The sequence below is a fragment of the Nocardia sp. NPDC050406 genome (assembly GCF_044459025.1).
Classification (GTDB): Bacteria; Actinomycetota; Actinomycetes; order Mycobacteriales; family Mycobacteriaceae; genus Nocardia.
The window spans coordinates 115,343-172,749 of the sequence record NZ_JBITIM010000004.1 but is presented as its reverse complement, the minus strand read 5'-3'; the positions used below and the strand labels follow the sequence as shown (position 1 = coordinate 172,749).

Genomic DNA, 57,407 nt, shown 5'->3' with positions numbered 1-57,407 from the left:
CGGGCAATCTCATGGACAACCGCGCCTCGGACCTGTTCCGGCAGTGGCGGCTGGTGCCCGCCTTCGTCGGCGACGGCGAGTGGTTCCGGGTGGTCGGCTCCGGCTTCCTGCACTACGGGCTGGTGCATCTGGCCGTCAATATGCTCGCGCTGTACATGCTCGGCCCCTACTGCGAGACCGCGCTCGGGCGCGGCCGCTACCTGGCGGTCTATCTCGCTTCGCTGCTGGGCGGTTCGGCCGCGGTCATGGCGATGGTGGATCCGCTGACCGCGACGGTCGGCGCCTCGGGCGCGATCTACGGTCTGTTCGGCGCGGTCGCGGTGATCATGTTGCGCACCCGCCAGAACCTCACCCAGATCGCCGTCCTGCTCGCCATCAACCTGATCCTCAGCGTCTCGCTGCCGGGCGTGTCGATCTGGGCGCATCTGGGTGGGCTGGCCGCGGGAACGCTCTCGGCGGCGGGAATCCTCTACCTGCCGCGTTTGCTGCGGGCGAAGACGCAGTCGACCGCCGCGGCGATCGGCTGGGGTTCGGTGGCGGTGGTGATCGTGGCCGCGCTGGTCGTCACCGCGGCGTTCGCGCCGACACTCGTCTACTGAGCGACCTCGCTGGGCAGAGTGCGGCCGCCAGGCACAGTGCCGCGGTGATTCGGTCGCGCTGTGGAGAACTGGCGCGGGCTGTGGAGAACTAGCGCGGCAGATACGCCTGGAGAGTCTCGAAGACGTCCTGGGGATGAGCGCCCAGATCCCAGCGTCCGAAGATCAACAGGCGCTCGTCGCCGTGCTCGTTCACATCCAGTTCGAGCATGGGAACCTTGCGGCCGAGCCGCCGGTAGTTCACGATGCGGGCGCGCAGTATCTCGTCCGGGCCGAACCGCTTGGCCCCGGCCACGCCGCGCACCACGATGGGCTGGGCAGTGCCCGGTTCGATGGCCAGCCGCGGCCGCTGCCGCAGTCCCACACCGGCCATGACCAGCAGGGCGAGGGCGGCAAACGCGATGAGCAGTCGCCCGGCGGGGTCGTTGGAGAGCACCGCGGCCACCGCGAGCACGATGCCGCCCAGCGCGCAGACGGCCAGTGCCGCCGGAGGGGTGGACCACGCCAGTGCGCGGGCGTCGGCAGGCGTCATTCCCCAAACCCTCCTCGAGTTGTCCACAGGCTCATCCACAGGTGTGTATGAATAACACTGTTGTAAGGCGATGAAGCTCACTGCCAGGCGCAATATGTAGCGGTGGAACGCCTTCATCCCCCGCTCATCTTGTGTGGGTTGGGGATGAAGTTCAGATCTTTAACAGCCTTGCTAGCGCCAGCGCATGGTCATGATCAGGCCCACGACCATGAGGCCGAAGCCGATCAGGAAGTTCCACGCGCCCAGATCGCTCATCCAGCTGATCTGCTCGGCCGCCAGGTAGTACACCAGCAGCCACACCAGCCCGGCCAGCATGAAACCGAGCATGATGGAGACGTACCAGACCGGCGACGGACCAGCCGACTTCACTCTCACGGGGGTGCGGCTCGCCGGATTGATCGAGTAATCGTTCTTCTTCCGGACCTTCGACTTAGGCATGACGTCCTCAGCTATTGGCGTGCAGTCTGGGTAAAGGTTATCCCAGGTGGTTCGACGGCAGGCCCCCGACGACTCCGGCCCGAGCGGTATTGCCCGCGACAGGCTGAACAGCGGCGACGTAGTCTGACCCTATGCGTGTACTGGTCGTCGACAATTACGACAGCTTCGTGTTCAACCTGGTGCAGTATCTCGGTCAGCTGGGTGTGGACGCGACCGTCTGGCGCAATGACGACGAGCGGCTCGCCGACCGCGACGCCGTGGTGCGCGAGTACGACGGCATTCTGATCAGCCCCGGGCCGGGAACACCCGACCGAGCGGGGGCGAGTATCGATCTGGTGCATGCCTGCGCCCGGCGCGAGGTCCCGTTGCTCGGGGTGTGCCTCGGGCATCAGGCCATCGGCGAGGCGTTCGGTGCGACCGTGACGCGGGCCCCGGAGCTGTTGCACGGCAAGACCTCCGAGGTCTTCCACATCGGCGCCGGCGTGCTGGCCGGGCTGCCGGATCCGTTCATCGCCACCCGCTACCACTCGCTGACCGTGCTCGAGGAGACCATGCCTCCGGAGCTGGAAGTGTTGGGCCGCACCGACAGCGGGATCGTCATGGCCATGCGCCATCGCGAACTGCCCATTCACGGCGTGCAGTTCCATCCCGAATCGGTCCTCACCCAGGGCGGTCACCGCATGCTCGCCAACTGGCTCGGCGTCTGCGGCGAGCGCCCGGACGAAGGGCTGGTGCGCACGCTCGAAGCGGAAGTCGCGGCGCTGGTGTGAACCGGCCCGACGGTGTCCGGGGCCGCCGACCGCATGTGCTGCTGTCGGTGGCGGTGAGCATCGACGGATATATCGACGACGCCGGACCGGATCGACTGCTGCTGTCCAACGAAGCCGATTTCGATCGGGTGGACGCGCTGCGCGCCGCCTCGGACGCCATACTCATTGGCGCGGAGACACTTCGGCGCGACAATCCTCGGCTGCTGGTCAACAGCGCACACCGCAGGGCCAAGCGGGTCGAGGCCGGAAAGCCCGAATACCCGCTGCGCGTGGTCGTTTCCGCGAAGGGGGAGCTCGACCCGGCCGCGAACTTCTGGCAGCACGGCGGCGAGCGGCTCGTCTACACCACCGCGGCCGGTGCCGCCCGCATCGGTGACACGCTCCCGGCGACCGTCGTATCCCTCGGCGACACAGTCGATTTCGCCGCGCTGCTCGACGATCTCGGCGAGCGCGGCATCACCAGTTTGATGGTGGAGGGCGGCGGATCCATCCACACCGCCTTCCTCTCGGCCGGTCTGGTCGACGAACTGCTGATGGCGGTCGCGCCGATCCTGGTCGGCGATCCGGCCGCCCCCGGTTTCCTGCGGCCCGCCGCGTTTCCGGGCGGCCCGCACCGCCGCATGCGCCTGGCCGATGTCGGCCGCGTCGGCGATATGGCACTGCTGCGCTATCTACCGCAGGAGGAGGGTCCCGATGCCGGATGAGCAACGCCTGCACCGACAGTGGATGCGCCACGCCATCGGACTGGCGCGACTGTGCCCGATCAGCCCGACCGCGTTCTCGGTCGGCGCGGTGATCGTCGGCGCGGACGGTGTGGAGATCACGCACGGCTGGTCGCGGGAGACCGACGAGAAGGTGCACGCCGAGGAATCGGCGCTGAACAAACTCGATCCCGACGACCCGCGCCTGCCGCACGCCACGCTCTACAGCACCCTCGAACCCTGTTCGCAGCGCGCCAGTCTGGACCGTGCGCCGTGCACCGATCGCATTCTGCGCTCGGGCATTCGGCAGGTGGTCATCGCCTGGCGCGAGCCCGGCACCTTCGTGGTGAACTGCGTGGGTGTGGAGAGACTGCGCGAGCACGGCGTCGAGGTGATCGAGCTGCCCGACCTCGCCGACGAGGCCATGTCGATGAACCGGCACCTGAATCTGCGACCCTGACCATTCGGCCCCGTGAACACGAAAGCCGCACTCCGACAATCGGAGCGCGGCTTTCACGGTTCGGGGGCGTGCCTCACGGCGGGCCGAGCGACAGCACTCCGGTCGTGATCGTCACCGTCGCGTTCTTGGCCAGCGACGACCCGACGGCGGGCTGCTGGGCGATGACGCGTCCGACGCTGCCCGCGTCCAAGGTGCTCTGGGTGTTCTGGCTGATCTGCCCGCTCCACCCGCGCTGGCGCAGCGTGTCCGCCGCCTGCGCGGCGGTCATGCCGCGCAGGTCGGGCATGGCGATGGCATTGCCCGAGGACACCTGCACCACGACCGTGGAACCCTTGTCGGCCATACTGCCGCCGGAGGGGTTGGTGCCGATGACGGTGCCCTTGGGCTGCGAGTTGTCCACTTCCTGAATGGTGATCTTGAAGCCCGCGCTGTCCACCAGATTCGGTTCGGCGACCTCGATGTCCTGGCCCACCACATCGGGCACCCGCACCTGCTCCGGCCCCTTGCCCAAGGTGATGGTGACGGTGCCGCCCGCGTCGACCTTGGTGGCCTCGGACGGATCGGTGCGCACCACCTTGTCCTTGTCCTCGACGCTGGACGCCTCGCGCTTCACATCCGAATTCATGCGCAGGCCAATGGATGTCAGCTTCTGCTCGGCCTGCTGCTGGGTGAGACCGGCCAGCCGCGGCACCGTGACCTGCGCCGGTCCGGTGGACACCTGCAAGGTGACGGTGCTGCCCTTGTCGACGCGGGAGCCGCCGAGCGGCTGGGTGGCGATGACATTGCCCGCCGCCACCTTGTTGTCCGGCTTCTCCTGAATGGCCACCGAGAAGTCGAGCTTCTCCAGATCCTTCTGCGCGGTCGCCGCGGGCCGACCGGACAGATCGGGCACGGCCACCTGATCTGGTTTCGCGCCCGGGCCGACCAGCATCCAGAACAGCGCGAACGCCACCACCACCGCGGCCGCCGAGGCCGCGCCGATATAGAGGCTGCGCCGCGAGCCGCCGGGTTCGACGATCTCCTGTTCGGTGGTGTCGTCGCGGCGCTCGACGGTGCGGTAGCGCGGGGTGGGCGCGTCCTCGTCGAGGAAGTTGGTGCGGTCCTCCTCGGTCATGACCATGGGCGCGGTGGGCTTCTGCCCGCCCAGCACCCGAATCAGATCGGCGCGCATCTCGGCGGCGCTCTGATACCGGTTGGCCGGGTTCTTGCTCATGGCCTTGAGTACGACCGAATCGAGTTCGCGCGGTACGCCCGGATGCACGTGCGAGGGCAGCCGCGGATCCTCCCGCACATGCTGGTACGCCACCGCCACCGGTGAATCACCGGTGAAAGGCGGTTCGCCCGTGAGGATTTCGTAGAGCACACAGCCGACCGAGTACACATCGGAGCGGGCGTCCACCTGTTCGCCGCGCGCCTGCTCGGGCGAAAGATACTGCGCCGTACCGATCACCGCGGCGGTCTGGGTCATGGGATTGGAGCTGTCGGCGATGGCGCGCGCGATACCGAAGTCCATCACCTTCACCGCACCCGCGCGGTTGATCATGATGTTGGCGGGCTTCATATCCCGGTGCACGATGCCGTTGCGATGGCTGAAGTCCAGCGCCGCGCAGACGTCGGCGATGACCTCCATGGCGCGCCGCGGCGGCAGCGGACCCTTGCCGCGCACGATATCGCGCAGCGTGTCGCCCTCCACGTACTCCATGACGATGTAGGGCAGCGGCCCGCCGTCGACCTCGGCCTCGCCGGTGTCGTAGACGGCCACGATGGCGGGGTGGTTCAGCGCGGCGGCGTTCTGGGCCTCGCGCTTGAACCGCAGGTAGAACGTGGGGTCGCGGGCCAGGTCGGCGCGCAGCACCTTGATGGCGACGTCGCGGCCCAGCCGAGTGTCACGGGCCTTGTGTACCTCGGACATACCGCCGAACCCGATGATCTCGCCCAACTCGTAGCGAGAGGACAGATTCTTCGGGGTCGTCATGGCAGTCCTTGCTCGGGGGTGGGGCTGCTGGGGTAGTTCCCGCCGCGGGCACCGGGAACGGTCGGTACATACGTTGGTATCTGAGAGGGTAATTCGAGTCCGGGCAACCCGTTGGTCCTGGTCGGCTTCTGCGCCGTCGTGGTCGGCTCACCGGTCTTGCTCGGCGCCGTCGTGGTCGGCTTCTGCGTCGTGGTCGGCGGCTGCGTGGTGGTCGGCGGGAGCGTGGTGGTCGGCTCCGGTTCCGTGGTGGGCGGCAGCGTCACCGGCGGCGGCACGTACTGCGTGGTCGTCGGCGGCGCGACGGTGGTGGTGCTCGGCACCTGCGGCGGCACCACGACGGCACTGGACTTGGTCGGCGGCGTCGGCTCCGGCGGATCACCGCTGAGCAGCACGAAAGCCGCCGCGCCACCGAGGATCAGCGCGCCGACGCCGAGTCCGGCCAGCGCCTTCTGACTGTTGGTGAACCGGCCGCCCCCGCCATCGGCCCCGCGCACGCCGGTCGGGGGAGCCCCGGGCGGCGGCGTGGCCGGACCCTGCATGACCGAGGTCGCCGCGATCGGGACCGGTTGCTGCCGCTGCGGATGCGGCGGCGTCGGATAGCGCACGGTGGCCTGATCGGAGATCGGCGGAATCACCATGGTCGGGCCGGGCGGCAGCACCCGGGTGGCGCCGGTCATCGCGCCGGTGGCATTGCCGCTGGGCGGCGGGGGACGCCTGCCCGCGCGCACGGCGGCCACCGCGTCGGCGAATTCGCCGCCGGTGGCGTAGCGCTGCGTCGGCTCCTTGGCCAGGGTGATCTCGATGAGTTCGCGGACGTTCGGGGGCAGATCGGCGGGCAGCGGCGGCGGCGTCTCGCGCACATGCTTCATGGCGACGGTCAGCGCGCCGTCACCGGTGAAGGGGCGGGTTCCGGCCAGGGCCTCGTAGCCGACCACGGCCAGCGAGTAGACGTCCGAGGCCGCGGTGGCGTCGTCGCCGGTGGCCTGTTCGGGCGCGATGTACTGGGCGGTGCCCATGACCATGCCGGTCTTGGTGACCGGGGAGGCGTCCACGGCCTTGGCGATGCCGAAGTCGGTGATCTTCACCTGGCCGGTCGGGGTGACGAGGATATTGCCGGGCTTCACATCCCGGTGCACCACTCCGGCGGCGTGGGCGACCTGGAGCGCGCGTCCGGTCTGCTCCAACATGTCCAGACCCTGCACCACCGACAGGCGGGTCATTCGGTTCAGCACCGCGTTGAGCGGTTCACCCGACACCAATTCCATGACCAGATAGGCGGTTTCGCCGCCCGCCGGGTCCATGGTCTCGCCGTAGTCGTAGATTCCGGCGATGCCGGGGTGGTTGAGCTGCGCGGTCGTCTTGGCTTCGGTGCGGAACCGGTGGCGGAAGGTGGGGTCCGCCGAGAACTCCGCCTTGAGCACCTTCACCGCGACGCGTCGGTCGAGCCGGGTGTCCAGCGCCTCCCAGACCTGGCCCATGCCGCCGGTGGCGATCAGCCGCTGCAGCCGGTACCGGTCGGCGATCAATGCACCGTTGGTCAGCATTCCAGCCCCCGTCTAGCTAGCACGTACATGTCGTTCAGCCCCCCAGTCCGGCGTCGAGCACCGCACGGGCGACGGGTGCGGCGACGGACCCACCGGTCGCGGCCAGTGCGCGGTCGCCGCCGTTCTCCACGATCACCGCGATCGCGATCTTGGGGTTCTGCGCCGGGGCGAAGGCGATGTACCAGGCGTGCGGCGGGGTGTTGCGCGGATCGCTGCCGTGCTCGGCGGTGCCGGTCTTGGAAGCGATGGTGTAGGGCCGCTGCCCCCCTCCCTGCGTGTTCTTCTCCGATTCGATCATCAGGTTGGTCAGCTGCGAGGCCACCTGGGCATTCACCGCCTGCCCGACCGACATCGGCTTGGTGGTGTCGATGACGCTCAGATCGGGACCCTGCAACTGGTCGACCAGATACGGCTGCATCCGTACGCCGCCGTTGGCGACGGTCGCCGCGATGACCGCGTTGTCCAAGGGCGTCACGGCCACATCGCGCTGGCCGATGCTGCTCTGACCCACCGCCGCCGGATCCGGCATGGTGCCGACGGCGCTGTCCGCCACCGGAATCGGAATGCCCTCGTGCTGGCCGATACCGAAGGCGGCGGCCTCGTCCTTGAGTTTCGCGGCGCCAACCTTGATACCGAGGTCGACGAAAGCGGTGTTACACGAGTACTTGAACGCCTCGGTCAGCGACGCGGTCGGGCCGTCACCGGGGCCGCAGTGGCTGCCGTTGTAGTTCTCCAGCGTTGTGGCGGTGTCCGGCAAGGTGATTCGCGAGGCCGCCGTGAGCTGATCCTCCGGCTTCACGATGCCCGCCGAGAGCGCCGCCGCGGTGACCACGACCTTGAATGTGGAGCCGGGCGGATAGGTCTGCGACACAGCGCGATTGAGCATCGGCTGGCGCGGATCCTGCTGCAGCTCGTTCCAGGTCTGGGTGACCGCCGCGCCGTCGTGGCTGGAGAGCTGGTTCGGGTCGTAGCTGGGGGTGGACACCATGGTGAGAATGCGCCCGGAGCTCGGCTCGATGGCGACCACGGAACCGGTGTAGCCCTTGGCCGTCAGCTGTTCGTAGGCGACCTTCTGCATCACCGGGTTGATGGTGGTGACCACATTGCCGCCACGCGGGTCACGCCCGGAGACCATATCGATGAGACGGCGGCCGAAGAGCTTGTTGTCCGAACCGTTGAGCACCGAATCCTCGGCGTGCTCGAGCCCGGTGCTGCCGTACTGCATGGAGTAGAAGCCGGTGACGGGTGCGTAGGCCATCGGATCGGTCGGGTAGGTGCGCAGGTACTTGTACCGGTCGTCGGTGGCGACGGAACTGGCGAGAACCGTTCCCTGCGCGGAGATCTGGCCGCGCTGGCGGGCGTACTCGTCGAGCAGCACGCGCACATTGCGCGGATCGTTGCGCAGCGAATCGGCCTTGATGACCTGGACGTAGGTGGCATTGGCGAGCAGGGCCACGATCATGACCATGACCGCGATGGCCACCCGGCGCAGCGGAGTGTTCATTCAGACACCGCCCTGTGTGTTCATCAGGCACCGCCCTGGGCCGGTCGCCGCACCATCTGGGTGGGGGCGTCGGCAATGGGTTCGGGGGCGCGTTTGCGAGCCGGAGCGGGCGCGCGCGCCGCGTCGGAGATCTTGATGAGCAGCCCCAGCAGTGCGTAGTTGGCCAACAGTGACGAACCGCCGTAGGAGACGAACGGCGTCGTGAGACCGGTCAGCGGAATCAGTTTGGTGACACCGCCGACCACCACGAACACCTGCACGGCGATGGTGAAGGAAAGTCCGGCCGCCAGCAGCTTGCCGAAGCTGTCGCGCACCGCCAGCGCCGTGCGCAGCCCGCGCACCACCAGGATGGTGAACAGCATGAGCAGGGCGGTCAGGCCGATCAGCCCGAGCTCCTCACCCGCGGTGGTGACGATGAAGTCGGTCTTGGCGAAGGGCACCTGCGAGGGCCGCCCGCTGCCCAGGCCGGTGCCCGCGAGCCCGCCGGTGGCGAGTCCGAACAGCGACTGGGAGATCTGGTAGCCGGTGTTGTTGTAATCGTCGAACGGGTGCAGCCAGGTCTCCACGCGCACCCGGACGTGCCCGAAGGCGTTGTAGGCGAACAGGAATCCGATGGCGAGCAGGCCGCCGCCGATGACCAGCCAGCCCACCCGCTCGGTGGCGATGTAGAGCATCACCAGCACGGTGGCGAAGATGAGCAGCGAGGTGCCGAGATCCTTCTCGACCACCAGTACGCCGATGCACACGATCCAGACGACCAGGATCGGACCCAGGTCGCGGGCGCGCGGCAGTTCCAGGCCGAAGACGTGCTTGCCCGCGGCGGTGAACAGATCGCGCTTGGCGACGAGCACACCGGCGAAGAAGACGATCAGCAGCAGTTTCGCGAATTCGCCCGGCTGCAAACTGAATCCGGGCAGGCGGATCCAGATCTTCGCGCCGTTGACCATGGAGAAGCGGTCCGGCAGCAGCGCCGGGATGGCGAGGGCGATCAGGCCGATGAGGCCGAGCGTGTAGGCGAACCGGGCCAGCGTGCGGTAGTCGCGCAGCGCGATGAGCAGGCCCATGAACACCACCATCCCCAACCCCGTCCACAGCACCTGCTGGTTGGCGTCGGGGGAGGGGATGGACGTGGAGTTGAACAGCGCGTCCTGTTCGTCGGCCAGGTCCAGGCGGTGGATGAGCACCAGTCCGAGGCCGTTGAGCAGGGCCACGATCGGTAGTAGCACCGGGTCGGCGAAGGCCGCGAAGCGCCGCACCGCCAGGTGCGCGACCCCGAACAGCGCCAGGTACGCCAGGCCGAGCTTGGCGATATCCCAGCTGATCGGCTGTTCCTGGCTGGCCTCCACCAACACCAGGGCCACCGTGGTGATCAGCGCGGCCAGGCCGAGCAGCATCAGCTCGACATTGCGCCGGGTGGACGGCGGCGGCGGGGGAGCGAATCCGCCCGGGGGACTGGGAAAGGCCCCAGCGGACGGTGGTGCCGGTGCGGACATCAGTCCGCCACCCTGCAGTTCTGGCCCGCGATCTGCGGGGCCTGGGTGGTGGTGACGGGGGCGCTCGTCTGGGTCTGGTTGCGGTTCTCCAGCGGCCGTTCCTCACCGGTGCGCTCGGCACCGGGAACCGTCTGGGTCTCCGTCGGAGTGGTGGGAGCGGGGGTGCCCGTCGTGGTGGGCGCGCCCGAGGCGGGCGGCTGATTGGGGTCGGTCGGCGTGGTCGGCGGTGCGGGCTTCTCGCAGGGCGGCAGCAGTTCTCGCTGCGCCAGCGACTGCATCTGCCGCACGGCCTCCTCGCGCGAGCCCGGCGGCAGCCCCTTGTCGACGGAGTCGCGGCCGGTGGGTTTGAGATCGGTGAGCTTCAATTCGCGGCAGCCGGAGGGGAATTCGGCGCCGGGGGAGACCAGGGACAGATCACCGTTGCGGGTGACGCAGCCGACCTGGTCCACATCGTTGATGGAGTAGCCCAGCACCGAACCGGGCAGCCCGCGTAGTACCACCACCCGGTCGCCGTCCGCGCCCACGTAGTAGTTGCCGCGAATCATGTTGTAGCCCACCGTGAGTCCCGCGCCGATGGCGACGATCAGGGCCAGCGCCAACAGTCCCCAGCGCAGTTTGTGGCTCTTGCGCTCCGGTTCCGGCTCCGACTGCTGCACGGCGCGTCTCGGCGCGGCGCGCGGCGGGCGCATGGCGGCGGCCCGTCCGGCGGCGGTATTCGGCGGCGGCGTGTCCTCGTCCTCGCCGGAGGCCGCGCCCGCGACGATCGGATGGCTCTGCCCGTAGTCGAGGTCGATCACATCGGCCACGACGACGGTCACATTGTCGGGACCGCCGCTGCGCAGGGCCAATTCGATGAGCCGGTCGGCCGCCTCGTCGGTGCTGCCCTCGCGCAGGGTGTTGCAGATGGTCTCGTCGCTGACCACATCGGAGAGGCCGTCGGAGCACAGCAGATAGCGGTCTCCGGCGCGGGCCTCGCGCACGATGAGGGTCGGCTCGATCTCGTTGCCGGTGAGCGCGCGCATGATGAGCGAGCGCTGCGGATGTGTGTGCGCCTGCTCCGGCGTGATCCGGCCCTCGTCGACCAGCGACTGCACGAAGGTGTCGTCGCGGGTGATCTGGGTCAGCTCGGCATTGCGGAGCATGTAGGCGCGCGAGTCGCCGATGTGGGCGAGGCCGAGTTTCTTGCCTGCGAACAGGATGGCGGTGAGCGTGGTGCCCATGCCGTCGAGTTCCGGCTCCTCCTCGACCTGGTCGGCGATGGCGGCATTGCCCTCGCGCACCGCGCGATCGAGCTTGCCGAGCAGATCGTCGCCCGGTTCGTCGTCGTCGAGATGCGCCAGCGCGGCGATCATCAGCTGTGAGGCGACCTCACCGGCGGCGTGGCCGCCCATTCCGTCGGCGAGCGCGAGCAGGCGCGCACCCGCGTAGACGGAGTCCTCGTTGTTGGCGCGTACGAGACCGCGGTCGCTGCGCGCTGCGTAGCGGAGAACAAGTGTCACGATCGCAGCTCGATCACTGTTTTGCCGACACGGACAGGAGTGCCGAGCGGAACCCGCACCGGCGTGGTGACTTTCGCGCGATCGAGGTAGGTCCCATTGGTGGAACCGAGGTCCTCGACGTACCAGTCCTCACCACGCGGCGACAGGCGCGCGTGGCGGGTGGAAGCGTAGTCGTCGGTGAGTACCAGCGTGGAATCGTCGGCCCGTCCGATCAGCACCGGCTGTGAGCCGAGTGTGATGCGGGTACCGGCGAGAGAGCCCTGAGTCACCACGAGATATTTGGCGCCCTTCTGGCCCCGGCGAAACGATGGGAGCACCGCGGAACCGCTCGAGGCCCGTGGCGCGACCCTGATGCCGGATGCCGCGTAGATATCGCTGCGCAAGGTCCGGAGCACCGCCCACACGAACAGCCACAACAACAGCAGGAACCCCGCACGGGTCAATTGCAGGATCAGTCCCTGCACGGTGCTCCACCTCCTGTTCGACCGTGTTTGTAGGTACGGTTCGTCGACCCCCAACCGGTGTGCCTGGGTCGGCCCGGCCGACTACCGCCGCCCGCGTGAGTGTTGGCAGCATCATAGGGCCGTGGACCGGTTGCGATCACGATACGACCGAGGATTCTCGCGCCATATCGTGACCTGCTTCGCGAGCTTACGGGATCAGACGATCCGGATCAGGATCTCGGAATGTCCGGCGCGGATGACATCCCCGTCCGCGAGCTGCCAATCCTGCACGGGCGAGCCGTTGACCAGCGTGCCATTGGTCGAACCGAGGTCCGAGAGCATGGCGGTCTGACCGTCCCAACGCACCTCGATGTGGCGGCGCGAGACACCGGTGTCGGGCAGCCGGAAGTGCGCGTCCTGGCCGCGGCCGATGATGTTGGAACCTTCACGCAACTGATACGTGCGGCCGCTGCCGTCGTCGAGTTGCAGGGTCGCGCTGTAGCTGGAGCCGCTGTGCGCGGGCGCGGCCGGAGCCTGCTGCCCGTAGCCCTGCTGGCCGTAGCCGGGCTGCTGGCCGTAGCCCTGCTGGCCGTACTGGTCGTCGGGCGCGTAGCCGCCCTGCTCGTACCCCGGGTCGGCGTAGCCCTGTTGCGCGTAGCCCTGCTGCCCGTACGCCTGGTCGTTGCCGTAGGCCTGGTCGCCGTAGCCGCCCTGCTGGCCGTAGCCCTGGTCGTAGCCGCCCTGCTGCTGGCCGTACGCCTGGTCGTAGCCAGGCTGCTGGTCGTACCCCGGCTGCGGCGCGTAACCCTGGTCGTAGCCCTGCTGGTAACCCGGGTCGGCGTAGCCCTGGTCGTAGCCGCCCTGCTGCTGCCCGTAGGCCTGGTCGTAGCCGGGCTGCTGGCCGTATGCCTGCTGGTCGTAGCCGCCCTGCTGGCCGTAGCCCTGCTGCCCGTATCCGGCCTGGTCGTAGCCGTTCTGATAGTCGCCGTAGCCGCCCTGATCGGCGTAGCCCGGCTGACCGCCGTGCCCGTAATCGTCGCGGTAGCCACCCTGCTGCCCGGGAGCTCCCCCGGCTGGCGGGGGTGCGTACCCGCGGCTGCGTGGATCGGACTCCGCGGCGTCACGGCTGGGGTCGTAGCCTGAGTTCTGCGTCATGGGGCCAGCTCCTGGTTGCGGGTGTGCGGGTCGTTGTGGTCGTTCAGATCCCGGTGGAGGGCCGGTCCGACGGCCCGCGTCCGGATCGACCCGGCCGCGAGTTCTGAACTGTCCGGTGTGCAGCGTAGGTGATGGCTCGAATGCCACGTGCACTTCGCCGTAGGTCTGCCAACCCTGTTCGCGTATGTGATCCTGCAGATGTTTGGCGAACGCGCGGGTGGTGAGTTCGTGGTCGGCGTCGAGTTGCCGCAGGTCCGACTCGTTGATGGTGATGATGTAACTGTTGGGAGCCAACAGATGCCCACCGTCGAGTTCCTGGAGTTGATCGGTGGCCTCGCGCTGCAGCGCCGCCTCGACCTCCTGGGGTACGACGCTGCCGCCGAATACGCGCGCGAAGACATCCCCGACAGCTCCCTGGAGGCGACGCTCGAATCGCGAAACGATGCCCATCGCCCCTCCTCCCGGGTCATGACGCCCCTCGAGTGATGAGCGTTCCTGGTGTCGTGGTCTGTGTAGACACCGTGGCATGCGCGGTTTGTCCGATACGGCGACACGCGGGTAGGGCGTGTCGCCGTAGGGACACGGTGATTGCATGATATCCACGATCGTCCACACCTGTAACTCTTGGCGAAGCCGCCGGGTTCCCACAGGTGTCTCCGGCCGGTAACCAGGCGATTTCGTTTTAGGGTGTACCCCGTGATAACTTTTTCACGTCGCTCGGGCGAGTGGCGGAATGGCAGACGCGCTGGCTTCAGGTGCCAGTGTCCGTAAGGACGTGGGGGTTCAAGTCCCCCCTCGCCCACCAGCTGCGAAAGGCTCGATCCAAATTCGGATCGAGCCTTTCGTCGTATTCGGGCAGCTGTCCTTGCCGGATTGGTTACTCAACTGCCCAGTTTCGAACCCCTTGTCCCGCAAGGATGTCCAGTCCCAGTCCCACTGTTCGAATCCCGAGTGGCGTAATGCACGACTGGTCGGTATGGGTGCGGCAGGATCGGCGGCTGTGATCGCTCGGAGAATTGGACGGTCGGCATTGGGGCTGCTGACTGTCGGGCTGGTAGGGGTTCTGACCGCGGGGACGGGTGCGGCGGCACCCGGATGGGGGCCGTTCGCGGAACCGAATCCGCATCTGGGACCGGTGGGCACCGCGACCATGCACGGGGACGCGGGATCGTCCGATGCCGTGCCGTACGCGGGGCCGGGCTCGGAGGCGCGGTTCCGGGGCGCGTATCCGTTGGCCTCGGCGTGCCCGACGCTGTTGCAGGGCTCCGACGGTCTGGTGGTGGCGCTGTGCACGGCGATCACGAACCGCGCGCCCGTGGTCCATCTCATCGACCCGGAGGCGGCGCTGCCGGTGGACGGGTCGCTGGCGCGGCTGGAATTGACCCGTGGCGGACTGCTGGGCGGGGTGTATGCCTACCTGGACAACGCGGACCGGTTGGTCGTCGTGGACGGTTCGCGGACCCTGCTGCGAATCGGCCACGAGCGCAATGCCTCCGGGCGCTGGGAACTGAAGGCGGTGTCCTCGGTGGACCTCTCCGCCGCGATCCCGGACGGCGACAGCGTCACCGGTCTGGTGCCGGACTGGGACGGCAATGTCTGGTTCGCGACCGCCAAGGGATTGGTGGGGACGGTGACGCCGGGGGGTTCGGTCGCCACCCTGGCCCTGCCCGCCGGAGAGCAAGTGGCCAACAGTATTTCGTCCGCGCCCAGCGGCCGGGTCGCGGTGGCGACAACGCACGCGCTCTACGAATTCGAGGCCGAGGATTCGGGCCGACCGCGCCAGCTGTGGCGGGCGGTCTACGACCGGGGCTCGGCGCGTAAGCCCGGACAGCTGTCCTGGGGGACCGGATCCACGCCCACCTACTTCGGTCCTCGGACCGGGGCCGACTACCTCACCATCGTCGACAATGCCGACGGTCAGGTGAAGCTGCTGGTATTCCGTTCCGGCGGTGGCGAACTCGTCTGTTCGCGGCCGGTGCTGACGCGAGGTGGGGCGGGCAGTGAGAATTCGCCCGTCGGCCTCGGCGGTTCGGTGTTCGTGGCCTCCACCTACGGCTATCCGTATCCGGCGGTGCCCGAGGGGGCCGGGCCCGCGGTACCCGCCTCGGCTCTCTTCGTCGGCGGGATGACCCGGGTCGATGTGGACGACAGCGGCTGCCGCACCGTCTGGGAGAACACGGTGCGCAGTGCCGCGGTGCCGCACCTGGCGGCGGGGGACGGGCTGCTCTATACGGTCACCCGGGTCGGCCTGCCGGTCACGACCCCGCTCGACGGCTACGCGTTCACGGTGGTGGATCCGAGTACCGGGGCGGTGGTGAGCGATCGGGGGCTGCCGCCGACGGTGGTCTCCGATCCGTTGCAGACCTCACCCTTGCTGATGCCGTCCGCGGGCGTGCTCCAGGGCACCACGACCGGCGTCGTCCGCATTGGCGGCTGAGGCGAAAGCCCAGGTCGCCGCCCGAATGTGACGAAGATCGCAGGTACCGCGCGTGGGCCCCGGTGGCGGCGTTGCCGGGCGGCGGCGGATGGGTGCGAGGGGGGTCGGTGAGAGCGAAATTCGATTGCTCGCCGCCGCCCCCGCGCGGTATCGGACACCTTTTCTCGGGGTTTTCCCGGATGCAGGTTTGGGGGTAGCCGTTCTAAACCAACTTCGAGTTTGTTTCGAAACGGGCGAATTGCTGGCAATGGCGGCCGAATCCAGGAAAACGCCAGATGAACACGGGTTGTCCGAGTTATGAAAGCCGTTTCGTCCGAAACGGTGCAAACGTTCGGATCGAGTTCACATCGCATACCAATCGGAACGGTCTCGGCGGTCGCGTGAGAGTTGCGGCGCGCGGGTTTCGAGACGGTCACGGACGGTGCGAAAAGTCGGAAGCTGGAAATTAGCGATCTTGTCGGATTCCACTCGGGCAGTGTCCGTTTCGCCTGGTCGCCTTATACGCTCGCGATCCGTGTCGAGGGTTGCGTCGGCATAACGATTGTGTAGAGTTGACGGTAACGCTGGCCGCAGCTGAGCTGGACTCGCTGCGGCCAGTGGAAATCAAATTCCGGCGGTTGCCGCCGAGGTCGAAGTGCCTTTCCCCGCAGCCGGTTCCAGTCCCGGCGCGCCCGGATTGCCCGCGATGTGCTCGGACGCCTCCTCCGCCAGCACCACGCGCCGTCCGAGATCGAAGACGTAGACCAGGAACGCCAACTCGGCCAGGGCTCCCACCGCGATGCGCAGGGCCGCGGGTAGGTCGCTGGGGGTGACGAAGCCTTCGATGAGTCCGGAGATGAACAGCACGACGGTCAGGCCGACCGCGATGACGGCGGTGGCGCGGCCCTGCCGGGCCAGGGCCTTGACCCGACTCTCCCGGCCCGGGTCGACGAGTGTCCAGCCGAGCTTCAGACCCGCGCCGCCCGCCACGAAAATGGCCGTCAGCTCCAGCATTCCGTGCGGCAGGATGAAGGTGAAGAACGAGTCCAGGCGATCGGCGTGCGCCATCAGCCCGGCACTGATGCCCAGATTCACCGCGTTCATGGCCAGCACGAAGACGGCGGGCAGGATGAGGAAACCGGTGAACAGGGCCAGCGCCGCCACCCAGGCATTGTTGGTCCACACCTGCGCGGCGAAGGCATCGTGCGGATGTTCGGAGTAGTAGGTCTCGAAGGCTCCGCCGGGACCGGTCAATTCGGGCGCGTACTCGGGTAGGCCGAGAGTCCGTCTGGCGTACGAGGACTGGTCCACCCAAATCGCCAGTGCCGTCGCGCCCAGTACGAAGACCGCGCCGACCCCCACCCACCACTTCCAGGCGCGGTACACGGCCGCCGGAAACACCTCGGTGAAGAACCGGCCGATCTCGCGGACCGTATCGCCCTCGGCGCTCAGCACTCGCCCGCGCGCCCGGGTGAGAATCGCGGAGAGTCCAACGATGAGCTCCGGGTCCGCCTCCAGCGTCTGCAATCGGGCGAGCTGTTGGGAGGTGAGGCGATACAGCCGCACCAATTCGTCGGCCTCCGCCCCGCTCAGCCGCGGGCGCTGCGTGGCGAGCTGGTCGAGCCGATCCCAGGATCGCCTGTGGACGAAGGCGTACACGTCCAGATCCATCGATTCCCCTCCTGTGCCCGCGGCTGGGTAGATGCTATCCAGCGCGGCCGACAGATATCGGCCGCGCACGAGACCGCCTCGCCACCACGGCAATTCACCACCCGGTCGCCGGGGGCGAGTCGGAAGCGGGGTGAGGGCTGGATCGGTGACAACGGATCTCGTAGGGTCGAGGCGACTTACCGGGTACGTCCGTAATCGGTTCGGCACCTACTGTGGCACGCGGACACAGAGGCCGACTCAGCGCTCAGTATGCGAAGGGAAGGGGGGAGTCCATGGCACTGTTCACCACGGGTGAGGCGGTCGCCGTCGAGCTGCCCGTCGCGCGGATCCCGACCCGGGCCGCCGCGTTCCTCATCGACCTGGCGCTGCAAGTGGTCGGCGGTACGGCGCTGATCTTCCTCGCCGAGGGCGTTCTGGCCGCGGCGCGGGCGGACTCCGCCTGGGAGGACGCCGCGCTGGTGATCATCCTGGTCAGCGTGATCATCGGCTATCCGGCGGTGCTCGAAACTCTCACGCGCGGACGGACCGTCGGCAAGATGGCGCTCGGGCTGCGGGTGGTGCGCGCCGACGGCGGGCCGATCGGCGTCAAGCACGCGCTCACCCGCGCGCTGGGTGGCATCGTGGACTTCTGGATGCTGGGGACCGGGGTGATCGCCATTCTGGTGTCACTGTGCTCCCCGAACGCCCGTCGGGTCGGCGATATCCTCGCGGGCACCGTGGTGGTGCATTCCCAGGCGCGACTACCGTATGTCGGTCTGACGGTGCCGCCGCCGTGGCTCATGGGCTGGGTACGCCAGGTGGATGTCACCCGGCTCTCCGACGAACTCGCCTTGGCCGTGCGCCGCTATCTGCTGCGCTTCCCGCAGTTGACCCCCGCCGCCCAGCAGCAGTTCGGGGAGCTGCTGCTCGAGGCCGTCTGCGGCGAACTGAAAATGCCTGTCCCGCCGGGCTACCCGCCGATGCATCTGCTCGCCGCGGTGCTGGCCGAGCGGCAACGTCGGGTACTCCCGCCGCCGCCCGCACCGCCGAATATGCCGCTGCCGCACGGCGCGCCTTTCGAGCGTCCGACCGTCGCCACTCTCCCGTAGCGGACCGCCCGCATCACGCTCCGCCGTGCCGGGCGGCACCTCCGCGCGCCGATCTACAGCGCGCCGGTCTGTTTGAGCTCCAGATACTCGTCCGCGAGCGCCTCCGGCAGGAGGGCCGGTGGCTCCGCGATCACCCGGACCCCGGTGCGTCGCAAGGTTTCCCGGGCCAAGGCGTGTTCGGCGACTATGTTCTCGGCCGCGGCGGCGGCGTAGAGGTCTGCGACGCCGGTGCGGCGGGTCGTGGCGGCCGCGACATCCGGATCGGTGACCGAGACGATGAGTACTCGGTGACGGCGGGTGAGGACCGGGAGGACGGGCAGCAGGCCCTCCTGCACGGTGGCGGCGTCGAGGTGGGTGAACCAGACGACCAGACTGCGACGTCGGGCGCGTTGCAGGGTGGTGCGCATGAGCCCCTGGAAGTCGGTGTCGACCAGCTGCGGGGTGACCCCGGCGAGGGCGTGCATGAGCTTGTACTGCAACCGTTTTCCGCCCACCCCGCGCACCTCGGTGCGGATCTCCCGGTCGTAGGCGAACAGGTCCACGGTGTCGCCACCGGCGGCGGCCAACCCGCCGAGCAGCAGCGCCGCCTCGATCATGGCGTCGAGCCGGGTGCCGTCGCCGACGCGGCCCGCGCTCACCCGACCGGTGTCCAACAGCAGCACCACGTGCCGATTGCGCTCCGGCCGCCAGGTGCGCACCAGCACGTCGGAGGCGCGGGCGGTGGCGCGCCAGTCGATGGTGCGCACATCGTCGCCGACCACGTACTCGCGGAAGGAGTCGAATTCGGTGCCCTGCCCGCGAATGGTGGTGGTGTTGCGGCCCTCCATATGTTGCAGCCGTTGGACTTTCGAGGCGAGCAGGCGCTCGCTGTGGAAGGGCGGCAGCGCGCGCAGGCGGGCCGGAACCACGCGGCGCGTCTGTCGTCCCGCCATCCCGAGGGGCCCGAGCAGCCGCACCGTCACCGGCCCGGCGACGCGGTCGCCCCGGTAGGCGGGTGTGAGTTCGGTGTGGAAGCGAACCCGGGTGTTGGCGGGCAGCCGCAGGTCGTGGCCGCGGTGCACGGCCCGCGCGCTGGCGGGCCAGTCGTCCCAAACCCGGCCGCGCACGGTGCGCGAACCCCGGTTCAGCACAGTCAATTCCACCTCGATGCCGCGCCCGGTGCGCACCGTCGTCAGCGGTTGGCGCGACATCTCGAGGTGCTCGGCCGACCCGGCCAGCCCGATATCGATCAGTGCCAGCGCGACCAGCACGGCGGTCGCCAGCAGCACCCCCGGCCAGGTCGGCAGCACGAAGGTGACGAACAGCGCCGCGGCCGCCGCGACGAGGGCCAACCGGCCGGTGACGACCATCGATTACACCGGGACGGGGACGGACAGCAGCAGCGAGGCCATGACGCCCTCGGCCGTCACACCCTCCACCTCGTGTTCGGGCCGCAGCTGCAGCCGATGCCGAAGTACCGCGGTCGCAACGGCTTTCACATCGTCGGGTGTGGTGTAGCCGCGGCCGTTGAGCCAGGCGAAGGCCCGCGCGGCCGCCATGAGGGCGGTCGCGCCACGGGTGGAGGCCCCGTGCGCGACGGCGGGGGAGGTGCGCGTCGCCCGGCAGATGTCCACCGTGTAGGCCAGCACCTCCGGACTGATGGTGACCTGTGCGACGGCCTCGCGCGCGGCCTTCAGATGCGCCGCCCCGGCCACCCGCCGCAGCCCCGCCGCGACGAGATCGCGCGGATCGAATCCGGCCGCGTGCCGTTGCAGAATCCGGAATTCGTCGTCGCGGCTGGGCAATTGGACGTCCACCTTGAACAGGAACCGGTCCAGCTGCGCCTCCGGCAGCGGGTAGGTGCCCTCCTGTTCGATGGGGTTCTGGGTGGCGATCACCACGAAGGGATCGGGCAGCGGCTGCGGTACGCCGTCCACCGAAACCTGGCGCTCCTCCATGGATTCCAGCAGCGCCGACTGGGTTTTCGGTGGGGTGCGGTTGATTTCGTCGGCGAGCAACAGATTGGTGAAGACCGGTCCGCGCCGGAAGGTGAACTCGGCCGAGTGCGGATCGTAGATCTGCGAACCGGTGACATCGCCGGGCATGAGGTCGGGAGTGAACTGGATGCGCGCGTGCTCCAGATCGAGTGCGGTGGCCAGGGATCGCACCAACAGCGTCTTCGCCACTCCCGGAACGCCTTCGAGCAGTACGTGGCCGCGGCACAGCAGTGCCAGCACCAGGTACATGACGGCGGTGTCGTTGCCGACGACGGCCTTGCCGATCTCGGCGCGCAGGGCCAACAGCGCCTGCTGCGCCTCCTCGGCGGTCGGGGTGTGGGTTTTGTCCACTGTGGTCACAGGACCTCCGCTTCGATCCATTCGAGTTGGGCGGCAACGAGTTCCAGCGTTGCCCGATCGGTGACCGGGTCGTGCAGGGCGGCGGCGGCCAGGGCCGGGTCCGCGCCGCTGCGGGCGGCGATGGCCGCCAGCACCCGGTCGGGGGTGGTGTCGGCGGTGAGGCCGAGGGCGGGCCGCAGCCGCCGCAGCGTGGCCGAGCGCAGTTTGGTCGCCACGTGGTCGTAGTCGCGGGATTTGCGGTACAGCCCGGCCTGTCCGCTGAGCACCTCGTTGGCCGGTGCCTCCACGGGCAGCGGTTCGGCCACCACGCTGCCGCGGCGGCGGCCCCGCCACCACAGCACGACCACCCAGGCGATGGCCCACTGCAATCCGGCGAACGCGATCCAGCCGCCGCTTTCGAAGATGGACTCGCGGCCCTCGCCGAATTCCGGTGGCGGAATGTCGATGGGGTCCCGGGTGGGTGGCGGTTCGTAGGTCGGGGGCGGCGGCATATCCGGAATGTCCGGGGGCTGCGGCGGTTTCGGTACCGAGATCGAGATCAGGACGTAGGTCAGTAGCGCCACGCCGATCACGCCCGCGATCACCGCCCAGAAGCGCCAGTCCCGCAACAGGTCCGGTGTCGTCGGCAGCTTCAGCTCACGCTTGCGCACCGTCTTCGCGCGCTTGCGCCGCTTCTCGGTGATCTCCTCCGGCTCGTCGGGCGGCGCAGGGGCGACGGAGAACCGATCGGCGCGCTCCAGGTGCCGGTACTCCGCCTCGGTGGCCGGTCGCCCGCCGTAGACGACCTCGTCGAAACTGTATGCCGCCGAAGCCAGTTCGGTGGGATCGGCGAGTTCACCGCGTTCCCCGAGCGCGACGGTGGCGTCTTGGGCGGTGACGCGCGCGGTGCGGGCGCGCCGCACCTCCAAGACCCCGCGCTGTTCGAGCCCGCGGGTGACCGCGCGGAAGCGCTCCCGCAGCGCGGTGCCGAAATCCCGGCGGTGCGCGGCCTGTTCGGCGGCGGCGAGGTGCGCGGCGGCCGGGCCCAGTCGCGGTGGCGGAGGAGCGATGTCCTGTGATGCGGGGCCGGTGGCCGGATGCCCGTTGTGGTCGTTCGGTCCGGTCATCGCACCCCTCCACCGGCTCGCGGAATGCGGATGTCCCAGGCTTCGCGGCGGCAGCGGCGGTCGACGTAGACGACCACCTGGGTCGCGGATTCGATGGTTTCGGCGAAGGCGACCACGCCCATGACGGCGGTGATGATCAGCGCGGTGACGGTCCAGCGCTGTGTGCCGGTGATATCGGCGACCACGTCCTGGAACAGCACCAGCGGCAGGAGCAGCATCACGAACAGCGCGCGCAGGTACAGCCAGACCCAGACCAGCTGCCATTCCGCGCCGGACACAAGGGTTTTCGACCGCTGCGTCGCGACCCGAGCGCTGGCGGACTCCTCGAAGACGATCGCCGCTGTCGGATATCGACGCGCCCGCAGCGAGCCCAGCCAGATGACCGCCAACGGCAGCGTGATCATCAGCGGGGTGCCCAACGCCAGCACGCCGATCCCGATCAGCGTGTACTTGGTCTGATAGAGCGCCAGCGGTCCGAGCCGCGCGGCCACGCGACGCAGGGCCGCGCGCCAGCCGAGCGGCTGCCGGTGCACCACCGACAGCGCGACGGCGGTGCTGACGCCGCGAATGTACAAGCGCAGCAACCACGCACAGAGCAGGCTGGTCAGAACGGCCGCCACGGCGACGGCCAGATCCGAATCCCCGGTGGCCAGCGAGACCAGCGCCGTGACGCCGAACGCGATGACCGCGGCGACCGCCGCACCAGCCCCGGCCATGGCCGCCAAGGGTTTGATTCGCGCCTGTACCACGCCGAACGGCCGGTCCAACAGTTCACGTAACTGCATGGGCCGGATCGGTACCGGCGCATCGGGCATCGACTCCACCCCCGCGCCGCTCGGCGGACCGACGTGGTCGGCGGCTGGCAACACGGGGTGAGTCTATCGGCAGCGGGCGCTTCGGTCGCCCGTTGTTTCGCGGGGCTCGCCGACGGGTCAGCGGCCGAGCAGGCGAGCCACCACGCGGCGGTACAGCTCGGGATCGCCCGGCGGCTGGCCGAGCAGGGCGCGCAGGTAGAGGCCGTCACCGACCAGGGCGACGATCTCGGCCTGGACGGGATCCTGGAACTCGTTGTCCAAGGCGGTCTTCCAGCTGTCCATGACATCGGTGAGGGCCCGGTCCACCTCGTCCTCGTCGGTGTCCTGCGGGCCGTCGACGGTGCGCATGGCGGCGAGCATGGAGCGGTAGAGGGCGAGCTCGAGGGCGTCGGACTCGTTGTCGGGGTGCGGGCTCTGCAGGTACCACTCGGCCACCGATTTGCCTTGTTCGACAGCGGTTCTCAGCTGCTGGTCGGCGCGCTCGCCGAGGCGGCGGACCAGCCCGGCGAGCAGGGCGTCCTTGGATTTGAAGTGGTAGAGCAGACCGCCCTTGGAGACGCCCGCCGTCGCGGCGACGCTCTCCAGCGTCACCTGGGACAGGCCCTTGTCCAGTAGCAGCGTCTCCAGCGCGTCCAGAATCCGGTCGCGGGTGCCCGCCCGGTCGCGAGTAGTTGTCACGGTAATCACTGTACCGTCTGGACGGTTAATCTGTTACTGTACCGTCTGGACGGTTGAAAGCCGTTGTTTCATCGGTAGCTCACAGCGCCCGAAAGTCGAGAAGGAAATGCCCACGCACGCCAATGCCCGGTCCGGCCCGAACCCTGTCTCGGGACCCGTCAACACGGCCGACGTCCCCGCGGATGCCACACCCCAGCGCGCGACCGCGCGGACCTGGGGCGGTCTTGCGGTGCTGGCACTGGCACTGCTGCTGGTCTCGGTCGACGCCACCGTGCTCGACCTCGCCGTCCCGGCGATCAGCGCCGATCTGGCCCCGACCACGCCGCAGCTGCTGTGGATCATCGACGTCTACTCGTTCGTGCTGGCCGGTCTGCTCATCACCATGGGCACGCTCGGCGACCGCATCGGCCGCCGCAGGCTGCTGCTCGTCGGCGCGGCCGGATTCGGTATCGCCTCGGCCGTCGCCGCCTGGGCCGTCAATCCCGAAATGCTCATTGCCGCACGCGTATTGCAGGGCATCGCGGGTGCGACGCTCATGCCCGCCACGCTGGGCCTGATCCGAAGCATGTTCGCCGACCCGAAACAGCGCACCCTCGCGATCTCGGTCTGGGGCGCGATGGCCGGTTCGGGTGCGGCCTTCGGTCCGCTACTGGGCGGCTGGCTGCTAGAGCACTACTGGTGGGGTTCGGTATTCCTGGTGAACCTGCCGGTCATGGCGCTGCTCGTGGTACTCGGCCCGGTACTGGTGCCGGAGTCGCGGGATCCGAATCCGGGCCGCTTCGATCTGGCGAGTGCGGGTCTGTCCATGCTGGCGCTGATTCCGATCGTGTACGCGGTCAAGGAACTCGCCGCCCATGGCGCGAGCGCGGGCGTGCTGGTCGCGGCCGTGATCGGTGTGCTGGCCGGTATCGCGTTCATGCGTCGCCAGCGTCGGCTGGCCGCGCCGCTGCTGGACCTCGACCTGTTCCGCCTGCCGCCCTTCCGCGCGGCGGTGCTGACCAACCTGCTGTCGATCTTCGCCCTGGCGGGTGTGCTGTTCTTCGGTTCGCAGTACCTTCAGCTGGTGCTCGGCAAGGCTCCCCTCGAGGCGGGTCTGCTGCTCATCCCCGGCACACTCGGCAGTATGGCCGGTTCGCTGGGCGCGGCCTGGCTGGTCGCCCGCTTCCGCCCGATCCACGCGCTGTGCGGTGCGCTGATCCTCTCGGCGGCCGGTGCCATGCTGTTCTGGCTGCTGCGCGCCGATCCGACGGCGTCGGTGACCCCGTTCGTGCTGGGCTTCCTGCTCATCGGCGCGGGTGTCGGTGTGGCGCTGACGGTTTCGGCCGATCTGATCGTCAGCTCCGCCCCCGCCGAGCGCGCCGGAAACGCGGCCGCGATCTCCGAAACCGCGTTGGAGGGCGGTATCGCCTTGGGCGTGGCGGTCCTCGGCAGCGTGGTGATGGCGGTCTTCCGCCACGGGCTGGATCTGTCCACGGTGCCGTCGGCCAATGCCGACGCGGCCCGCGAATCCCTGGGCGGCGCGGTCGAAGCCGCCCGCGGCCTACCGGATTCCGCGGCCACGGCGCTGCTGGACTCGGCGCACTCGGCGTTCGTCACCGGTATCCACCTGGCGGCCACCGGCACCACGGTGATCCTGCTGGCATCGGCCTACGTCGCCTACCGCGCCGCCGCCAGCCGCTCGGCGAAGTAGCCCCCCGGCCCCGGTCACGCTGTGGCCGGGGCCTTTTCGCGAGACCGACGGTCAGCGCGGGTCGTTCAGCGGCGGTAGCAGCGGTGTCGGGAACAGCTCCTCGAGCGGTGTCGGCCCGGTGTAGTGACGGCATCCGCACCGAGCCCACTCCTTGTACCCCCACGGCGATTTCCGCCGGTACTCCGCATGGCACTCCCCGGCTTTGCGATCGTGCAGGGACAGATCGTGCCCACATCCGCACAGCGCCGGACTAGTGCCCTCGGCCTTACCACGCGCCATCCGATGGCCGAAGCGGCCGACAACCCAGCCGACGCCGACCAGCCCGGCACCGACGATGAGACTGATCGGATCCATGGAGCGATTATACGTACTCGTATACGTATAAGGCTAGGGTTCGTCTATCCCTCATTCTTGCCCGGCGGCAGCTCGCGCGGCCCTCGGTATTCGAGCGCGCGATCCTGACGGCCGGACAGCTCACCCTGCTCCGGCGTGGCGGGCAGTCCATAGCCGTGGTCGACGTACTGCCCTTGCGGCAGCGCCGAATACCCGGGCGCGTAGCCCTGATGCCGAGGATCGACGGCGGTCGCGGCGACGCGCTGGCCGTAGGACTGCTGCGCACCCGGCGGCAGTTGGTAGCCGCCCTGCTGGACGTAGGCCTGCTGGGCGGCGGAATCCTGGGAGTCGACGGTCACCTTGCGGGTGCGCTTGAGGGTGAAGGTGATCTCCTCGGCCTCCTCGAAGGCCTGCCGCACCGTGCGCAGCGGATGGGTCGCGGTGTCGATGGCATTGGCGACGAAGGAGGGGACCAGCGGGCGGATCCAGCGGGCCGCGGTATCGGTGAAGGGGACCGTGCCGATGATCGGGAGTTCCAGTCCGCCACCGGATTTCCCGGGGACCGGCTGTGCGGCGGAGCCCGCCGGTGCGAGCGCGCCGCCGGTCGGAGCCACGACTCCCGGGACGATCTGGGCGGGCAGATTGGGCGACTGGGTCACATTCCCCTCCTGGGACTTCTCGTCGCCGACCGGAACTCCGGCCGGTAGTTCCAGCGACCGCGCGTCTTCCAGTGCGGCGCGGTCGAATTCGCTCACCGCGCGGCGGCCGGATTCGGTGATGCCGATCTCCAGGCCACCGATGGCGGCGATGATCCGCTTGCGCTGCTGTTCCCGATCGATGGCGGTATCGGCGTGCGCGGCCAGTCGGGCGGCGGTGACGTGTTGTTCGTTGCGCAGCTTCTCGACCTGCACTCGCGTCTCGGCGCGCTCCTGGGCGATGGCGGTCGCGGCCTCCTGCTCGACCCGGTCGGTCTCGGTCCGGAAGGCCACCCGCCGGTCGTAGGAGGTCTCACCGCGCCACCGGCGCAGCAGCAGCGGCAGCAGGGCCAGCAGCACCGTGAGCGCGATGACGCCGAGGCGCAGCGCCAGCGCGCCGCCGTGCGAGGTGGTGTGGTCGTTCATGGCCACCCAGCGCGCCCCGAGTCCGCGGTCGCCCTCGGTGTAGGCGGCGGTGCGCGCGTCGGTGAGGGCCTGCTCCTTGTCGCGCACGCGCGCGTCGAGCGCTTCGATCCGTCCTTCGGCCGTGGTCAGCCGGTTGCGCGCGTCGGTGAGCATCTCGTTGGCGGTGCGCTCCTCCGGACCGCGCCCGGGCACCCCGGTGACCGGGGCCCGCTGGCAGTCCTGAGCGGGGTTGAATTCGCAGCGCGCGATCACGAGGGCGGTGTCGACATCGGTCTTGGCCTGCGCGATCTGCTGGTCGAGCGCCGCGCGATCGCCACGCGCCCGGTCGAGTTCGTCGCGCGCCCCGACCACGCTGGACACGGATTCGGTGTCCCGCCTTGCCGTTTCGTCCAGCAGCCGGTCCACGGTGCCGCCGAACAGCGCGGTGGCGGCCAATTCGGCGATGATGACCCCGGCCAGGACCGCGACCGCGACACGCCCACCGAATTCCGCTCGGCGACGGCGTGTTTCATTGCGCGCGGGCGTGGGCGCGGTCGCCAGGGCGCGCGCGACGGCCCCCATCAACAGGGTCGCGGCCAGCGCGCTCACGACGACGGCGAACAGCGGCCACCCGGCGGCTCCGGTCGCCAGGGCGGTGACGCCTCCGGCGACGGCCGCGAACAGCGCCACAACCGCCCCGGTCAGCGCATAACCCGAGCGTTCGTGCCGGTCGGTGAGGTGGGAATCGCCGCCGCCGAGCCAGGTGAGCAGGGCCGCTCCCGAGGCGGTCGCGTCCGAGATCCGCGAGGAGAGAGAAGTGTTCGAACCCGGGGTCGCCGTCGGCTGCGCGGAGGAGGATTCCGACTCGCCGGACTCGGCGGAAACGTGCGGCTCAGGGATGTCGTGTGCGGTCATGGGATCTCACATCCTCTAAGTCCCAGGGTGTTTCGGCATGGCGAAACTGTCGCTTGTTCGTTGTCTCAGCGTGACAGGCCGGACCTGGTTCCACCGAGCGGGCCGCGGGGGTTGTGGCCAGGCTCACAGTGGCGAGTTTCGGGCACGTTTCGTGCCCTTCGTCACTCCCGTCTACCTCGGGAAATGTGACTTGGCGCATATTCACAGTTAGCTGACCGTGTGCCAAATCGCACAAACTGGAAACGATTCCGTACGGTCGGAACGTTGCGAATCCTTATCTCCCAGCGGGTCTCACGAACTGCCGGGGCCCTCCGGAGAGTTAGCCACCTTACGTCCGGTTTATCCGAAGTCCCTGTGGGGAAACCTGATTCGATGCAGGTGAGAGGCCGTTCCCGGACTCGAGCGAGCCGGTCCGGGGCAATCCCTACCCACGCGGACGGCAGTGGCGAACTCGACTGAAACGATGCTGCTCGGCTGCTTTACACTGGAGAACGCGCAGGTAGTGGAGGATCGATGAAGAAGCCCAGCTAGACACTGTTATTAGTGCAACCTAAGTTGGTTGGGCTCGAGTCCTGACTTATCGTTTGCTCTTACGCCGAACGCCACAAGTTCGGCATTTCGCTCATATGGCCTGGGACCTGACCGGTCCCCAGACTAAAGGGCGGAAACGGCGCGGTAGGTAGCCGATGCGTAAGCACTGGGTTACCGCCGAGCACCCGATTAGGTATTCGAAGCGGGTGGACAACTGGAGAGTTGACTGCACGGTATGACCATCAGCGCCGCTGGTCTCCGAAACGTACGGGCGCAGTCTGACGGAGGCGTTCGACGAAGGCCGCATTCTTCGAAGGCCTGTTTTTTGTGAAGGCAGAGGCATGACGCAACTTCCCGGCCACAGGTCCCCTGGACCCCGCGGGCTCTATGATCCGGCGAACGAACACGACGCCTGTGGTGTCGCATTCGTCGTCGACATGCACGGCCGTCGCAGCCGCGACATTGTCGACAAGGCTATTACGGCCTTGCTGAACCTGGAGCACCGTGGTGCTGCCGGAGCCGAGCCGAACTCCGGCGACGGCGCGGGCATCCTGATCCAGCTCCCGGACAAGTTCTTCCGTGCGATCGTCGATTTCGAGCTGCCCGCCGAGGGCTCGTACGCGACCGGTATCGCCTTCCTCCCGCAGGCCCGCCGCGAAGCCGCGCGCGCCGCCTACGGCGTCGAGAAGATCGTCCGCGAAGAGGGCCTCGAGGTACTCGGCTGGCGCGAGGTGCCGATCGACGAATCGTCGCTGGGCGCGCTGGCGCGCGATGCCATGCCGACGTTCCGGCAGATCTTCATCGCCTCGCCGAAGGACGGCGCCGAGCAGCTCGCGGGCATGGACCTGGAGCGCCGCGCCTACGTCGTGCGCAAGCGCATCGAGCACGAACTCGGCAAGGCGGGCGCGGGCGCGGGCAGCACCGGCAAGGAGTCGGTGTACTTCCCGAGCCTGTCCGGTCAGACCTTCGTCTACAAGGGCATGTTCACCACCCCGCAGCTGCGCGCGTTCTACCTGGACCTCCAGGACGACCGCGTCGAGTCCGCGCTGGGCATCGTGCACTCCCGCTTCTCCACCAACACCTTCCCGTCGTGGCCGCTGGCGCATCCGTTCCGCCGCGTCGCGCACAACGGCGAGATCAACACCGTCACCGGTAACGAGAACTGGATGCGGGCGCGCGAGGCGCTGCTCAAGTCCGACAAGTTCGGCATCGACTCCGAGGGCAACAACCGCCTGGAGAAGATCTTCCCGGTCTGCACCCCGGGCGCGTCCGACACCGCGCGCTTCGACGAGGTGCTGGAACTGCTGCACCTGGGCGGCCGCAGCCTGCCGCACGCCGTGCTCATGATGATCCCGGAGGCCTGGGAGCGCCACGAGTCCATGGACGCCGCGCAGCGCGCGTTCTACCGCTACCACTCCTTCCTCATGGAGCCGTGGGACGGCCCGGCGTCGGTGTGCTTCTCCGACGGCACCGTCGTCGGCGCGGTGCTGGACCGAAACGGTCTGCGCCCCAGCCGCATCTGGGTCACCGAGGACGGCCTGGTCGTCATGGCCTCCGAGGTCGGCGTGCTCGACATCGACCCCGCCAAGGTGGTCAAGAAGGCGCGTCTGCAGCCCGGCCGCATGTTCCTGGTGGACACCTCGCAGGGCCGCATCATCGGCGACGACGAGATCAAGAACGAGCTCGCCAACGAGCACCCGTACCAGGAGTGGCTGGACGAGGGCCCGGTCAAGCTGAGCGATCTGCCCGACCGCCCGCACGAGCACATGTCGCACGACCGCGTGCTCATTCGCCAGCAGATCTTCGGATACACCACCGAAGAGCTGAACATCCTGCTCGCGCCGATGGCCAAGACCGGCGGCGAGGCGTTGGGCTCGATGGGTACGGATACGCCGATCGCGGTGCTGTCCAACCGTTCTCGCCTGCTGTTCGACTACTTCGCGCAGCTGTTCGCGCAGGTCACCAACCCGCCGCTGGACGCCATCCGCGAAGAGGTGGTCACCTCGCTGCGCAGCATGATCGGCCCCGAGGGCGATCTGCTGCACCCGAGCCCCGACAGCTGTCGCCAGATCACGCTGACCCAGCCGATTCTGGACAACGACGAGCTGGCCAAGCTCGTGCACATCAACGACGACGGCTCGCGCCCCGAGCTGCGGTCGGTGGTCGTGCACGGCCTGTACCCGGTCAAGAAGGGCGGCAAGGGACTGCGCAAGGCCATCGAGGCCGTGCAGAAGCAGGTCTCGGCCGCCATCGACGGCGGCGCGCGCATCATCGTGCTGTCGGACCGCGAGTCCAACGAGAAGCTCGCCCCGATTCCGTCGCTGCTGCTGACCGCCGCCGTGCACCACCACCTGGTGCGCGAGCGCACCCGCACCAAGGTCGGCCTGGTCGTGGAGGCCGGTGACGCCCGCGAGGTGCACCACATGGCCCTGCTGATCGGTTTCGGCGCAGCCGCGATCAACCCGTACATGGCCTTCGAGTCCATCGAGGACATGCTCGAGCGCGGCATGCTGGAGCTCGGCACCGGCAGCATCGAGAGCGATTTCCGCAAGGCCGTCGCCAACTACAACAAGGCCGCGGGCAAGGGCGTGCTGAAGGTGATGTCCAAGATGGGCATCTCCACCATCGCCTCCTACCGCGGCGCGCAGCTGTTCCAGGTCGTGGGCCTGTCGCAGGCGCTGTGCGACGAGTACTTCACCGGTCTGCGCTCGCCGCTGGACGGTATCGGCCTCGACGACATCGCCGACGAGGTCGCCGCCCGCCATCGCCTGGCCTACCTGGAGAACCGCAACGAGCGCGCGCACCGCGAGCTCGAGATCGGCGGCGAATACCAGTGGCGGCGTGAGGGCGAGTACCACCTGTTCAACCCGGACACGGTGTTCAAGCTGCAGCACGCCACCCGTTCGGGGCAGTACTCCATCTTCAAGGAGTACACCAAGATGGTGGACGACCAGTCCGAGCGACTGGCCTCGCTGCGCGGTCTGTTCAAGTTCAAGTCCAAGGGCCGCAACCCGATTCCGATCGAGGAAGTCGAGCCCGCGAGCGAGATCGTGAAGCGCTTCTCGACCGGCGCGATGAGCTACGGCTCCATCTCGGCCGAGGCGCACGAGACCCTCGCCGTGGCGATGAACCGGCTCGGCGGCCGCTCCAACTCCGGTGAGGGCGGCGAGCATCCGGCGCGCTTCGAGCCGGAGGAGAACGGTGACTGGCGTCGGTCCGCGATCAAGCAGGTGGCCTCCGGCCGCTTCGGCGTGACCGCGCACTACCTGACCAACTGCACCGATATCCAGATCAAGATGGCGCAGGGCGCGAAGCCCGGTGAGGGCGGCCAGCTTCCGGCGCACAAGGTGTACCCGTGGGTCGCCGAGGTCCGGCACTCCACCCCGGGCGTGGGCCTGATCTCCCCGCCGCCGCACCACGACATCTACTCGATCGAGGATCTCGCCCAGCTGATCCACGACCTGAAGAACGCGAACCCGCAGGCTCGGATTCACGTGAAACTCGTCGCGGAGCCCGGCGTCGGCACCGTCGCCGCGGGTGTGTCCAAGGCGCATGCCGACGTGGTGCTCATCTCCGGCCACGACGGCGGCACCGGCGCCTCGCCGCTGACCTCGCTCAAGCATGCGGGCGGTCCCTGGGAGCTCGGTCTGGCCGAGACCCAGCAGACGCTGCTGCTGAACGGTCTGCGCGACCGCATCGTGGTGCAGGTCGACGGTCAGATGAAGACCGGTCGCGATGTCATGATCGCCGCGCTGCTGGGCGCCGAGGAGTACGGTTTCGCGACCGCTCCGCTGGTGGTCTCGGGCTGCATCATGATGCGCGTGTGCCACCTCGACACCTGCCCGGTCGGCGTCGCCACCCAGAACCCCGTGCTGCGTGAGCGCTACACCGGTAAGCCGGAGTTCGTCGAGAACTTCATGCTCTACATCGCCGAGGAGGTGCGCGAGCTGCTGGCGTCGCTGGGTCTGCGGACCCTGGACGAGGCCATCGGCCGGGTCGACCTGCTCGACACCACCGCCGCCAAGGCGCACTGGAAGGCCAGCAAGCTGGACCTGTCGCCCATCCTCGACGATGTCGAGACGGCGTTCATGTACCAGGACCGCCGCCAGACCAAGACCCAGGACCACGGTCTGGACAAGGCGCTGGACAACCAGCTCATCACCCAAGCGCGCGACGCGCTGGAGCGCGGCAAGCCGGTCAAGTTCGAAACCAAGATCACGAACGTGAACCGGACCGTCGGCACCATGCTCGGCCACGAGGTGACCAAGCTCTACGGCGGCGCGGGCCTGCCCGACGACACCATCGACATCACGTTCACCGGTTCCGCCGGTAACTCCTTCGGTGCGTTCGTTCCGGCCGGTATCACCCTGCGCGTGCAGGGCGACGCCAACGACTATGTGGGCAAGGGCCTTTCGGGTGGACGCATTGTCGTGCGCCCCTCCGCCGACGCCCCCGCCGACTTCGTCGCGGAGCAGAACATCATCGCGGGCAACGTGATCCTGTTCGGCGCGACCAACGGCCAGGCGTTCATTCGCGGTGTCGTGGGCGAGCGCTTCGCCGTGCGCAACTCCGGCGCCACCGCGGTGGTCGAGGGCGTGGGCGACCACGGCCTCGAGTACATGACCGGCGGCAAGGTGGTCATCCTCGGCGAGACCGGCCGCAACTTCGGCGCCGGTATGTCGGGCGGTGTCGCCTACATCTACAACCCGAACGGCACCTTCGAGAAGAATGTCTCGGTCGATCAGGCCGATGCCATCGAGGCGCTCTCCGGTGACGACTTCACCTGGCTGCACGACATCGTCGCGCGCCATCGCGAGGAGACGGGTTCGGCTGTGGCCGAACGCATTCTGAGCGACTGGTCGCAGCAGGTGAACCACTTCGTGAAGGTCATGCCGCGCGAGTACAAGAAGGTCCTGCTCGCCATCTCCGAGGCCGAGAAGTCGGGTCGGGATGTCGACGAAGCGATCATGGAGGCCGCACGTGGCTGACATCAATCGCTGTAGTTCTGCTGGATGCGCCGCGTGGCGTGGAAGTTTGTCAGGAGCTGTAAATGGGTGACGCACAGGGCTTCCTGAAGCACACGTCCCGCGAACTGCCGAAGCGTCGGCCGGTTCCGCTGCGCCTCATGGACTGGAAAGAGGTCTACGAGGAGAAGTTCCCGCACGAGACCCTGCAGAAGCAGGCCAGCCGCTGCATGGACTGCGGTATCCCCTTCTGCCACAACGGCTGCCCGCTCGGGAACCTGATTCCCGAGTGGAACGACCTGGTGTTCAAGGGTTCCTGGCGGGAATCGATCGACCGCCTGCACGCCACCAACAACTTCCCGGAGTTCACCGGCCGCCTGTGCCCGGCTCCGTGCGAGGCGTCCTGCGTGCTCGGCATCAACCAGGATCCGGTCACGATCAAGCAGGTCGAGGTCGAGATCATCGAGAACGCCTTCGACGAGGGCTGGGTCACCCCGGTGTACCCGACCCGGCTGACCGGCAAGCGGATCGCCGTGGTCGGCTCCGGCCCGGCCGGTCTGGCCGCCGCGCAGCAGCTGACCCGCGCGGGCCACACCGTCACGGTCTTCGAGCGCGACGACCGCATCGGCGGCCTGCTGCGCTACGGCATTCCGGAATTCAAGATGGAGAAGCGCTTCATCGACCGCCGTCTCGCGCAGATGGAGGCCGAGGGCACCATCTTCAAGACCGGTGTGAACGTGGGCGTGGACATCACCGCCGAGCAGCTGCGCGAGCAGTTCGACGCGGTGGTGCTGGCCGGTGGCTCCACCATCGCGCGTGATCTGCCGGTGCCGGGTCGCGACCTGGACGGCATCCACCAGGCCATGGAGTTCCTGCCGCTGGCCAACCGCGTGCAGCTGGGCGATCCCATCACCGACGAGAACGGCCTGCCGCCGATCAACGCGCGCGGCAAGAAGGTCGTCATCATCGGCGGCGGCGACACCGGCGCGGACTGCCTGGGCACCTCGCACCGCCAGGGTGCGGAGTCGGTCCACCAGTTCGAGATCATGCCGCGTCCGCCGGAGGAGCGCGCCACCTCCACCCCGTGGCCGACCTACCCCCTCATGTACCGGGTCTCCTCGGCGCACGAGGAGGGCGGCGAGCGCGTGTTCTCCGTGAACACCGAGCGTTTCGTCGGCGAGGACGGCAAGGTCACCGGTCTGCAGGCCCACGAGGTCACCATGGTGAACGGTCGCTTCGAGAAGGTCGAGGGCACCGATTTCACCCTCGAGGCCGATCTGGTGCTGCTGGCCATGGGCTTCGTCGGACCGCAGAAGAACGGTCTGCTCGAGGCCCTGGGCGTCGGCTACGACCAGCGCGGAAACGTCAAGCGCGACAACGACTGGCAGACCACCGTCCCCGGCGTCTTCGTCGCGGGCGATATGGGCCGCGGTCAGTCGCTGATCGTGTGGGCCATCGCCGAGGGCCGCGCCGCGGCCGCCGCGGTGGACAAGTACCTGGAGGGCGATTCCGCCCTGCCGTCGCCGATCGTTCCGACGGCGGTCGCCCAGCGCTGACGCGCCGAGCCGGAAAACCCGAGACGCCCACGGACTTCGGTCCGTGGGCGTCTTGCTGTTCGGGTCAGCGACGGACGGTGACGACACCGACCAGTGCCGCGACGATTCCGGCGGCCAGGAGGACCGTGCTGGGTGAGCTGCGGTCGACGAGCAGGCCGCCCAGCACCGCCCCGACCGCGAAGGTGGCCTGGAACGACGCCGTGAACAGGACGGACGCGGCCTCCGGTGTATCGGGAAGGGCACTGGCGAAACAGGTTTGGGTGGCGACCGGAACCGCGCCGTAGCCGAGGCCCCACACGACCAACAGGACGAGCGCACCGAATTCCCAGTGACCCAGGGCCGGAAGAGCCAGGGTCGCGGCGGCCATGAGCGCGGCCGCACCGGCGAGCGCGACGGATGGTCGGCGCGCGGCCACGAAGCTGCCGAGGAAGTTCCCGGCAATGCCCGCGACGCCGTAGATCAGCAGCAGCACGGTGATGGTTCGGGCGTCGGCGCGGGTGACCCCTTCGAGGAAGGGCGTCACGTAGGTGTACGCGCCGAAGTGTGCGAGCACGAGGAAAGCCGTTGCCGACAAGGCGAATCGGGTCGCCGGACGGGCGGTCGCGGCGCGCAGCGAGGCGAAGCGCATCGATTCGTGGGCGGGCAGCGGTGGGAGTGTGGTCAGCAATAGGGCGAGGACCAGCGCCGACAGCACCGCGAGTACCACGAAAGGGCTTCGCCAACCGAACAGGTCGCCGAGGAAAGTGCCCGCCGGGACGCCCAGCACCGAGCCGAGCGGTACCGCCGCGAAGATGATGCCGGTGGCTCGGGCGGTCGCGGTCGGTGGGACCAGGCGGGCGGCGAGCCCGGCGGCAATGGACCAGTACGCGCCGATGGTGACACCGAGCAGGATGCGCGAGACCAGCATCAGCCAGAACTGTGGTGCGAGTGCCGCGAGCACGGTAGCCAGCAGCAGCACCAGTGTGCACGCGGCCAACAGCAGTCTGCGGTCGATGCGCCCCGCGGCCACCGTGACCACGGGTGCGGCGACCGCGGCCACGAGGCCCGGCATGGTCATCATGAGTCCGGCCATTCCGTCGGAAATGGCGAAATCCGCGCCGATGGAGGTGAGTAGGCCGATGGGCAGGATTTCCGTGGTGACGATGGTGAATATGCCGAGGGTGACCGCGGCGACCGCGAGCCAGCGCGGCCGCGCGTGGACGGTAGGGGTGTCGAGGGCGGTGGACATGGCTCCAGTCCAGCAATCGGATCTTGCTGGTACCGGCGGGTTTCCGCCATCACCGTTCAAGGGTGCCGCGAGGGTGAATCCGTCGGACAGGCCTCGGCGTCAACCCTTGTGGGAATGCTCTCGTTCGCCCCACCGGCCTTGCCGACGGGCATACGCTTCGGTCAGAGATTTCTTCGGGTGCGACGGAGATGCCCATGGAAGCGCAGTGGTGGCCGAACGCCAATTCGCTTGCGGCCGATGCCGATCGGGAACGTGCGGTCGAGGCGTTGAAACAGAATTTTCAGGCGGGGCGGATCAAGGCCGACGAGCTGTCGGACCGAATAGGGTTGGCGCTCAATGCGCGGACGTTCGGGGATCTCGACAATGCCATGGAGAATCTGCCGCCGCTGCGGCCCTTGGGGTCGATGGGGGAGCGGTTCGTGCAGCCGTTCCAACAGCCCCAGGTGCCGGTGCCCTACGGACAGACGATGTATCCCGTTCCCGTGCCGCTGTCTCCGACGGCACCGCAGCGGCGCAAGCGGCTCGGGCTCTCGGCCTTCGTGCTCGGTCTGTGCGGATTCCTGTGCGGGGCTCCCGCGGTAGTCGGCCTGGGGTTCGGCGTGGCGGCGCTGTTCGAGGAGGAGGACCGCGAAGACCGGGGATACGCCATCGCGGGTCTCGCCATGAGCGTGCTGTGGTTGGTGATCTTCGCGATCGTGTGGGCCACCTAGCCGATGTCGATGGTGACCGTCTCGGTTGTGGTCCGTGCCGGGAGCTTGGTCGTATCGACGGCCAGGATTTCGCCGGTGTCCTGCAGACCGTTCGGCTGCGTCTTGGCCTTCAGCGTGAACGGCGGCTGATCATTGGCGATACCGTCCAGACCGAAATCGCTGTCATTGGCGATATAGACGGTGCGGCCGCCGTCGGTGGTGGCGATGCCCTCGATCTTGTCGTGGCCGAAGAACTTTCCTTCACCGTTCAAACCCGTGACGAGCGCGGCGAGGTCGAGATTCTCCTTCTTGGCGACCGGGGTGATACCGGCCTTCTGGAGCGCGGCCACGCCGTCGGCGGTGGAGACCGCGCCGACGTGGGTTTCGATGCCCTTGTCGCCGATCATCAGGCCGATCTTCGGATCGTAATGCGCGCCGGGCACATTCGCCTGCGGGCCGATATCGGTGGCACCGGAGATATCGATGGTCCACACCTTCTTGTTGGCATTCGGCTCGGTCTTGCCGTCGCGCTCGTCCACCAGGAAAGTCGTATCGCTCAGCGCGGTGATCTCCGAAACGCCCAGCTGCGATTTGGGATCTTCGAGGGGATGGACGAATTCGCGGACCGCCTTGGATTTCAGATCGATGGTGACAATGCGGGTCATGGGCACCGACCGCGCGGAATCGAGGCCGGGGGTCTTGAGACCGCTCTGCATCATGCCCACCAGGGTGGAGCCGTCGGGGGTGACGGTCAGGCCTTCCATGCCCTGGTTCGGGGTGCGCTGCGACAGTTCGGCGGGTAGGCCGTTGCCGGGGGAGAGGCGCTCGATCTCGGTGCCCGCGGCATCGAAATGCACCAGGTATGGGCCGTATTCGTCGGAAACCCAGAAGGTGCCGTCGGGCAGTGCGACCAGACCTTCGGGATCGAGGCCGTGATCGGTGGGCGGCAGGGTGTTGCCGTTCAGGTCGCGCATGGTCTCGCCGGTGGAGGCCCCGGAATCGACGATGCCGTTGAAAGGCACGCCCGCGCGATTGCGCAATTCGATGGTGGAGACGAGTTCGGCGCGATTGTCGACCAGACGGAATTTCGCGATCTTCGGCACGAATTCCGGCATGGGCACGATCTTTTCGTTCTTGACCTTGCCGTCGACATTCGGGCCGCGGTCGGTGAGTCCATAGAACTCGTCGCTGGAACCGGGCACCGCGGTGAAACCCGAACCGAAGGCGCTGCCCTGTACCGGCACGCCGCCGAATTCGCCGAGCGCGGGAATATCGGTGGTGTACAGGCGAACCGCGTCGGTGGTGGTGACCTTCAGCGATTCGGTGCCCGTGTATCCGGGGTGGGGCGTGTAGACCAGCGCGCCGTCGGCGGTGCGGGTGAGATCGCCGTGCTCGGGGTTCGCGATGGCGACCACGGCGGTGCCACCCGCCTTGGCGAGCAGGTCGTCGAGGGAGATGGTCAGCGGCTGATCCTTGGCGGTCGTGAAGTCGGCGCCGTCGTCGGACGAGCAGGCGGCCGTGACAGCCAGGGTGCAGAGCAGGGTGGCGGCCGTGGTGGCGCGGGCGGTTCGACGAATTCTCACCAGGGCTGCCTACCGGTCGTGAGCGACCGGAAGATGGCGTGCGCCTGAACGTTTGGCGACCCGGTCGCGGGGTACGCAAATCGGACGATTTCCGATGTTGGTCGGCACATGCGCCAAGCCCCCTTTATTCTTGTCTGCGGTGTGTCGCCGATCGCTTCGATGCGGCCGGGTTCGCGGATCTCATACGGGTGGGTCACCAGCGTTAACCCGGTGTGCACGGATACGTCATCGAGCGACCGCACCATCATCGGGAATCGGGATGATCGTACGTCCCGGGCACAGGGTTGAACTGGAGCAAGATGCGGTTGAAGAAGATTGTCGCCGCTGCGGGGGCAGCGGCGAGCGTGTTGTCCGGCGTTGTTCTCGGCGGAAGCGGCTCTGCGGCAGCGGATCCGGGATGCCCGAGTCTGTATGTGGTCGCGATCCCCGGTACCTGGGAGACCGGACGTGAGAAGGGCGTACAGCCCGGCATGTTGACCGGTGTGACCAATGGCCTTCGCGCGGAGGTGGATTACGTCACCTATGCGGCGACCGCCTTCCCGTGGGAGGGCAATGTCTACGGCGCCTCCAAGAAGGAGGCCACCGACAGCGCCCGTGATCTGGTGAGCGCCATGGCGGCCAGTTGCGGGGCGACCAAGATCGCGCTGGTCGGCTACAGCCAGGGCGCGGACGCCGCCGGTGATCTGGCGGCCGAGATCGGCAGTGGTTCCGGGCCGGTCGCGCCGGAGCGCATCGCGGGCGTCGGGCTCATCTCCGATCCTCGGCGTTCGGTCACCGATACGCAGGTCGGTCCGGCGGCCCCGGGCGCGGGTGCGGGCGGGCCGCGCGTCGGCGGATTCGGTTGGATCGCCGACCGGGTGCGCACCATCTGCGCCATCGGCGACCTGTACTGCTCCACCGAGGAGAACGATTTCGTCACCCGCTTCGCGGGCTTCCTCGCCCAGTCCTCCAACCCCAACCCCACCAGCCTCTGGAAGTACCAGCTGGAGTTGGGCGCCATCATGACCGACCTCATGTCCCAGGGCGGCCTGCCCACCCTCCAAGCCCAGCTCAGCGACGACGCCAACCAGCAGCGCGCCAAGCAGTTGGAGCAGTTCTACGGCTCCGGCACCCACCAGATGTACGGCAGCTACCCGGTAGGCGGCGGCCAAACCGCCATCACCTGGATGCACAACTGGATCGCCGGAATGGCCTGAGATAAGGACTCTTTGGTCTCGAGGGCCGCTCCCTGACGGGAGCGGCCCTCGTCGTTATTCGCGGTCAGCGGAGGTTGCGGGGGAGGAGGTCCCAGACGTGACTGTTCTCGTTGATGGTGGCGGCGGTGCGGCGGCCGGTGCGGGAGTAGAGGATTCGGGTGACCGAGCAGTAGTCGATGGGGAAGGTGAGGGGGCGTTCGAGGTTCAGGACGTCTTGGAGGAGGACGTTGATGACGCCGCCGTGGGCGAAGGCGACCACCGTCTCGGCGGGGTCGGCGGTGGCGACGAGGCTGTCGATGGCGGCGAAGACGCGGGATTTGAAGGCGTCGCTGTCGATCTGCTCGGGGATGTACCCGGACTTGATGCGGTCGTAGACGGCTTGGAATTCTTGTTGGGCGTCCTCGATGGGGATGTAGACGGGGAGGTCGCGGTCGTATTCGGCCAGACCGTCCAGGATGTCGACCGGCAGGCCCAGCTTCTCGGCCGTCGGGCGCGCCGTCTCGCGCGCTCGCCGCTGCGGGCTGCTCACCACCCGTGAGATGCGGTGCGGGGCGAGCACACCCGGTACGCGCTCGGCCTGCTGCACGCCGATCTCGGTGAGGTCGGGATCGGCCGGAGCGTCGGTACCGTGAATGCGCTGCGGCTGGGCATGGCGGACGAGGATCAACTGCACGCCCCCACTCTGCCGCACCCGCGGTCGCCGCGGCGGATCGGGCTTGGTCAGCCGCTTGCCACCTGCCGCGTGCCCAGCGCTCGGTGCTTTCCGCCCAGCCCTCGCCGCTCGGTGCCTGCCGGGCCAGCGGGACCGCCCGGTGGCTCCCACCCAGCGCCCGCCGCCCAACGCGCGGCGGGCGGGGTCGCGGTGCTAGCCCTGGTTCTTCTTCTTGCGGTTGGTGATGAGGTAGACGATGCCGAGGATCAGCACCACCAGTCCGATGCAGCAGATGGCGCCGAAGATCAGGCCGGTGTTCTTGCTCTTTTTCTTCTTCGCGGCCTGGTACTCCAGTGCGGAGGTCCAGGTGTCCGGATTCGTCCACACCTGGTGGTCGAGCAGATTGGCTTGGGTCATCAGATCCAGGTAATACATAGCGAAACCCCATCTCTCGAACTGCGGCCCAGCGACAGGGGCCGATCATCAAGGGTAGTCGTGGACGTGTGGATTCGTGTTAATACGAGCAGGTCAGGGCGGGCGCGCCGGTCGGGTCGGGCGTGGCGCGCCCGCCGTTCCTAGCGTGAATCCCCCTGTGCGGTGCGCGGTTTCACCAGAGGGAACGGCAGTGTTTCACGAATACTGCGGCCGGTCAGCAACATGACCACGCGGTCCACTCCGATCCCGAGCCCACCGGTCGGCGGCATGGCGTGTTCGAGCGCCTGCAGGAAGTCCTCATCCAATTCCATGGCCTCCGGATCACCGCCCGCCGCCAGCATGGACTGCTCGGTCAAGCGCTTGCGCTGTTCGATCGGATCGGTCAATTCACTGTAGGCAGTACCCAATTCGACGCCCCATGCCACCAGATCCCAGCGCTCGGTGACCCCGCGCACATGCCGGTGCGCCCGCGTGAGCGGTGAGACCGAGGTCGGAAAATCGATGTAGAAGGTGGGCTCCTCGGTCTTGCACTCCACCAGATGCTCGTACATCTCGAGCACGATCTGCCCTTCGTCCCAACCCAATTGGTAAGGCACCCCGACCTTGTCGCACAGCACCCGCAGCCGCTCCACATCCGTCTCGGGCGTGACGGTTTCGCCGAGCGCCGCGGAGATGGAGCCGTGCACGGTCTTGACCGTCCACTCCCCGGAGATGTCCACCTCGACGAGCGTCCCGTCCGGCCCGGGCCGCAGCGCCACCATCCGACCGTTGGCCGCCACCGCCGCCTCCTGGATGAGCTGTCGGCAGGCATGCATCATGCGCTCGTAATCACTGTGCGCCTCATAGGCTTCCAGCACCGTGAACTCGGGGTTGTGGCTGTAGTCCACCCCCTCGTTGCGGAACACCCGCCCGAGCTCGAACACCTTCTCCATACCGCCCACGCACAACCGCTTGAGATACAGCTCCGGCGCGATGCGCAGGTACAGATCCAGGTCGTAGGCATTGATGTGGGTGGTGAACGGCGTGGCGTTCGCGCCGCCGTGGACCTGTTGCAGCACCGGGGTTTCCACCTCCAGGAACCCCCAGCCGTTCAAGGTGTCGCGCAGCGACCGCACCACGGCGCTGCGCTTGGTCAGCAGCTCCCGCGCCTCGGTGTTGATGGCCATGTCCACGTACCGCTGCCGCACCCGCGCTTCCGGATCGGCCAGGCCCTTCCACTTGTCGGGCAGTGGATGCAGGCACTTGCCGAGCATCCGCCAGTCCTGCGCGAGCAGCGACAGCTCACCGCGGCGGCTGGTGCCGATCTGACCGCTCACCTCGATGAGATCGCCCAGATCGAAGAACTCGTCGAATTCGGCCGAGCGTTTCGCCCCGACCCGCCCCCGGTCGATCATCAGCTGGATCTCCCCGGACCAGTCCCGCAGCAGCGCGAAGCACACGCCGCCGTAATCGCGAATCCGCAAGAGCCGCCCGCACACTCGCACCGTGGTGCCCTGCGGCGAGCGGCGCGCGGCGGCGATCGTATGGGTCGGCGGATAGGCCACCGGATAGGCCTCGACGCCGCGCGCCTCCAATCGCGCGAGCTTGTCCATGCGCACCCGCACCTGTTCGGGTCGGCGCGGCCCCTGGTCGGCGGCATCCTCGGCGGGGAGTTCCGGCGCGCTGCCGTCGGCGTGCAATCCGGTCAGGGTGTCGGGCACCGAGGAGACCGAACCGGTGTGCGCGGAGGCGTCGGTGGTCTTGCCGATGCGCGGCAGGAAGCCCTCGGCGAGCGCGCTGGCAAGCGCGACCCGGGGCAGCTGCCGCCGATCCTCGAACAGCGAGAACCTCGGCACCCACGTGGGCTGGTACTTCACATTCGACCGGTACAGCGCCTCCAGCTGCCACCACCGCGAGAAGAACATGAGGATACTGCGCCACAGCCGTAGCACCGGTCCCGCGCCGATGCGCCCGCCCTCCTCGAACACCGCGCGGAACACCGCGAAGTTCAACGAGATTCGCGTGATGCCGTACTGCTCGGAGTTCAGCGCCAGCTGCGAGATCATCAATTCCATGATCCCGTTGGGGCCCTTGGGATCGCGTCGCATGAGATCCAGCGACACCCCGGTGCGGCCCCACGGCACCAGCGAGAGCATGCCGAGCACCCGCCCCTCGCCAGGCGCGTCGCCCGGGTTGGCGCAGGATTCCCCGGGCTCGACCGCCTCGACGAGCAGGCAGTCGCCGTCGAGCGGATCGCCCAAGCGGCCCAAGGCCATCGAGAACCCGCGTTCGGTCTCGGTATCGCGCCAGGCGTCGGCGCGGCGAATGGTCTCGCGCATCTCCTCGGGCGTGAGTTCGGCGTGGCGGCGGACCCGCACGATCACACCCTGTTTGCGCAACCGGTTCGCGGCCTGGCGCACCTGCTTCATCTCCGGCCCGGCCAGCGAGAAGGCGCGGGTCTCCAGAATCGCCTCGTCGCCCAGGCGCAGCGCGGAGAGTCCGGCCCGCCGATACGCGGTCGCGCCCGCCTCGCTGGCACCCATGACCGCCGGTGCCCACCCGTACTTGTCGCACATGCGCAGCCACGCGTCGATGGCGTGCGGCCAGGCCTGCTGCATGCCGATGGGGTCACCGGAGGCCAGGCACACCCCCAGTTCCACGCGATAGGTCAGCGCCGCTTTGCCGCTGGGCGCGAACACCACCGCCTTGTCGCGCCGGGTGGCGAAGTAGCCGAGCGAATCGTCCACATCGGCGCGCTCGAGCAGTCCGCGCAGCGCGGATTCGTCGAGTCCGGTGAGCGCGTTGGAGGCGCGCTGCGAGCGGAACAGCACCATGGCCGCCGCCAGCAGTGCCGCCGCACCGAACAGACCGAGCAGCAGGTTCACGAAGTGCGGCGGGTGTCCGTCGAAATTCTCGTTGCTCACCAGAATGGTGGCGGTGACGCGCGAGATCGCCCAGAGCGGCCGCTCGACGCCGCGCGGCAGGCTGCCCGGGAACAACTCCACCAGACCCCAGCCGACGAGGCAGCCGACGACGAGCCCTCCGGCCAATACCCCCAGGGCCTTCCACGCCGCCCCGCGCCGCACCTGCGTGTAGAACTCCGGCCAGGCGGCGATGAGAACGCCGATCACCGCGAGATGCACCACGAGGGCCACGAGCGCGTGGTAGTCGCGTTCCCCGGCGAAGTCGAGCCAATTGGCCACGGCGTAAAGCGCCATGTATCCGACCAGCACCCACCAGGCTATGCGTTTGCGGCTGGCCGTCGCGCCCGCGAGCAGACCGACCATGAGCGCCCACACGAACGAGGTGTCGGGCGCGTCGAAGTAGTAGTTGTCGACGTAGTGACGCAGTCCGGAGGTCACATAGCGCAGTCCGGGCGAGATGCTCCAGAGCGCACAGCACGCGGCGAACACGCCGAGGACGAGCCCGGCGAAATGCGGTACTTCACCGAAACGTCCGTGTCCGCGATGCGGAACCTCCGGCGACCGCGCCTGGGATCTCTGCTCGGTGTCCTGGTACTGCCGGTCCTGCGTCGAAGTCACCGCACCAGTGTGTCCTGTGTGAGGCACTCCTGTGGAGAAGGACGGCCAACCGTGTCTCGCGGCGGGCGAATTTGGAACCGGGGGGTCGGCGGGTGAGGATGTACCCCATGTCGGATCCAGTCGATGTGCCGATCGCGGACGATGTCATTCGACTCGGCCAATTCCTGAAGTTGGCGAACCTCATCGATTCAGGTTCGGAAGCCAAGACGGTTATCGCCGAAGGGCTGGTGCGGGTGAACGACGAAGTGGAGCTGCGGCGCGGGCGGCAGCTATCCGCCGGTGACGTGGTCACTCTCGCCGGACACAAGGCCCGGGTCACCAGCGGCTGAGCCGCCCACCCGTCGTCGCGGGCCGCCACGGCGGCGGCGCGGCCTAGCTCTCGGCGCGCACCACGACACCATCGTGGTCGCTGTAGAGCATGTCGCCCGGAACGAAGGTGACGCCGCCGAATTCGACCGGAACATCCTTGTCCCCGGAGCCGGTCTGAGTGCTCTTGCGCGGATTCGTGCCCAGCGCCTTGATGCCGATGTCGAGGGTCCGCAGAATCGCGGAGTCGCGCACCGCGCCATTGACGATGACACCGGCCCAGCCGTTGTCCACGCCGCGGCCCGCGATGATGTCGCCGACGAGTGCGGTGTGCACGCTCGCGCCGCCGTCGACGACCAGTACCCGGCCCTCGCCCGGTTCGCCGAGCGTCTGCTTCACCAGCAGATTGTCCTGGAAGCAGCGGATGGTGACGATGCGCCCGGCGAAGGCCTCGCGCCCGCCGAACTGAATGAACTGGGTATCGCAGCTGCGGATTTCGGGGCCGATCTCATCGGCCAGGTCGGCAGTGGCGACAACATTTGCTGAATCGGTCACGGGGCTATCTTCCCCCTTGGTTACCGATGAGTATTTCTCGGCCCCGCGATAGCGCGGGGCAGACCGGGGTCGGCGTCGTCGGCGACCGTCCGGCGCGCCGGTCAGGCGTTGGCTTCGGCCTGGTGGAAGGCGGCGATCTGGGTGGTCAGATTGTGCGTGGAGGCCTTCACGGCCAATTTCACGAACGGCTCGATGGTCTTGCCGAGCACCTTGCCCGCGAGGCCGCCCGGCACCCGGTACTCGACAATGGCGTCGATGGTGCTGGCATTGTCGCCCTTGGCGTGGAACAGGAACGTCGATTCGATCTCGAAGCCCTTGATGGATTTCACGCCGATGGCGAAATTCTGTTCGTGGCGCACGATTTCGATGGTGGAGTGCAAGGTGACGGGCCCGAGTTGAATGGTGCCGTCGAAAGTCGCGCCGACGCCCTCGGTCTGTTCGGTGAGCGGTGTGAACGCGCTGATCTCATTGATGAATTTCGGGAGATTGCGGTAGTCGTTCACATAGGCGAACGCGGATTCGGCGGAGGCGGCGCACTCGGCGACGATCTTGACTTCGGTCATGCGCACGACTGTAACGTGTTCTAGTTTTGCACGCAGGGTGGCTGTGGCCACACCGAAATTCAGGCCGTGACCGCGAGCGTAGCAGCCAATCCGAAGACCACCGCCATCGCCACCGTCTCCAGAACGGCTCGGCGCAACGAGGATTCGGCGTTCATACGGTGATCGCGGGCAATGGGCACCCACCGGGTGCGCCACCACCACCCCAAACCGAGCAGGGCCGCGAGAAATACCGTCTTGGCCAAGAGGATTCGGCCGTAGCCGGTCGTGATCAACGGTGTCACACCGCCGATGCGCACCAATCCGTCGATGATTCCCGTCGCCGCCACCACCGCCGCCAAGGGCAGCGCCCAGGCCGAATACCGGGGGAGCAGCACCGCCCACTCGCCGCGCGTGCGCACCACGAGAGCCAGGGCGAGCAACAGACCGAGCCAGGCCGACGCGGCGAGCGCGTGGATCGCGCCCAGCACCGACCCGAACAGCTGCTGCGACATGTGCCCGGTGATCGGCCGCAGCGCGAGGGTCACCGCCGCGAAGACCAACACCAGGTCCGGGGTGGCCCGATCCGGCAGCCGAAAACCGAAGGCGCTGTAGGCGGCCACCGCGCCGCTGCCGAGCAGAATCGCGATACCGATCTGCCCGCCGCTCACCTCCACGAGGTAGTCGGCGAACTGCCCTGCCGCGAGTTCGCCGGTCGAAACACCGAGCACCTCGGTGGCTTCCAGGACCAGCATGGCGAATTCCATTGCCACCCAGCATCCGGCGACGACGGTCAGCGTGCGCCAACTGGTCTCCACGCGGTCGTGCAGGCGGGGCAGCGCGGCCAGGCCCAGCACCGCCGCGCCCGCCAGATCCGCGAGGGCGCGGACCGGGGCCTCCGGCTGCACCGGATCGCTGGCGGCCAGCATCCAGGCGAGCAGGGCCCCGATCAGGGCCGCGGGTGCGACCAGCAGCAGCCATCTACGCGTGCCGCCGGTCGCCTCCCCTCGGCGATCGGTGCGGTCGGACCGGCTCACGAACGCTTCGTGCCCCGTCCGCCCAGCAGTGCGAAGGCGAGACCACCGCCGAACAGCACCACCGCGCCCGCTATGAACACCCACAGCGGGACGCCGCCATCGCTTTCGTCACCGGATTCGGCCTTGGCATTGGCCTTCGGCCCGGGCGTGCCGTTGCCCTGCTCGGTGAGTTCGAAGTTGATCTTGCCGCTGACCGGGTGGCCGTCGGCCGAGGTGACCCGGTAGGCGATCTTGTACTCGCCGACCGGCCCCAGCTCGCCCAGGGCGATGCTGATGGTGCGGCCCTCCACGGTCGGCTCGCCCTTCGACCAGAGGTTGCCGTCCGGACCGGTGACGGTCATGGACGGGTAGCTGGTCTGCAAATCCTCGTTGAAGGTGACGGTCGCCCTGGCCGGGCCCTGCGCCAGCCGCGCGCCCGCGGCCGGATCGCTGGCGACCACCGACGAATGCGCGTTCGCCACACCGGTTCCCAGCAGAGCCATACCGCCCACCAACAGTCCGGTGACCACACCGGCGAGTACTCGACGCATCATGAGCGGCGGCTCCGAATCACCGCGCCCAGACCCAGGGCCGCGCCCAACGCGCCCAGCGCCAGGCCGATGCCGCCGAGCCAGCGGGCGGTGGTGTCGGTGGCGTCGTCGCTCTCGGCGGCGGCATTGTCGACCCGGTGGCCGTCCTCGCCGTCCTTGCTCGCGCCCAGGGTCAGCGACGGCGCGGGATGCTCCGGTTCGCTGCCGTCGGCGTTCTCCGGCTGATTCCACTCGACGACCTTGCCGTCGCTGTAGGTCTGCGCCGCCGCGAAACTCACGGTCTCCTGCTCGGGCAGCTTGCCCAGCGACACCACGAACCGCTGGAACTGGCCCGGGCCGACACCCGGATTGCCCGGCTCCGCGGTCCAGGTGACCGAGGTGGCCTCGCCCTTGTCGTTGCGGTCGACCTTGGCCGACCAGCCCGCCATGGGCTCGGTCCGCGCGCTCTTCACATTGGGCAGCGCGACGGTGAGTTTGGTGGTGGAGGCGGTATCCGATTCGGTCGGCACCTTGAAGGTGGCGACGGTGTAGCCGCCCTGCGTGGCGCCCGGGGCGTCCACGGTGACGTGGGCGAGGGCGGTGCCCGCGCTCAGCAGCGTGAGGCTCGCGGCCACGGCGGCTGTGCCGAGCGCACGCTTGAAGGAGGTGTGCATGAGTGAAAGACCTTCTCTGGCAGAGGGTTCGGGGTGAATGTGTGGTTCAGCCCGCAACCGGTGGGGCGCGCGGCCCGACAGCGCCCAGCTCGAGAAGGTGGCGAATGTGCCCCGCCGCGCGAACCCACCGCAACGCGCCGCGCCGCGACGGAACCGGCGCGGGCCGCGTCACCGCCACCCGAATCGCCTGCGAGACAAGCCCGTACAGCCGCTCCGCGGCGAGAATCAGTACCGCGCACAGGATCGCGGCCACCGCGTGCGCGACGACCATGAGCCGATCGGGCAGAACGGCAGCCGCACCGCTCCCCGAAACCCCTGCCCCCGAACCGTGTCCGTGGCCGCTGAACAGCGATAGCGCGGTATGACACCCGAGCTGCCCGCCCACCAGCCACCCGGCCACGGCCCACCGCGACCGCACCGGCCCCACCGAGGCCAGCGCGCCGACCGCGCCCGCGATCAACAGCAGCAGCGCAAGCCCATTCGATCCGGGCGTATCCCCACCCGCCGCACCGTGCGCGGCCACCGCCAGCGCGGCCACGGCGAGCCCTACGAGACCCCCTCGCAGCCAATACGTTTCGCCGCGTTCCGCGCCGACCCCGTACGTTCGGGTGCTTCCAGCCGACAGCGCACCCAAATATCCAGGGTGCGTGCGCACCGCGAGATCGTGCGCCTCACTGCGGACGGGTTGTGGTCGTGGTGAGACGGCCCCGCCGCCTGAGCGGCGCGCCAATGGCGAGCAGCGCACCGCGTGATGCCGGTTGTGCGCGGCATTCGTCAGTGGCTGGTCCACACGTGGCCGGAGCTGGCCGCCGGGGCTGGTGCCTCGGCGGTCGGCGCGTCCACGGTGGCGCATTCCTGGGCCGGGTCAGCGCACGCCGAGGCGTGCGAGCACATCCGACTCGATGCCGGAGAGCTCGTTGGAGATGGAGGCGTGCACCGCGCGGCGGCGCTGCACGGGCATCTGGGCGGCGGTGCGGGTGGCGGCGGTGAGCGAGTCCAGGCGGTCGCGGGTGGTGGTCGCGAACTGCTTGGTGTCGGTGTCGGAGTGCTTCTGCTCCAGCTCGCCCAGCGTGGTCTCGACATTGGCGATGCGCGCCTGCAATTTGGCTCCGGGACCGGAGAATTCGCTCAGCTGATCGATGCCGATACCCAGCTGTGCCGCACGGCGGTTGTCGAGCTGCCCGCGCACCAGGGTCGCGCCCCGGTAGGCCAGCGGCGCGAGCACCGGAATCAGAATCCGCGCCACGCCGAGGTACTTGCGCACCTGCGCCGCGCTGAACAGTTCGCGCTCGGCCCGCTCGGCGACCTTCAGCGCCGCCTTCTCCTCGGCCTGCAGCGCCGCGATCTGTGCCTTGGCGACCTTGGCCTGGGTCTTGGCCTCGGCCCGGTGCTTCTTGCGTTCGTTGCGCGCGCTCAGCTTGGCCTCGATACCGGCCTTGTGCTTGAGGGCCTTCGCCTCGGCTCGGCGGCTGACCCGCTTCTTGCGCTTGGTGAACAACCCCATAGATGGCCTCCGTCATGCTGGTTCGCCATGGCAGCACAGGGCCGGGGGAATGCCTGTCCGCCCATGTCACACAGTTTGCCGCTCACAGTAGCGGGTCGGGAAGGGCGAGGGTGAACGCTGTGCCTTTTCCGTCCCGCCGGGGCGGATCGGCGCGCCGGGTCGAGGCCGAAATTCCGCGCTCGGGCCGAGGCTCTCCGGCGCGGCGGCAGGGGGCGGGGGGCGGAGGGTGTCGGGGGTTCACGCCATACTGCTATGCGTGTATTCGGGCATCGGCGACCGAGCGGGTCGCGACAATCACGGCATTGCCGACGGTCGGCGGCCTGCCGACGCGGCGTCCGTAACGCCCGATTCGCCGCGTGAATCCGGGGCGCGAGCCGCCTTTGTCGACGCGCGGGCGTTGATCGGGTGTCGGCATCGACTGCACCTGGACGCGGTGCATCCGGGCGTCCTGGCCGGGGTGGCCGAGGACTCCGGGGTGAAGCAGAGACGGGAAGCGGCACAGGCCCATCGGGAATCGGTGCGCGACACGCTCGTCGAGGCCGCGCCGCACAAATGGGTGGTGATCGACCCGAATCTCACCGCCGCGCAACGCGCCGAGCTCACCATGCGCGCGTGTGCCGAAGGCGTGGAACGCATTTGGGGCGCACTGCTGCCGCAGGAGCCCGAGACCGGCCGCCGCGGCGGCTGCGAGATCCTGTGGCGCGACGACGACCGCGGCGGCTACATCCCGGTGATCGTGGTGAACCACAAGGTCACCGACCCGCGCCAGCCCGACCCGGCCGACTACCACCCGATGACCACCGGCCTGTACGAGTGGAATCCGCAGCCGGACAAGCACGTTCGCACCCGGCCACAGCAGCGCGACCAACAGCGCCTCGCGCACCTGTTCCGCATGTTGCAGCACCACGGCTACGCCAGCCCGGCGGTCGTGGGCGGCGCCATCGGCTATCACTTCGACCGCATTCTGGTGCACGACCTCACCACCGTCCTCGACGACTACGACATTCGCTATGCCGAGCGCATCGCGGTGGTGCGCGACGAGCTGCCCACCATTCCGTCCAAGGTCCCCGAATGCCGCCAGTGCCCCTGGTGGACCCGCACCGCCCCCGCCGCCGCGGACAAGGAAGGCCCGCTCGATCCGCTCGACGGCGGCTGTGAGAAGTGGCTGATCCAGCACCGCGACGTCAGCCTCGTCGCCCCCGGCTCGCGGGCCGACGTGCTCCGCCGCCACGGCGTGGAAACCATCGACGACCTGGCCGGATGGTCCGGCGATGATCCCGACGACTGGCAGTACGAACCCTTCACCGAGGCGGTCGTCACCGCCCGCGCCTGGGCCACCAACGCGCCCTTGGTGCGTCGCGTCGACAAGGTGTGGGTCAAGCGGGCCGATGTCGAGGTGGACGTCGACCTGGAGAGTTTCCAGGAGCACGGCGCGTACCTGTGGGGCACCCTCCTCGACGGCGTGTACCGCCCCTTCGTCACCTGGGACCCGCTGCCCACCCCCGACGAGGGCCGCTCCTTCGCCGAATTCTGGACCTGGCTCATGCGGATTCGCGCCGAGGCCAAGGCCAATGGCAAAACCTTTGCCGCATACTGCTATTCCCGCACCGCCGAGGACAAGTGGCTCTACGAGTCGGCCCGCCGCTTCGCCGGTCAGCCGGGCGTGCCGACCGAGAAGCAGATCCAGCACTTCGTCGACGGCCCGCAGTGGGTGGACATGTTCCAGGCCGTCTCCGAGCAGTTCATCTGCCCGAACGGCAAGGGCCTCAAGAAGATCGCCCCCGTCGCGGGCTTCCACTGGCGTGATCCGGAGGCCGGGGGAGAGGCGTCCATGAGCTGGTACCGGCTGGCCGTCGGCTACGAGGGCGAACCCGACCTCAGCCAGCGCACCCGCATCCTCGAGTACAACGAGGACGATGTGCTCGCCACCAAGGCGCTGCGCGACTGGATGACCGACCGGGCCGATGCCGAGGTTCCCTCCATCGCCGATTTCGCCCGTCGTACCATCACGTCGTGACCGATCACGTCGAACAATTGGAGTTCCAGGCCGAGACCCATCAGCTCCTGGAGCTGATGATCCACTCGGTCTATTCGAACAAGGACACCTTCCTGCGGGAACTGATCTCGAATGCCTCCGACGCCCTCGACAAGCTGCGGCTGGAGTCGTTCCGGGACAAGGATCTGGATGCCGACACATCCGATCTGCACATCGAGCTCGAGGTGGACCGAGACAACCGGGTACTGACCGTCCGCGACAACGGCATCGGCATGTCGCGCGCCGAGGTGGTGGACCTCATCGGCACGCTCGCCAAGTCCGGCACCGCGGAGCTGCGCAAGCAGCTGCTGGAGGCCAAGAAGTCGCAGACCGAGGCCGAGGAGCTGATCGGCCAGTTCGGCATCGGCTTCTACTCGACCTTCATGGTGGCCGACAAGGTCGCGCTCACCACCCGCAAGGCGGGCGAGACCACGGGCACCCGGTGGGAATCCGCCGCGGGCAGCTCGACCTACACCATCGAGGAGCTCGCCGAGGCGCCGCAGGGCACCGCGGTGACGCTGCACCTCAAGCCCGCCGACGAGGACGACCACCTCTTCGACTACACGCAGGAGTGGAAGCTCCGCGAAATCGTCAAGAAGTACTCGGATTTCATCGCCTGGCCCATCCGCATGGACGTGACGCGCACCGTCATGGAGGGCGAGGGCGAGGAGAAGACCGAGAAGGAACTCACCGAGACCCAGACCCTGAACTCCCAGAAGGCGCTGTGGACCCGCCCCAAGAGCGAGGTCTCCGACGAGGAGTACAAGGAGTTCTACAAGCACGTCGCGCACGCCTGGGACGATCCGCTCGAGATCATCCCGATGAAGGCCGAGGGCACCTTCGAATACCAAGCGCTGCTGTTCGTTCCGTCGCACGCGCCGTTCGACCTGTTCACCCGTGAGCACAAGCGCGGCGTGCAGCTGTACGTGCGCCGGGTGTTCATCATGGACAACTGCGAAGAGCTGATGCCGGAGTATCTGCGCTTCGTCAAGGGCGTGGTGGACGCGCAGGACCTCTCGCTCAACGTGTCTCGCGAGATCCTGCAGCAGGACCGGCAGATCCGCGCGATTCGCAAGCGCCTGGTGAAGAAGGTGCTGTCCACGGTCAAGGACATGAAGACCGCCGCGTCGTCCGAGGATGGGGACACGACCAAGTACGACACCTTCTGGAAGGAATTCGGCCGGGTCCTCAAGGAGGGTCTGCTCTCCGACCAGGACAATCGCGAAACCATCCTGGGTGTCGCGTCTTTCGCCTCCACTCACTCGGAGACCGAGCTCACCTCGCTGGCCGAGTACGTGGAGCGCATGAAGGACGGCCAGGAGGCGATCTACTACCTGACCGGCGAAACCCGCCAGCAGATCGAGAACTCCCCGCACATCGAGGCGTTCAAGGCCAAGGGCATCGAGGTGCTGGTGCTCACCGATCCGGTCGACGAGATGTGGGTCGGCGCGGTGCCGGAGTTCGAGGGCAAGCCGTTCCAGTCCATCGCCAAGGGCGAGATCGACCTGGAGACCGAGGACGAGAAGAAGGCCTCCGAGCAGCTGCGTGAGCAGCAGGACAAGGATTTCGCCGACGTCCTGAAGTTCCTGCAGGAGACCCTGGACGCGGAGGTCAAGGAGGTGCGCCTGACCAACCGGCTCACCACCTCGCCCGCCTGCATCGTGGGCGATGTCTACGATTTCACCCCGATGCTCGAGCGCATGTACCGCGCCTCCGGGCAGGAATTGCCGCACACCAAGCGGATTCTGGAGCTGAACCCGACGCATCCGCTGGTCACCGGGTTGCGTGACGCGTACGCCCAGCGCAAGCCGGAGGAGAGTTCGGATCTCACCGAGACCGCCGAATTGCTCTATGGCACAGCGGTTCTCGCCGAGGGCGGCGAGCTGAAGGATCCGGCGCAGTTCGCGCGCATCCTGGCGGAGCGCCTGACCCGCACCCTGTGATCGCGCCGTGCGGGAGCGTCGGAAACGGCGCTCCCGCACGGAAACAAGATCACTGGTCTGTTATGTGTCGAAGGTCACGATTGTGACACTCGTTACGTTGTCGTGATTCCGGGAACCCGTGTGCCGGGCGTACGTTGTACTTCTTGGTCGTTGTTTTTCGTGTACGTGTATTACATGCTCGCGCGGAATATTGTGCGGGCGTCGCTTCTCTTGCAGGGCAAGTAGCAAGTCGCCGTCTGATCGACCCGGTCGTCGTGACCACGTCGGCCGCAGCAAAACCCTGTCAGGAGAAGACATATGGTTCAGGGAACCGTGAAGTGGTTCAACGCGGAGAAGGGCTACGGCTTCATCTCGCACGAGGGTGGGGCCGACGTGTTCGTCCACTACTCGGAGATCGAGGGCACCGGCTACCGCGGTCTGGAAGAGGGCCAGCAGGTCAGCTTCGAGATCACCCAGGGCAAGAAGGGCCCGCAGGCCTCCTCGGTCCGCAAGCACTGAGATAAGGCTTGCTCTCATAACTTGATAGACGAGCAAGGCCCGCACCGGAAACCGGTGCGGGCCTTGTTGTTTCGAGCGGGGTGTCAGCCCACGACGCTCAGCGTCAGCGCGGGGCCATGCGCAGCGCGCCGTCCATGCGGATGGTCTCGCCGTTGAGGTAGTCGTGCTCGGCGATGTACTGCGCCAGCTGCGCGTACTCGTCCGGGCGGCCCAGGCGGGACGGGAAGGGCACGCCCGCCTCGAGGCCCTTGCGGTACTCCTCGGTGACACCGGCGAGCATCGGGGTGTCGATGATGCCGGGGGCGATGGTGTTCACGCGAATGCCGAACTGCGCCAGGTCGCGCGCGGCCGGGATGGTCATACCGGCGACGCCGCCCTTGGAGGCGGAGTAGGCGATCTGGCCGATCTGGCCCTCGAACGCGGCGACGGAGGCGGTGTTGATGACCACGCCGCGCTGGCCGTACTCGTCGACCGGGTCGGTCTTGGCGATGGCGTCGGCGGCCAGGCGCATGACATTGAACGAGCCCAGCAGGTTCACGGTGATGACCGTGCGGAACAGCTCCAGATCGTGCGGGCCGTTCTTGGACAGGATGCGACCCGCCCAGCCCACACCGGCGCAGTTCACGACGGTACGCAGCGGCACACCGGATTCCACGACCTGGGCGACCGCGGCGGCCACCTCGTCACCGCTGGTGACATCGGTCGGGATCAGGGTGACACCGGCGGGGACGCTGTCACCGGCGCGCTCGATCGACTGCGCCAGGTCGAGTCCGAACACGGTGGCGCCCAGGTCGGCGAAGCGCTTGGCGGTCGCTGCGCCCAGGCCGGACGCACCTCCGGTGACAATGGCGGCGGAGCCCGAAATCTCCACGGTGATTGGTCCTCTCCAACGTTGGACGGCCTCTCGCTGGCCTTCCGTCAATAGCACGATAACGGGGTGCCTCGGCGCGGCTGCGTCGGGTCGGGTGTACCGGACATCCCGGGCGGACTGGACGGCGCGATTTCCGGGGGCTCTCCGGAGCTTCGTCCCCAGCCCCCCAGCGGGTTTGGCGGACCGAACACTTCGCACAGCAAGAAGACCGAACTGTTTGCGAACACTGATGTTCGTTGAGTGGTACCGTCACTGCATGAAGTCGCGTGCGGCCCGGTGGCGTCGTCCCTTCGGCCCGTCTCCCTCGGTCGAAGGTCGCCGGATTCTGGTGACGGGCGCGGCGCGCGGCATCGGGGCGGCCCTGGCTCGGCAGCTGCACGCGCGGGGAGCGCGGGTGGCACTGCTCGGGATCGAGCAGGAGATGTTGGCCGAGGTGGCGGCCGACTGCGGGGACGCACCGTGGCGGTACTGCGATATCGGCGATCCGACCCAGGTGGAGCGGGTGGTCGAATCGCTGGTGGGCGAACTCGGCGGCCTCGACGCCGTGGTCGCGAATGCCGGTATCGCCAAACAGCTTCCTCTCATCGGCGGTGATCCCTCGGTCCTCGAGGAGACCCTCACGGTCAATGTCCTCGGCGTGTACTACACGCTGCGCGCCGCCGGTCCGCATATCAGCCATCCGGACGGGTATGTGCTCTTGGTGACCTCGCTGGCCGCCGCCATCCACCTACCCCTGGCCGGGGCGTACAGCGCGTCCAAGGCCGCCGTCGAATCGCTGGGCCACACCCTGCGAATCGAATTGCGGCACACCGGAGCCCGCGTCGGCATCGCCTATTTCGCCGAACTCGACACCGATATGACCAGCACCGGCTTCGGCACCGAGGCCGCCCGCGCCATCCTCGGCCGGTCCTCGGTCTCCGGCGTGGCCCCGCTCGGCCCGGCCATCGACGGTATGGAACGAGCCCTCGCGCGCCGGTCGCGCCGGGTGGTGTCACCCTATTGGGTGGGTGTGGTGGTGTGGTTCCGCGGCGTCGGCCAATGGGCCGTGGACATGGCGCTGCGCGGCGGCGTCGGTTCCGGCGTGGCGATCGCCCGCGACGAGGCCGTCCCCTACACGACCGACCAGCCCGCCCGCCCGCGCAAACTGAGACGACCCGCCTGACAGCGACGGAGCCCGCATGACCGACTCGGCAGTCACCGCCCGCCTGCCCCGTGGCCGCCACGGCCTGCCCCGGGAGACGGTGGTCCGCGCGCAACGCGACCGCATCCTGCTCGCCATGGCCGAGGCCATGGCCGAAAACGGTTATGTGGGAACGCCCGTCGCCTCCATCATCAAACGCGCGGGAGTGTCCCGGGAAACCTTCTACGAGCAGTTCCGCTCCAAGGAGGACTGCTTCGAGGCGGCCTACGAACGCGCGGTGGAGCTGCTGCTCACGGGTCTGCTGGAGGTCACCGGCCAAGCGCCCGAGGACGAAACCCCGCGCCAACGCATCGAACGCGTGCTCACCGCCTACCTCGACGGACTGGCCGCGCACCCCGCCTTCGCGCGGCTGTTCCTGGTGGAGGTCTACGCCGCGGGGAACGAGGCCATCACCCGGCGCACCACGCTGCAGGACACCTTCGTCGCGATAGTCGGCGATATCCTCGGCGCGGAAACCGATTCCCAGCGCTTCGCCTGCCAGACCCTGGTGGCCGCGCTGAGCGCCATGGTCACCGCCCGCATAGCCGCCGACGATATCGCGGGCCTGCGGGAATTGCGTGATCCGCTACTGGACCTGGTCGGCCGCAGCGGGGATCTCTTCGGCAGCCCGGAGTCCTCCGGTCGCTGAAGCCCGGCGGCGCAGCGCGATCAGCGCGATTCCGGCCAGCACCGGCAGCCCGGCCGCCGCGACAGCGACTGCCGCACTGCCCAAGTGCGTCACGGTTCCCAACAGCGTCAACGCGCCGAAATAGAGGAACAGCAGTCCGGAGCACACGGCGATGGCGCGCTCCGGAATGTGCTTGCCGACAGTCACTCCCACCGCGATGGCCAGCGCACCGGCCGCCACCATTCCGGCCACGGAGCCGATCCACACCGCCAGCCAGCCCTTGTTGGAGGCCAGCGCCATGGTCGCGAACATGGTGCGGTCGCCGAGTTCGGCGAGGGTGAAGGCCGAGAGCACGACCAGGAAGGCCGACCGCGAGGTGGGCTGCGCCGGGATCTCTTCGGAGTCTTCGGCGGCGGCGCGTCCGGGCAGCACCTCGCGCAGGGTCCACAGTCCGACCAGAATGAGCGTGGCGGCGGCGAACAGCGAGATCAGCTCGGTCGGCAGGGCCGCGCCGAGGAAGTGGCCGACGCCCACCGCGATGAGGTTCACCGCCACGCTGGCCGTCGCGATCGCGCCGAGCACCACCCACCAGCGGTAGCGCAGCGCGAAGGTCAGCGCCATGAGTTGCGATTTGTCGCCGAGCTCGGCGAGAAAGAGTGCGCCGAAACTCAGCAACACGGTGGTGATCATTTCGTTCAGGCTCCCAGGGCTCCGGCCTGTCGACTGAACGGATCTGCCTTCAGCCGACACCGCACCGGTAATTCGGATCGGTTGTCTGGCCGAAGGTCTCGCCCACCGAGCGGTCTCGGTTCACGCAGCCGGATCCGCGACGGGACCAGTATGTCGACTGCGCGATTGGGGGCTACTCCCCTTCGCTGGCCGCCACTCTACCCCGGCAAACCGGACGTCGCCAACCCGGCATGACCGAAATCGCAATGCGCACAATAAGTTTGGGAGCCCGCCCCGATGGTTTCGGGTACCCTCACGCGGCCAGCAGCATAGCCAGAACCGCGGTGTCGGGATCGCTGATCGGATCGACGCCCACCCGCGAGATCATGGAGGTCACCACCCCGTCGCCGTCGGTCTCCACCCAGGCCGCGCGGTGTTCCAGGCCCAGATGCGGTACGCCGGGCAGCAGCACGCACCCGGAGGCGGCATTCGAGATCTCCGGCAGCGAAGGCCGGGTCTCGCGCGGCGGATGCAGCATGATCAACGCCGATGGCATATGGCTGGCAAACCGCCCGGGCTGCAACGCCTCCTCGCCCATCACCGGCCCCTCCGCCAGCACCAGGCCCACGGTGCCCGGCTCCGGATCGTCGGGCAGGTCGTCACGCGTTCCGAACACCGTCGAGGTGGGCAGCAATCCCGGCAGACTGGCCACTCGCACCGCCAGGACCAGCAGTTGTGCCCACTCCTTGGTGGAATCGGGCCATCGTCCCGAGATCAGAAATCCGCGCAGCGATCCGCGCGCCTGGAACGGCGTGACGCCGATGTGGTCGTTCGTGTTCATCTGTG

Annotated in this window: 49 protein-coding genes and 1 tRNA gene (1 of these 50 cut by a window edge); 18 read left to right on the top strand and 32 right to left on the bottom strand. The window is 68.3% G+C overall.

Annotated features, from left to right (window positions below; genetic code table 11):
• A protein-coding gene (locus tag ACIBH2_RS29520) for a rhomboid family intramembrane serine protease (RefSeq protein WP_397123383.1) crosses the window boundary here: on the top strand, positions 1-599 show its 3' portion. 274 nt of this gene lie to the left of the window's left edge; 599 of the gene's 873 nt are visible here — the last part of the coding sequence; its start codon lies beyond the left edge, outside the window; its stop codon occupies positions 597-599.
• A gap of 88 nt (positions 600-687) precedes the next feature.
• Here ACIBH2_RS29520 and ACIBH2_RS29515 read toward each other — a convergent pair whose 3' ends face one another.
• Together ACIBH2_RS29515 and crgA are read right to left on the bottom strand one after the other, a co-directional pair.
• A complete protein-coding gene (locus tag ACIBH2_RS29515) occupies positions 688-1,128 on the bottom strand; it encodes a PH domain-containing protein (protein WP_397123381.1) in 441 nt (146 codons plus the stop codon).
• Between the two features lie 171 nt (positions 1,129-1,299).
• Positions 1,300-1,566, bottom strand: coding sequence for a cell division protein CrgA (gene crgA / locus ACIBH2_RS29510; protein WP_397123379.1), 267 nt, complete (start codon positions 1,564-1,566; stop codon positions 1,300-1,302).
• Between the two features lie 131 nt (positions 1,567-1,697).
• Between crgA and ACIBH2_RS29505 the strand changes: the two genes are divergently transcribed.
• Genes ACIBH2_RS29505 through ACIBH2_RS29495 form a run of 3 tightly spaced genes read left to right on the top strand, consistent with a single transcriptional unit; the run spans position 1,698 to position 3,497 of the window.
• Entirely contained in the window at positions 1,698-2,336 is a 639-nt protein-coding gene (locus ACIBH2_RS29505) for an aminodeoxychorismate/anthranilate synthase component II (protein WP_397123377.1), read from the top strand.
• Positions 2,333-3,040: a RibD family protein gene (locus tag ACIBH2_RS29500; RefSeq protein WP_397123375.1), complete on the top strand. Its 708-nt coding sequence runs from the start codon at positions 2,333-2,335 to the stop codon at positions 3,038-3,040. Before ACIBH2_RS29505 ends, ACIBH2_RS29500 begins: the two co-directional genes overlap by 4 nt.
• The gene (locus ACIBH2_RS29495) at positions 3,030-3,497 is read left to right on the top strand and encodes a dCMP deaminase (RefSeq protein WP_397123373.1); all 468 of its coding nucleotides are present in this window, start codon (positions 3,030-3,032) and stop codon (positions 3,495-3,497) included. The genes ACIBH2_RS29500 and ACIBH2_RS29495 overlap by 11 nt, the downstream gene beginning before the upstream one ends.
• 73 nt (positions 3,498-3,570) lie before the next feature.
• Here ACIBH2_RS29495 and pknB read toward each other — a convergent pair whose 3' ends face one another.
• The 7 genes from pknB to ACIBH2_RS29460 all read right to left on the bottom strand — a co-directional run bounded on the left by pknB (position 3,571) and on the right by ACIBH2_RS29460 (position 13,560).
• Entirely contained in the window at positions 3,571-5,472 is a 1,902-nt protein-coding gene (gene pknB, locus ACIBH2_RS29490; RefSeq protein ID WP_397123371.1) for a Stk1 family PASTA domain-containing Ser/Thr kinase, read from the bottom strand.
• Complete coding sequence (locus tag ACIBH2_RS29485) at positions 5,469-7,016, bottom strand: serine/threonine-protein kinase (protein ID WP_397123369.1); 1,548 nt, start codon at positions 7,014-7,016, stop codon at positions 5,469-5,471. The genes pknB and ACIBH2_RS29485 overlap by 4 nt, the downstream gene beginning before the upstream one ends.
• A gap of 34 nt (positions 7,017-7,050) precedes the next feature.
• Positions 7,051-8,520, bottom strand: coding sequence for a peptidoglycan D,D-transpeptidase FtsI family protein (locus ACIBH2_RS29480; protein WP_397123367.1), 1,470 nt, complete (start codon positions 8,518-8,520; stop codon positions 7,051-7,053).
• A gap of 23 nt (positions 8,521-8,543) precedes the next feature.
• Complete coding sequence (locus tag ACIBH2_RS29475) at positions 8,544-10,013, bottom strand: FtsW/RodA/SpoVE family cell cycle protein (RefSeq protein WP_397123365.1); 1,470 nt, start codon at positions 10,011-10,013, stop codon at positions 8,544-8,546.
• A complete protein-coding gene (locus tag ACIBH2_RS29470; protein ID WP_397123363.1) occupies positions 10,013-11,512 on the bottom strand; it encodes a PP2C family protein-serine/threonine phosphatase in 1,500 nt (499 codons plus the stop codon). The genes ACIBH2_RS29475 and ACIBH2_RS29470 overlap by 1 nt, the downstream gene beginning before the upstream one ends.
• Positions 11,509-11,976 (bottom strand): FHA domain-containing protein, encoded by a 468-nt coding sequence (locus tag ACIBH2_RS29465; RefSeq protein WP_397124247.1) that lies wholly within the window; start codon positions 11,974-11,976, stop codon positions 11,509-11,511. Before ACIBH2_RS29465 ends, ACIBH2_RS29470 begins: the two co-directional genes overlap by 4 nt.
• A 195-nt stretch (positions 11,977-12,171) precedes the next feature.
• Positions 12,172-13,560: a DUF3662 and FHA domain-containing protein gene (locus ACIBH2_RS29460; RefSeq protein WP_397123361.1), complete on the bottom strand. Its 1,389-nt coding sequence runs from the start codon at positions 13,558-13,560 to the stop codon at positions 12,172-12,174.
• Positions 13,561-13,829: 269 nt separating this feature from the next.
• Here ACIBH2_RS29460 and ACIBH2_RS29455 point away from each other — a divergent pair.
• Both ACIBH2_RS29455 and ACIBH2_RS29450 read left to right on the top strand, forming a co-directional pair.
• Positions 13,830-13,915, top strand: a tRNA-Leu gene (locus ACIBH2_RS29455).
• A gap of 195 nt (positions 13,916-14,110) precedes the next feature.
• The gene (locus tag ACIBH2_RS29450; protein ID WP_397123359.1) at positions 14,111-15,547 is read left to right on the top strand and encodes a hypothetical protein; all 1,437 of its coding nucleotides are present in this window, start codon (positions 14,111-14,113) and stop codon (positions 15,545-15,547) included.
• Positions 15,548-16,150: 603 nt separating this feature from the next.
• Here ACIBH2_RS29450 and ACIBH2_RS29445 read toward each other — a convergent pair.
• The gene (locus tag ACIBH2_RS29445; RefSeq protein WP_397123357.1) at positions 16,151-17,197 is read right to left on the bottom strand and encodes a stage II sporulation protein M; all 1,047 of its coding nucleotides are present in this window, start codon (positions 17,195-17,197) and stop codon (positions 16,151-16,153) included.
• Positions 17,198-17,469: 272 nt separating this feature from the next.
• On the opposite strand from ACIBH2_RS29445, the gene ACIBH2_RS29440 reads away from it, so the two are divergent.
• A complete protein-coding gene (locus tag ACIBH2_RS29440; RefSeq protein ID WP_397123355.1) occupies positions 17,470-18,285 on the top strand; it encodes an RDD family protein in 816 nt (271 codons plus the stop codon).
• A gap of 53 nt (positions 18,286-18,338) precedes the next feature.
• Here the strand turns inward: ACIBH2_RS29440 and ACIBH2_RS29435 are convergent, their stop codons facing one another.
• The 5 genes from ACIBH2_RS29435 to ACIBH2_RS29415 all read right to left on the bottom strand — a co-directional run bounded on the left by ACIBH2_RS29435 (position 18,339) and on the right by ACIBH2_RS29415 (position 23,220).
• A complete protein-coding gene (locus ACIBH2_RS29435; protein WP_397123353.1) occupies positions 18,339-19,634 on the bottom strand; it encodes a DUF58 domain-containing protein in 1,296 nt (431 codons plus the stop codon).
• A gap of 3 nt (positions 19,635-19,637) precedes the next feature.
• Complete coding sequence (locus ACIBH2_RS29430; RefSeq protein WP_397123351.1) at positions 19,638-20,642, bottom strand: AAA family ATPase; 1,005 nt, start codon at positions 20,640-20,642, stop codon at positions 19,638-19,640.
• On the bottom strand, positions 20,618-21,727 hold the full coding sequence (locus tag ACIBH2_RS29425) for a DUF4129 domain-containing protein (protein ID WP_397123349.1): 1,110 nt from the start codon (positions 21,725-21,727) through the stop codon (positions 20,618-20,620). Before ACIBH2_RS29425 ends, ACIBH2_RS29430 begins: the two co-directional genes overlap by 25 nt.
• A complete protein-coding gene (locus tag ACIBH2_RS29420) occupies positions 21,724-22,596 on the bottom strand; it encodes a hypothetical protein (RefSeq protein ID WP_397123347.1) in 873 nt (290 codons plus the stop codon). Before ACIBH2_RS29420 ends, ACIBH2_RS29425 begins: the two co-directional genes overlap by 4 nt.
• 63 nt (positions 22,597-22,659) lie before the next feature.
• A complete protein-coding gene (locus ACIBH2_RS29415) occupies positions 22,660-23,220 on the bottom strand; it encodes a TetR/AcrR family transcriptional regulator (RefSeq protein ID WP_397123345.1) in 561 nt (186 codons plus the stop codon).
• A gap of 106 nt (positions 23,221-23,326) precedes the next feature.
• Here ACIBH2_RS29415 and ACIBH2_RS29410 point away from each other — a divergent pair, with 106 nt between their 5' ends.
• The gene (locus ACIBH2_RS29410; RefSeq protein WP_397123343.1) at positions 23,327-24,910 is read left to right on the top strand and encodes an MFS transporter; all 1,584 of its coding nucleotides are present in this window, start codon (positions 23,327-23,329) and stop codon (positions 24,908-24,910) included.
• 51 nt (positions 24,911-24,961) lie between these two features.
• On the opposite strand, the gene ACIBH2_RS29405 is transcribed toward ACIBH2_RS29410, so the two are convergent.
• A complete protein-coding gene (locus ACIBH2_RS29405; protein WP_397123341.1) occupies positions 24,962-25,264 on the bottom strand; it encodes a hypothetical protein in 303 nt (100 codons plus the stop codon).
• 44 nt (positions 25,265-25,308) lie between these two features.
• Entirely contained in the window at positions 25,309-27,258 is a 1,950-nt protein-coding gene (locus ACIBH2_RS29400; RefSeq protein ID WP_397123339.1) for a DUF4407 domain-containing protein, read from the bottom strand.
• A gap of 872 nt (positions 27,259-28,130) precedes the next feature.
• On the opposite strand from ACIBH2_RS29400, the gene gltB reads away from it, so the two are divergent.
• Positions 28,131-32,777 carry a glutamate synthase large subunit gene (gltB, locus tag ACIBH2_RS29395; RefSeq protein ID WP_397123337.1) on the top strand — a complete coding sequence of 1,549 codons (4,647 nt, stop codon included), beginning with the start codon at positions 28,131-28,133 and terminating at the stop codon, positions 32,775-32,777.
• Between the two features lie 62 nt (positions 32,778-32,839).
• Positions 32,840-34,309, top strand: coding sequence for a glutamate synthase subunit beta (locus ACIBH2_RS29390; protein ID WP_397123335.1), 1,470 nt, complete (start codon positions 32,840-32,842; stop codon positions 34,307-34,309).
• 64 nt (positions 34,310-34,373) lie between these two features.
• On the opposite strand, the gene ACIBH2_RS29385 is transcribed toward ACIBH2_RS29390, so the two are convergent.
• Positions 34,374-35,537 carry an MFS transporter gene (locus tag ACIBH2_RS29385; protein WP_397123333.1) on the bottom strand — a complete coding sequence of 388 codons (1,164 nt, stop codon included), beginning with the start codon at positions 35,535-35,537 and terminating at the stop codon, positions 34,374-34,376.
• Between the two features lie 194 nt (positions 35,538-35,731).
• On the opposite strand from ACIBH2_RS29385, the gene ACIBH2_RS29380 reads away from it, so the two are divergent.
• On the top strand, positions 35,732-36,247 hold the full coding sequence (locus ACIBH2_RS29380; RefSeq protein ID WP_397123331.1) for a DUF1707 and DUF4190 domain-containing protein: 516 nt from the start codon (positions 35,732-35,734) through the stop codon (positions 36,245-36,247).
• On the opposite strand, the gene ACIBH2_RS29375 is transcribed toward ACIBH2_RS29380, so the two are convergent.
• Entirely contained in the window at positions 36,244-37,809 is a 1,566-nt protein-coding gene (locus ACIBH2_RS29375) for an esterase-like activity of phytase family protein (protein ID WP_397123329.1), read from the bottom strand. The genes ACIBH2_RS29380 and ACIBH2_RS29375 overlap by 4 nt on opposite strands.
• A gap of 299 nt (positions 37,810-38,108) precedes the next feature.
• On the opposite strand from ACIBH2_RS29375, the gene ACIBH2_RS29370 reads away from it, so the two are divergent.
• Positions 38,109-39,005: a cutinase family protein gene (locus ACIBH2_RS29370; protein ID WP_397123327.1), complete on the top strand. Its 897-nt coding sequence runs from the start codon at positions 38,109-38,111 to the stop codon at positions 39,003-39,005.
• A 64-nt stretch (positions 39,006-39,069) separates the two neighbouring features.
• Here ACIBH2_RS29370 and ACIBH2_RS29365 read toward each other — a convergent pair whose 3' ends face one another.
• The 3 genes from ACIBH2_RS29365 to lysX form a co-directional block, all read right to left on the bottom strand.
• Complete coding sequence (locus ACIBH2_RS29365) at positions 39,070-39,678, bottom strand: histidine phosphatase family protein (RefSeq protein ID WP_397123325.1); 609 nt, start codon at positions 39,676-39,678, stop codon at positions 39,070-39,072.
• Between the two features lie 192 nt (positions 39,679-39,870).
• The gene (locus ACIBH2_RS29360) at positions 39,871-40,092 is read right to left on the bottom strand and encodes a hypothetical protein (protein WP_397123323.1); all 222 of its coding nucleotides are present in this window, start codon (positions 40,090-40,092) and stop codon (positions 39,871-39,873) included.
• Positions 40,093-40,232: 140 nt separating this feature from the next.
• A complete protein-coding gene (gene lysX / locus ACIBH2_RS29355) occupies positions 40,233-43,613 on the bottom strand; it encodes a bifunctional lysylphosphatidylglycerol synthetase/lysine--tRNA ligase LysX (RefSeq protein WP_397123321.1) in 3,381 nt (1,126 codons plus the stop codon).
• Between the two features lie 107 nt (positions 43,614-43,720).
• Between lysX and ACIBH2_RS29350 the strand changes: the two genes are divergently transcribed.
• Positions 43,721-43,942, top strand: a complete 222-nt coding sequence (locus tag ACIBH2_RS29350) for an RNA-binding S4 domain-containing protein (protein WP_397123319.1) — start codon at positions 43,721-43,723, stop codon at positions 43,940-43,942.
• A gap of 43 nt (positions 43,943-43,985) precedes the next feature.
• On the opposite strand, the gene rraA is transcribed toward ACIBH2_RS29350, so the two are convergent.
• The 7 genes from rraA to ACIBH2_RS29315 all read right to left on the bottom strand — a co-directional run bounded on the left by rraA (position 43,986) and on the right by ACIBH2_RS29315 (position 48,737).
• Complete coding sequence (gene rraA / locus ACIBH2_RS29345) at positions 43,986-44,474, bottom strand: ribonuclease E activity regulator RraA (protein WP_397123317.1); 489 nt, start codon at positions 44,472-44,474, stop codon at positions 43,986-43,988.
• Positions 44,475-44,575: 101 nt separating this feature from the next.
• Positions 44,576-45,037 (bottom strand): SRPBCC family protein, encoded by a 462-nt coding sequence (locus ACIBH2_RS29340; protein WP_397123315.1) that lies wholly within the window; start codon positions 45,035-45,037, stop codon positions 44,576-44,578.
• Between the two features lie 59 nt (positions 45,038-45,096).
• Entirely contained in the window at positions 45,097-46,050 is a 954-nt protein-coding gene (locus ACIBH2_RS29335; protein ID WP_397123313.1) for a CopD family protein, read from the bottom strand.
• Entirely contained in the window at positions 46,047-46,583 is a 537-nt protein-coding gene (locus tag ACIBH2_RS29330; RefSeq protein ID WP_397123311.1) for a copper resistance protein CopC, read from the bottom strand. Before ACIBH2_RS29330 ends, ACIBH2_RS29335 begins: the two co-directional genes overlap by 4 nt.
• On the bottom strand, positions 46,580-47,233 hold the full coding sequence (locus tag ACIBH2_RS29325) for a YcnI family protein (RefSeq protein ID WP_397123309.1): 654 nt from the start codon (positions 47,231-47,233) through the stop codon (positions 46,580-46,582). The genes ACIBH2_RS29330 and ACIBH2_RS29325 overlap by 4 nt, the downstream gene beginning before the upstream one ends.
• Positions 47,234-47,279: 46 nt before the next feature.
• Entirely contained in the window at positions 47,280-47,888 is a 609-nt protein-coding gene (locus tag ACIBH2_RS29320; RefSeq protein WP_397123307.1) for a hypothetical protein, read from the bottom strand.
• Positions 47,889-48,098: 210 nt separating this feature from the next.
• Positions 48,099-48,737 carry a DUF6474 family protein gene (locus tag ACIBH2_RS29315; protein WP_397123305.1) on the bottom strand — a complete coding sequence of 213 codons (639 nt, stop codon included), beginning with the start codon at positions 48,735-48,737 and terminating at the stop codon, positions 48,099-48,101.
• Between the two features lie 256 nt (positions 48,738-48,993).
• Between ACIBH2_RS29315 and ACIBH2_RS29310 the strand changes: the two genes are divergently transcribed.
• The 3 genes from ACIBH2_RS29310 to ACIBH2_RS29300 all read left to right on the top strand — a co-directional run bounded on the left by ACIBH2_RS29310 (position 48,994) and on the right by ACIBH2_RS29300 (position 53,213).
• Complete coding sequence (locus ACIBH2_RS29310; protein WP_397123303.1) at positions 48,994-50,754, top strand: TM0106 family RecB-like putative nuclease; 1,761 nt, start codon at positions 48,994-48,996, stop codon at positions 50,752-50,754.
• The gene (gene htpG / locus ACIBH2_RS29305) at positions 50,751-52,715 is read left to right on the top strand and encodes a molecular chaperone HtpG (protein WP_397123301.1); all 1,965 of its coding nucleotides are present in this window, start codon (positions 50,751-50,753) and stop codon (positions 52,713-52,715) included. Before ACIBH2_RS29310 ends, htpG begins: the two co-directional genes overlap by 4 nt.
• Before the next feature lie 297 nt (positions 52,716-53,012).
• A complete protein-coding gene (locus ACIBH2_RS29300; RefSeq protein ID WP_397123299.1) occupies positions 53,013-53,213 on the top strand; it encodes a cold-shock protein in 201 nt (66 codons plus the stop codon).
• A gap of 103 nt (positions 53,214-53,316) precedes the next feature.
• Here the strand turns inward: ACIBH2_RS29300 and ACIBH2_RS29295 are convergent, their stop codons facing one another.
• Positions 53,317-54,084, bottom strand: a complete 768-nt coding sequence (locus ACIBH2_RS29295; protein ID WP_397123297.1) for an SDR family NAD(P)-dependent oxidoreductase — start codon at positions 54,082-54,084, stop codon at positions 53,317-53,319.
• Between the two features lie 256 nt (positions 54,085-54,340).
• On the opposite strand from ACIBH2_RS29295, the gene ACIBH2_RS29290 reads away from it, so the two are divergent.
• Positions 54,341-55,246, top strand: coding sequence for an SDR family NAD(P)-dependent oxidoreductase (locus tag ACIBH2_RS29290; protein WP_397123295.1), 906 nt, complete (start codon positions 54,341-54,343; stop codon positions 55,244-55,246).
• A 16-nt stretch (positions 55,247-55,262) separates the two neighbouring features.
• Complete coding sequence (locus ACIBH2_RS29285; protein ID WP_397123293.1) at positions 55,263-55,913, top strand: TetR/AcrR family transcriptional regulator; 651 nt, start codon at positions 55,263-55,265, stop codon at positions 55,911-55,913.
• On the opposite strand, the gene ACIBH2_RS29280 is transcribed toward ACIBH2_RS29285, so the two are convergent.
• Positions 55,851-56,582, bottom strand: a complete 732-nt coding sequence (locus tag ACIBH2_RS29280; protein ID WP_397123291.1) for a TMEM165/GDT1 family protein — start codon at positions 56,580-56,582, stop codon at positions 55,851-55,853. The two genes, ACIBH2_RS29285 and ACIBH2_RS29280, sit on opposite strands and share 63 nt — an antisense overlap.
• A gap of 292 nt (positions 56,583-56,874) precedes the next feature.
• Positions 56,875-57,402 carry a peptidase gene (locus tag ACIBH2_RS29275; RefSeq protein WP_397123289.1) on the bottom strand — a complete coding sequence of 176 codons (528 nt, stop codon included), beginning with the start codon at positions 57,400-57,402 and terminating at the stop codon, positions 56,875-56,877.
• Between the last annotated feature and the right edge of the window lie 5 nt (positions 57,403-57,407).

Coding starts and splice junctions, on each gene's coding strand:
- ACIBH2_RS29515 (WP_397123381.1), bottom strand. CDS start 1,128: ATGACGCCTGCCGACGCCCGCGCACTGGCGTGGTCCACCCCTCCGGCG.
- crgA (WP_397123379.1), bottom strand. CDS start 1,566: ATGCCTAAGTCGAAGGTCCGGAAGAAGAACGATTACTCGATCAATCCG.
- ACIBH2_RS29505 (WP_397123377.1), top strand. CDS start 1,698: ATGCGTGTACTGGTCGTCGACAATTACGACAGCTTCGTGTTCAACCTG.
- ACIBH2_RS29495 (WP_397123373.1), top strand. CDS start 3,030: ATGCCGGATGAGCAACGCCTGCACCGACAGTGGATGCGCCACGCCATC.
- pknB (WP_397123371.1), bottom strand. CDS start 5,472: ATGACGACCCCGAAGAATCTGTCCTCTCGCTACGAGTTGGGCGAGATC.
- ACIBH2_RS29485 (WP_397123369.1), bottom strand. CDS start 7,016: ATGCTGACCAACGGTGCATTGATCGCCGACCGGTACCGGCTGCAGCGG.
- ACIBH2_RS29480 (WP_397123367.1), bottom strand. CDS start 8,520: ATGAACACTCCGCTGCGCCGGGTGGCCATCGCGGTCATGGTCATGATC.
- ACIBH2_RS29475 (WP_397123365.1), bottom strand. CDS start 10,013: ATGTCCGCACCGGCACCACCGTCCGCTGGGGCCTTTCCCAGTCCCCCG.
- ACIBH2_RS29460 (WP_397123361.1), bottom strand. CDS start 13,560: ATGGGCATCGTTTCGCGATTCGAGCGTCGCCTCCAGGGAGCTGTCGGG.
- ACIBH2_RS29445 (WP_397123357.1), bottom strand. CDS start 17,197: ATGGATCTGGACGTGTACGCCTTCGTCCACAGGCGATCCTGGGATCGG.
- ACIBH2_RS29440 (WP_397123355.1), top strand. CDS start 17,470: ATGGCACTGTTCACCACGGGTGAGGCGGTCGCCGTCGAGCTGCCCGTC.
- ACIBH2_RS29435 (WP_397123353.1), bottom strand. CDS start 19,634: ATGGTCGTCACCGGCCGGTTGGCCCTCGTCGCGGCGGCCGCGGCGCTG.
- ACIBH2_RS29430 (WP_397123351.1), bottom strand. CDS start 20,642: ATGGATCGAAGCGGAGGTCCTGTGACCACAGTGGACAAAACCCACACC.
- ACIBH2_RS29425 (WP_397123349.1), bottom strand. CDS start 21,727: ATGACCGGACCGAACGACCACAACGGGCATCCGGCCACCGGCCCCGCA.
- ACIBH2_RS29410 (WP_397123343.1), top strand. CDS start 23,327: ATGCCCACGCACGCCAATGCCCGGTCCGGCCCGAACCCTGTCTCGGGA.
- ACIBH2_RS29405 (WP_397123341.1), bottom strand. CDS start 25,264: ATGGATCCGATCAGTCTCATCGTCGGTGCCGGGCTGGTCGGCGTCGGC.
- ACIBH2_RS29400 (WP_397123339.1), bottom strand. CDS start 27,258: ATGACCGCACACGACATCCCTGAGCCGCACGTTTCCGCCGAGTCCGGC.
- gltB (WP_397123337.1), top strand. CDS start 28,131: ATGACGCAACTTCCCGGCCACAGGTCCCCTGGACCCCGCGGGCTCTAT.
- ACIBH2_RS29390 (WP_397123335.1), top strand. CDS start 32,840: ATGGGTGACGCACAGGGCTTCCTGAAGCACACGTCCCGCGAACTGCCG.
- ACIBH2_RS29385 (WP_397123333.1), bottom strand. CDS start 35,537: ATGTCCACCGCCCTCGACACCCCTACCGTCCACGCGCGGCCGCGCTGG.
- ACIBH2_RS29380 (WP_397123331.1), top strand. CDS start 35,732: ATGGAAGCGCAGTGGTGGCCGAACGCCAATTCGCTTGCGGCCGATGCC.
- ACIBH2_RS29370 (WP_397123327.1), top strand. CDS start 38,109: ATGCGGTTGAAGAAGATTGTCGCCGCTGCGGGGGCAGCGGCGAGCGTG.
- ACIBH2_RS29360 (WP_397123323.1), bottom strand. CDS start 40,092: ATGTATTACCTGGATCTGATGACCCAAGCCAATCTGCTCGACCACCAG.
- ACIBH2_RS29350 (WP_397123319.1), top strand. CDS start 43,721: ATGTCGGATCCAGTCGATGTGCCGATCGCGGACGATGTCATTCGACTC.
- ACIBH2_RS29340 (WP_397123315.1), bottom strand. CDS start 45,037: ATGACCGAAGTCAAGATCGTCGCCGAGTGCGCCGCCTCCGCCGAATCC.
- ACIBH2_RS29330 (WP_397123311.1), bottom strand. CDS start 46,583: ATGATGCGTCGAGTACTCGCCGGTGTGGTCACCGGACTGTTGGTGGGC.
- ACIBH2_RS29325 (WP_397123309.1), bottom strand. CDS start 47,233: ATGCACACCTCCTTCAAGCGTGCGCTCGGCACAGCCGCCGTGGCCGCG.
- ACIBH2_RS29315 (WP_397123305.1), bottom strand. CDS start 48,737: ATGGGGTTGTTCACCAAGCGCAAGAAGCGGGTCAGCCGCCGAGCCGAG.
- ACIBH2_RS29300 (WP_397123299.1), top strand. CDS start 53,013: ATGGTTCAGGGAACCGTGAAGTGGTTCAACGCGGAGAAGGGCTACGGC.
- ACIBH2_RS29290 (WP_397123295.1), top strand. CDS start 54,341: ATGAAGTCGCGTGCGGCCCGGTGGCGTCGTCCCTTCGGCCCGTCTCCC.
- ACIBH2_RS29285 (WP_397123293.1), top strand. CDS start 55,263: ATGACCGACTCGGCAGTCACCGCCCGCCTGCCCCGTGGCCGCCACGGC.
- ACIBH2_RS29280 (WP_397123291.1), bottom strand. CDS start 56,582: ATGATCACCACCGTGTTGCTGAGTTTCGGCGCACTCTTTCTCGCCGAG.
- ACIBH2_RS29275 (WP_397123289.1), bottom strand. CDS start 57,402: ATGAACACGAACGACCACATCGGCGTCACGCCGTTCCAGGCGCGCGGA.